The following is a 57164-nucleotide window of genomic DNA, read 5'->3' as shown; positions in this document are numbered from 1 at the left end:
AAAACCGCCGGCCACATTCGAGTGACCGGCGGTTGAATTGTGCGGAATCAGGAAGCCGCGGCGGTGGTGCTGCTCGACGACGAGCTCGAAGCCGACGTGCCCGACGAACCCGACGAGGAGGAGCTCGACGACGAACCGGAGTCCGAGGAGCTCGACGACGAACCGCTCGTGCTCGACGAGGACGAGGACGACCGGTTGTCGGTACGGTAGAAGCCGCTGCCCTTGAACACGATGCCGACGGCGTTGAACAGCTTGCGGAGTCGGCCGTTGCACTGCGGGCACTCGGTGAGGGAGTCCTCGCTGAACGACTGCACCTGCTCGAAGCGATGGTCACATTCGGTGCAGGCGTACTGATATGTGGGCACGGCCGCGAACCTCCGAAATCTGGGCTTGGCACTCAAACTACGGGAGTGCTAACCCGATAATGCTAGACAACGGGTGTCCAGTGCAAACAGCGCTACGTCACACCGGCAGCTCCACGACCCCGCGCGCAGGCGTGATGACGCTGGTCATCCGCACGTCGTGGTCCTCGCCGGGCAGCGAGGGGACGAACTCGGAATCGCGCACCACGCCCAGCAGCTCCGCCGCCGGGTCGCGCAGCACCAGCGACCGGTCGTAGTACCCGGCGCCGCGCCCGAGCCGGACGCCCTGGTGATCGATGCCCAGCGCGGGGACCAAGATCACCTCGGCCTGGCCGATCGCCGCGGCGCCCAGCCGCTCGCCCGCGGGTTCCAGCAGTCCGAACGCGGCCGGTCGCAGCGAGTCCGGGCCCGTGTACTCGGCCCACTCCAGCGGCTGCCGCTTGCCCGCCACGATCGGCAGCAGCACGCGCAGGCCGGCCTCGTGCAGCACCGACGGGACATCCGTTCCCGGCTCCGGGCCGACGGGCACGTAGGCGGCCACCGCGGTCAGCTCGCGTTGGGCCAACCAGCCCAGCAGGTTCGACAGAAGTGCCTGGTCGTCGGCTTTCCTGGCTGGTTCGTCCAGCTCGTCGCGTTGGAGCAGGAGTCGGCTCCGCCATTCCGCTTTCGACGTACGAAATTCATCCAGTGAGCTCACGGGTTCACTGTAGGTTTGACCGATAAGCTGCGGCGTCATGAGCAGCCCGACGAGCACGCCGACCGCGTTCCGGACCGCCATCGTGCCGGCGGCAGGACTGGGGACCAGGTTCCTGCCCACCACGAAAGCGGTGCCCAAGGAGTTGCTCCCGGTCGTGGACACCCCCGGGATCGAGCTGGTGGCGGCCGAGGCTGCCGAGGCCGGTGCGCAGCGCCTGATCATCGTCACGTCGCCCGACAAGGGCGCGGTCGCCGACTACTTCCAACCCAGCCCCGAGCTGGAGCAGACCCTCAAGGCCCGCGGCAAGGACGACCTGCTGGCCAAGGTGCACCGGGCCTCGGAGCTGATCGAGGCCGAGACCGCGCTGCAGGAGAAGGCCCTCGGCCTCGGACACGCCGTGGGGTGCGCCGAATCCGCCCTCGCCGACGACGATGACGCGGTCGCCGTGCTGCTGCCCGACGACCTGGTGCTGCCGACCGGGGTGCTGAAGCGGATGGCCGAGGTCCGCGCCCGCTACGGCGGCAGCGTGCTGTGCGCCTTCGACGTCCCCCGGGACAAGATCTCCGCCTACGGCGTCTTCGACGTCGCCGACACCGACTCCGACGACGTCAAGATCGTCAACGGCATGGTCGAGAAACCCGCCCCGGGCGACGCGCCGTCGACGCTGGCCGCCGCGGGCCGATACCTGCTGGACCGGGCCATCTTCGACGCGCTGCGCCGCATCGAGCCCGGCGCCGGTGGCGAACTTCAGCTCACCGATGCCGTAGCGTTGCTGATCTCCGAGGGACACCCGGTTCACGTCGTGGTCCATCACGGTGGGCGACACGACTTGGGAAATCCTGGCGGTTTCCTGAAAGCTGCGGTGGACTTCGCGCTAGCGGATCCCGAGTACGGGCCGGACCTGCGGGACTGGCTCGCCGACCGGATCGACAGAAGCTGATGCCGAGCGCCGGGTAGGCCGACCCCGGCACCGGTGAGGAGCGGGGAAGAGGCGACAGCCATGAGGTCAGTGGACGAGCAGCTGGCGCGCGTGCTCACGGCCGCCGTCCGGCCCGCCCCAGTTCGGGTGGCGATCTCGGAGGCGCAGGGGCTGCTGTGCGCCGAAGAGGTCGTGGCCGAACGGGCGCTGCCCGGATTCGACCAGGCCGCGGTCGACGGCTACGCGGTGCGCAGCGTCGACGTGCAGACGGCCGCCGAGGAGTCGATCGTGCTCCCGGTGGTCGGGGAGATCCCGGCCGGTTCGCGGCAGCCGCGCAGGCTGCAGCCCGGACAGGCCGTGCGGGTCGCCACCGGCGCCCCGCTGCCGACGCTCGCCGACGCCGTCGTCCCGCTGGGCTACACCGACGAGCACCCCGCCAAGATCACCGTGCAGCAGCCGGTCCCGTCGGCGGCGTTCGTCCGCCGCACCGGCGAGGACGTGCAGACCGGCGACGTCGCCGTGCGGCGCGGGGCGCCCATCGGCTCCGCGCAGGTCGGGCTGCTGGCCGCGGTGGGCCGCGACAAGGTGCTGGTGCACCCGCGTCCCCGCGTCTCGATCATCTCCCTGGGTGACGAGCTCGTCGACGTCGACCGCACGCCCGGCCAGGGCCAGGTCTACGACGTCAACTCCTACGCCCTCGCCGCCGCGGCGCGCGACGCCGGAGCCGAGGTCACCCGCGTCGGCATCGCCAGCAACGACCCGCGCCGGTTGCGCGAGGTCGTCGAAGGACGGCTGCTGCTGTCGGAGATCGTGGTGATCGCGGGCGGCGTCGGAGGCACCGCAGGGGGCGACGTGCGCTCGGCGCTGGCCGACCTCGGATCGCTCGATGACGACCGGGTCGCGATGCAGCCCGGCTCGGTGCAGAGCTTCGGCCGGCTCGGCCCTGACGAGATCCCGACGTTCGTGCTGCCCGGCAACCCGGTCAGCGCGCTGGTGGTCTTCGAGGTGCTGGTCCGGCCGCTGATCCGCTCGGCGCTGGGCAAGGAGAACCCGAACCGCCGCAGCGTCTCCGCCGAACTGCTCTCGCCGATCACGGCGACCAAGGGCCGTCGCGGATTCCTGCGCGGGCAGCTGCTGCGCGACCCCAAGAACGGCTCCTACCTGGTGCAGCCGCTGGGCACCTCCGGTTCGCACCTGCTGGCGTCGCTGGCCGAGGCGAACTGCTTGATCGTCGTGGAAGAGGACATCACGGAGGTCGCGGCGGGCGAGGACGTGCAGGTGCGGTTCCTCTCGCAGCGTTCGTGAGCGCGGATGCAGCCCACCGACTCTGATGGGTTCCCGATCGGGCGCCACCCCGGCTGGCCCGCGCGACTCGGTCCGCTGCGGACCGCCCGCGGCACCGTGGCCCTGCGCCCGCTCCGGCTCCGCGACGCCGGGCTGTGGAGCCGAACCCGTCTGCAGGACCGCGACTACCTGCAGAAGTGGGAGCCGACCGCCCTCGGCGGCTGGCGGGAGCGCAACTCGCCCTCGGCCTGGCCCGCCCAGTGGGCGGCGCTGCGCGGCATGGCCCGCCGAGGCCAGGCGCTGCCGTTCGCGATCGTCGTCGACGGCGAGTTCGCAGGTCAGCTGACCATCGGCAACGTCGTTCGCGGTGCGCTGCGCTCGGCGTGGGTCGGGTACTGGGTGGCCAGCAGGCTCGCCGGTGGGGGAGTGGCCCCGGCAGCCGTGGCGCTGGCCGTCGACCACTGCTTCGGCTCCGTCGGGCTGCACCGGCTGGAGGCCACGGTCCGCCCGGAGAACGACCGCAGCATCCGCGTGCTGGAGAAGTCCGGGTTCCGCCGAGAAGGGCTGTTCCAGCGGTACCTCGACGTCGCCGGTGCCTGGCGGGACCACTACGTCTACGCCCTGACCACCGAGGAAATCCCCGACGGAGCCGTCGCCCGCTTGATCCGCTCCGGCGGCGCCACCCGCTGCTGACTTCTGAGATCGAACGCACACCGTTACCACTGATCTGCGGCAACGCGCCCGAGGTTGGGCCGGATGGTCGTTCGAACGAGCGCATTCGGCGGTGCGGAAGGCGACACGCCGGTGTCGATGTTGCTCGCGACTGCTCTGTTCGTGCGGTTCTGTAGTCGGAGGCACAAGTGTTGCGCGGCGTGGCTGCGAGACACGAGTGACTGATGTGACTAGCGTGGCGATCGCAGATTTGTGCACTGCCGGTGGCCAGGGGAGGTGGCGAGGAATGCCGAGCTCATTGATCTTCGCTGCGCTGGCGGCGGCCTGGTTGGTCGTCCTGGTGCCCATGTTCGCCCGCCGCCGGCAAGAAGTGTCCAAGACCACCGATTCCGCGCTCGCCGCCCGAGTCGTGCGACGCGGCAGTGATCGGCGACCGGCGAGGTCGGAAGCCGCGACAACCGACAGGGTGGAGGTCGGGATGCCTGAACCCGGGCTGGACGTGGACGAGCAGGACGTGGACGAGACCTTCGAGGAGCACGACGAGGACTGGCGCCCCGTCAACAGCGAGGACGTCCGCGCCGGGCGCCGCTACCGTCCTGGCCGGGGCGGCTACGACCCCGAAGCCGCGGCGCTGGTCGCCCGCGCCAAGTACGCGCGCAGGCAGCGCATCGTCCTCACGATGCTGCTGCTCGCGGTGACCACCGGGCTGCTGGCCGCGCTGCTGTGGCCGGTCCTGTGGTGGGGGCACGCCCTCGTCGACCTGTCGCTGGTCGGCTACCTCACCTACCTGCGCAGGCAGGTCCGCATCGAAGAGGACATCCGGGCCCGCCGCCTCGCGCGCATCAACGGCGAGCGCGACGACGTCGAGCTCGAAGAGGACGAGGTCGACTACGACGAGCGCGACGACTACCGCCGCGACGACCTCGACGACGACTACGACTACGCCGGTGACCCGGAGTTCGACGAGCTCGACGAGTTCGTGGAGGACTACGAGGACGAGGTCGTCGACGACCGCAGGCCGGAGCCCGTCTCCGCCCAGGACCGCAACGCCGACATCCGTCCCGTCGTCCCCGGCGTCCGCGTCGAGATCGACGACGAGGACCCGGTCTTCGACGAGCTCGACGAGCGCACCTGGGAGCCCTACCGGAGGGCAGCCGGCGAGTGATCCTCGCGAAGAGGGGGGTGCCGCACGAGCCCGATGCGGGACTTGCTAAGCTTCCTTCACAACAAAGCCGGAGGGCTTGAACCTCTGGTGAGGGGCTGTAGCGCAGTTGGTAGCGCGTCTCGTTCGCATCGAGAAGGTCAGGGGTTCGATTCCCCTCAGCTCCACCCTAGGGGTCTTACTAGAACACGGCACCGAAACAACGCCACGTAGTAGGACCTGAAGACCGTTGGTAGCCACGGGGCCGCCTCCCTTTTGGGAGGCGGCCCTTTTGGCATTTCGGGGTCGGGTGTCGGTTCGTGGCTCCGGCACGGTCACGTCGGTGGTCTGCCAGTCGCTCTGGACGGCGTGCAGATGTGCGAAGGGCTCTCGGAGGCTGTGGTCGGCGATCTGGTCGTCATCGACGTAGATGCTGTGGAAGATCGCTTGGTTGAGCATGCGGCGTTGCTGTTCGTCGCAGCGGCGGTAGAGCTCTTGGGGGTTCTCCAGCAAGGTGAGCGCGGCTTCGATGAGCCGGGCGCTGTCGGAGAGGTTCTCGGTCGTGGTGGTGAGGCGTTCGCCGAGGCGTCGTCGCTGGCGGGCGATCTCGCGGAGCTTGGTCTTGATCTTGTCCTGCCCGATGGTGGAGTCGGCCGCCAGTTCGATGAGGTTCTCTTCGCGGGTGTCCAGCGCCTGCAACTCGGTGGTGAGTTGTTTGTGGAGCAGTCGCTCGGACGCTTCTTGCTCGTCGATGGTGCGGGCGACTTCGGCGCGGACGGTGGCGACGAACTTGGCGCTGAAGCGGATCGTGGCGTAGTGGTTTTCCACGGCGTCTTCGATAAGGGCGACGTTGATGTGCGGTGCTTCACAGCTGCCGTTCTGCTTGTTGCGGCAGAAGAAGTAGGTGTATTCGCTGCCTCGGGAGTTGACGGTGTGCTGGACGATCAGCCGCTGGGTGATGCCCGCTCGTTTGCAGCGTCCGCAGAACAACGAGCCCTTGAGGTAGTGGGGGTGCTCGCGGCGGCGTTCTCCTGCCGTGGAGCGGGACTCGAGGAGATCCTGGACGCGATCGAACAGGTCCTCGTCGATGAGTGGCTCGTGCCGGCCTTGGACCTCCTCGCCATCGACCTCTACGTATCCGAGGTAGTAGCGGTCTCGCAGCATCATGGAGAGCTTGTTGATCGAGACTTGCTTGGCGGGATGGCGACCGGTGGGCCGGGTGCGCAGGCCGCGATCGTAGAGCTCGTCGGACAGGTCTTCCAACGAGTAGTCACCGGTGACGTAGAGCTCGAAAGCAAGCTGGACAAAGGGCGCGCGTTCGGGGTCGACGGCGATGGTGCGGATTTCGCGGCCGTCGAACCGGTCTCGGACGTTGAGGTAGCCCAGCGGCGCGCGGCCGATCGTGCCGCCATTCTTGGCTTTCTGCTTCATCTTGTACGCGATGTCCGCGCCGGACTCCCGCGACTGATACTCGTTGAAGGTGGCCAGGATGCCGTGCATGAGCTGACCGACCGGCGAGTCGTCGATGGACTCGGTGGCCGACACGAGGGTGACCCCGCGCTTACGGAGATCGGCCATGACGATGGCGTCGTCGAGCCGGTTCCGCGCCATCCGGGACAGCTTGTAGACGATGATGTAGTCGACGTCGCCCGCGTTGCGAACTCGCGTGAGCATCCGCTGGAACTCGACTCGCTTCGACATCTCGGTCGCTGTGCGACCAGGCTCGACGTATTCATCAATGATCGTCAAGCCGAGTTGCTCGGCTTTGCGCTGGCATTTGACGCGCTGGGCGGGTATCGAGATACCTTCGGGGTCGTAGTCGTTCTTGACCTGGCCAGCCGATGACACCCGCAGATAGATCACTGCCCGGCTTCCCGGCTCCACCGCTTCGGCGACCGTCGATAGGACGGCAGGGAGAGCGTCATCCCCGAGCAGTTCGTCGACGAGATCGTCGTATGCACTGGTCATCGCGCGCTCGTCTCGGTCGCCGAGTGCTCGGGCTCGATGAACACGTCAACGAGGTGCAGGCCGAGCTCTTCGATAAGGCGTTGGCACGCCGCGCGCTGCGCGTCCAGGGAGGCAGCCGTGGCCGGGGCGTCTGATGCCATACGCCGGTAGGTGACGACCCGAAGCTTCGGCTCCGCTGCGGTCGAGGCCGCCGATAGCGTTGCGGAGAAAACACCTTTGCACCAGTTTCCGGAAGGTTCTGCGTTCGCGCCCGTCATCCCACGCTCTTCTCGTCTATTTCGGAATGGAGATCGCCACAAAATGGCTGCCGCTCGAAAGTCGGCGTCTCCTTTTTCAATTCAAATATTACCTCGATGTGCCGTGATTCTTTACGCCGCTTCCGAATGGTCGATTTGCTGCTCTTCCGATGCAACGTTTGATTCTTGCGTACCGAACGAGTCGTTTTCGGGCGCGTCTTCGTCTTGCCTTGCTGTTGTTGCGAGACTCACGATGACTTTTGCGAGCTTGCGAATGTCAGGCGGATCGTGACGAATGCCTCGGATCGCAACGCCCCCAGAATTGGCGGGATGGCGTTTTCTCTGCCTTCTCTTTCTCTGCGGAGTCATAGGTCACCCGACCCGGAACGGGAGGCCACGTCGTCGGCCGGGCGCACTCGTTGTCCGCTGGACCGCTGGGGGCTCCGGACGGGGCCATCTCCGGTCGGCAGCGACCGCGTAGGCGAGCCCTCGGCTCGTGGTGACGAGTGGTCAGCCCGGAGCCTGTGGGCCGGGGCTGGCCGGACCGCCACGAACGCCTGCTGGACTGGCGGAACGGGGTAGCCCTCCCGCCGGAGTTCATCGTCGACTTCCCGCTGCAGTGCGGTGATGGCTTCGATCGTCAACCCGTCCGGGTAGTGGTTCGTGGCCATCACGCGGCCCGCCGTTGGTCGGGCGGCAGCGCATTCGCGGAGAAGTCGTTGGCCCCGGCCGAGGCGGGGACACCCCACCAGCGCCGGTCGGCGGCGGCGAACTCCTCGGCGGTCACCAGCGGCGGGTGCACCCACACCTCCGACCAGACCCAGTCAGCTTGCGGAGTCGGCTTTCCGTGGTGGGTGCGCCCCCAGACCTGGCGGCCGAGGTACTTCGGGTTACGCAGGATCGCCCGCACAATCGCCACCGTCCACACGCCTGGCTCGCCTGTCTCGGGGTCCAACGGCGCGGGGTAGCGGGACGCGGCGAGTCGGCGACGGATCTCCGTGGTGGACAAGCGATCCTCGCCCCTCCACACGAAAATCATCCGCACCGTGGACGCTTCGACCGGTTCGATCTGCAGCCGAGTGCGCCAGCGCGCTCGTCGGCCCGCCGGAGTGACCCGGACCCGCCGAGCGCGATAGCCATAAGGCACGTCTCCGGTGTTGAAACCGGCGCGAACCAATTCCTCGGACACGGTGCGGGCCGCAACAAGGTTCGCGGCGTGGTAGTCGCGCAGGACGTGCTGCCGCACGCGCCACGACGGCGTGACCTCACCGGTGTCCGGCTCCGTCGCCGACCCGAACAGCCGGACGCCCATCGCTGTGAGGCGCTGCCCGAAAGTCTGGCGGCCGGCGGTCGCAGCCCAACGCGGAATGCGGTCGCCGGACTCATCCTGCGCGGTGGTGTTCGAAGGCATGGCGGTTCTCCAATTCCGTGAAGGGCTATGAGGCGCGCGAGTTCTGCGTGCGAGCGGCCGTCCGGCCTCCGGCCTGGCGCGGACGCGGCGAGCCAGGGCGGGTGCGTCCGGTTCTCTGGCCGCCTGCTCGCGGTCCCTTGCCGCGCGCGGAAGTCGGCCCGCGGTCGGACTGATGGCCGGGTTCTTCGGCGCGCAAGGAGGTCAGAAGCCTGGTGTGCCAAGCCAGCGCGAAGCGCAGGCAGTTGGATTCGCTGCGGTGGCTGGGCGTGCAGCCGGGCACATACCTGCCCCGGAAACTCCAGGCCGCCGAGTCACTGCTGGAGATCGCGTCGGCATAGCGCCCCAGCCCGAGCACCTTCGCTCCGAAAGCGTGCAAGCGGTACCCGCGAGCCGACAGCGACCGCATGATCTGCTCGACTTCAGCGGTGTGCTGGCGTCGGCACACACTGCCCACCCCGACCAGCGGCAGTGCGGCGAGATCGACGCCGTGTCGTTCGTAGAAGTCCGCGCACCGGTTGTAGTCCGCAATGGACTGGCCTTGCAGTACGGGGATGATCGGCAACTCGGGGGCGAGATCACGCAGCCGCAGGTAGTTCGCGACCGTGCGGTGCTGATGGACGCGCACCGTCGCACCGGTGCGTGCCAAGACATGAGCCTCCGTCATGTGGTCCATTGGCGCGGCCCACGCGAGGTTGCTGATCTCGGTGGCGTAGCGGCGAAGCGCCGCGACGTAGCCGCGTTCGTCGATGCGCCACCTGCCGTGCATCGACAACTCCGTGAAGCCTCCGGAGTCGCACGCCCACGGCGCGCTCGCGCGCGGAAGGCTGCGCCGATCGGCCAGCCTGCGGTGGGAGACCAACAGTGGGACACCGAGATCGCGGGCGAGCCAGGACGGCTGATGGGTCCCAAGGAAGAACCTCATCGTGACACCGCCCGCCGAGCGGTATTCGCGAGCAGCAACACCGCAACGGTGAGCGCGGTCGCGACCGCCTTGCCGAGGATCTGACCGGGCACTGCGGCGAAGGACCCGAACGCCAGCGGCACGAACAGCACGCTGTCGCTCACCAGCCCGACGACGTTCGAGCCGACGACCGCGCCCAGCCGCGACCGGCCCCGAATCCGGCCGTAGATGACCGAGTCGACGCACTCGGACACGGCGAACGCGACAACGCTCGCGACGGCGATCTGCGGTGAGGCCAACGACCAGGACAGCCACGCCCCCACCACGATCGCGGCGAGAACGCCCGACGTGCCCAGGGTCTCGTGCAGCAGGTCTCGCAGCGTCAGCGTCACCCCGGCCCACAGCGTGCCGGCGGGCACGATCAGCGAGCTGACGAGCAGAGCCGACCAGTGCGTGGAAGGCCCAGTTCGCCATCACCACCGAGCCGACGTAGGCGGCCGACACCGCCAGACCCGCCCAGACGAGCCCGTGCCCCGCCGTCGCGGGCGAGCGCGGCAGCCCGGTCATGCCGCACGCTCCACAGTGACCGGTGCGCCGGACCGGCACGACCACGGCGAGCAGCCGTCGGGATCGTCCTCCTCCACCGCCTTGGTGGAGACCAGCCGCAGGTGCCGCTTTCCGAGAGCGGGCGGGTCGAGGTCGACTTCGCCGAGTGGTCGACAAGACCGGTGCAAGAAGTACTGCCCGCGCAATTGCTGACCTTGAGTCGTGGCGTGCGGGTAGCCGTCGCGGATGGCTTTGTCGAACTCGACCGCCTCGGCCCAGCCGTCGGGGTCGTTGTCGCGCAGCCAGCGCCAGCCCGCGTTGCCGTGGAATGGGCAAGTTATTGCGAATATCCGGTAACGATGTGCCCGCCTGCTGTGCTGTCGCGCGAGGGTGACGCTGGTTGGGAGTCGATTGGTTCGACCGGGCCGCTGCTGCCGAGACAAGGCGGGCAATGATCCTTGCCTCTGCTCCAGCGACACGAGACTTCGCAGAACGAGGCCCGTTTCCCGCTCTCGGTGGTGCAGGATGACGGTATGGACGGGCGTGGATATCTGGAGAAGCTGATTGCCGACAGTCTGGGAGCGGGCAAGGGACAGCCGGCACTCGGCAGGCAAAATAGCTTCAACCGGTTTGAGATCCGTGGGGTGGCGATCGGGCTGGTGGCCGCGGGGGCACTCCGTCAGGAGGAGGCCGAGCAGATCCTCGCCGACCTGGAGGTGACCCTGCAGCGTTCCGGTTGGCTCACGGTCGTGCGACAGGAGACGTCGGCCACGAGCAGCGGCGAGGCTGTGGCCAGGCGAGTGGGCATTGAGCGACCCGAGTGGCGGCGGGCAATCGAAGATCCGCCCACTCCCGTACTGCGCCACATTGTTCCGTTGGTGGGACGCAGCCTCACGATCGGGGAGGTAACGGCGAATCTGGTGAGCCTGGAGGTGTGGTCGACCTTCCTCGCGCTGAATCTCGCGCATGTCGACATCGATGCGCGTCGGATGCGAGAACGGTTCGGACCAGGTGTGCGCTGGCGCGGGTGGGATGATGTCGGAACCCAGTATCGAGGCGGAGGCGGGGGTGGATCGGGGTCGCACGTCTTGTTTGTCGAGAGGTGCACGCTTGAACCAGGCCCACCGGAACAAGCACGCGCTCTCACCCTGGTCGTTGAACATCCCGGCGGGCAGACCACTGTCCCAATCCCGTTGCCCGCTGGCCAGCAGGAGTCCGGCACAGACTCGTCTGGCTGATCCCCAACCTTCAGCCAACCCTGACCAAGGATTGTGCCCATCATGCCCTCTGTAAATCTGGACATCGGCGACGCGGCCGAGCTCGTCGAGCTGTTTCAGTTCGTCCACGACTGGCTTGCCACCGAGGCCGATCACGTCGACGAGTCGCTGAGCAGCTTCGTCGGCAACCGCGCCTACGACACCCGCCAGCTGCGCAACGATCTCAACCGGTTCACGCTTCTGCTCGGTGGCAGTGACGGCGAGGTGTTGTTCGGGCCTGGATCCGAGTAGTGGTGGGGTGTTCATGGTCGTCCTCCGGTGAGGCTGTCCTGAACGGTGGTGAGCGCGACGAACGCGCGATCTGTGCCGAGTTGCTCCGGTGTAGGCCCGGCGGGGGTGGGGACTTTGGCGAGGCGTTCGGCCAGCGTGGCGAGGGCGTCGCGGTCGCCTTCGAGGGCGGCGCGTTCGTCGTCGGTGAGGGTGAGGCGTTCGAGCATCTGGTCGACGCCGTCTTTGACTTCGAGCAAGCGCCCGGCGCTGGATTCCTTGGGCAGGTAGAACGGGCAGCGGGCGCAAGCGAGCCGGTGCGGGCATTTGGCGAAGAAGTCGTAGGTGCAGTACCCGTCCCCGAGGTCGTAGTACTTCCACGGCTGCTCACCATCGGTCGCGCCGCCGGACAGGATGGTCTCCCGGTCGATGAGCACCTGGATGGTGCGCACGTTGCGGGCGAAGTAGTCGGCCTTGCGGTAGGCGGCGGTGAGTCGGCGTTGCAGGATCGCAGCGTAGTGCCGGGTGCTGGAGAAGTGCTTGTGCCCCAACCATTCCTTCAGGTCCGCAATGGACAGTGGCTCAAGTGCGTTGAGTAGTTGGGTGGCGATGGTGGACCGGGCGCGGTGGCTGGTCAGCGCTCCTCGGGAGTCGGATTCGGGGATACCGGCCTTGCGGCAGAGCGCGGGCAGCACGGTGTCGTTGAGGTAGGCCCGGCCGATCTGCTCGCCGCGGACGCAGAACAGGAACTCGCGGTGCTCACCGGTCTTGCGGTCCACGATCTTGGGTTGCGACGGCCGGACGTGCTTCCACGCATCGATGAGCTGGCCGACGATCGGGTCGACCGGCTTGGAGAACGGCCGCGAGGTCTTGTTCTGCGGCACTCGCAGCAGGCAGATCGGGAAGGTCTCCCCGGTCTTGTCGTCGCGGCCCTCGTCCCGGTCGATGCAGTCGACGTCCAGTCGGCGGATCTCGTCGATGCGGCACCCGGCGAACAGCCACACGCCGACCAGGGCGCGGACCATCTCGATCGGGTAGTACAACCGCCGGCCATCGGCGGTGGCCTTGGCCCGCGGGGTGCCGTATTCGTTGAGGTCCTCGCTGTTGAGCGTGAGCCCGGCGGCCATCAGCTTGGCCCAGGAGACCTCGTCGATGATCCGTGGATTCGGGCCGATCTGGGCGCGCACCGACAGCGGTCCGGCCAGGGCCTTGCGCGGGTCGAACCTGGGTTTGATCCACTCCCACTCGATCAAGTCGGAGAAGAACCCGCGCAGGCTGTCGATGCGCTGCACCTTGCCCACGGCGGTCAGCGGCTGGCCGCGCTTGGTGGTGTTGCGGTTGTGCCCGGCCCATTGCCCGTGGACCGCGTGCAGGGTGTCGGCGACGTACTCGGCGGCGATATCGCGGGTCCACAGCTGCGGTTCGAGCGCCTCGGGGTGTTTCTCGGCCGCCCAGCGTCCGGCGATGAGGATCACCGAGAACATCCCGCGGATCGTGCCCGGCTCATGAGTGGACAGGTCTCGCCAGCGCTGCGCCCAGGCCAGCCAGCTCGGTGGCACCGTGGCCAGGGTGTCCGGCCGCGGTCCGCGCTGAGTGTCGTTACCGTGCAGCGCCGTGGCGATGATGCCCTTGTGCGCGAGCACCCGCGAAATCTTGATCAGCCCGCGCCGCCGCGCACCTGCCGGATACCGCTCGGCCAGTTCGCGGATCCGCTGCTCGGTGATGTCCTGCAGGCGCGGCGTGCCGGTCACCAGCAGCAGGTCGCTCAACGCCGCCGGGATCTGGCCGACCACGGTGTGCTGGGACGCGTCCCACGAGCGCAACGTGTCGATCACCTCGGCCAACACCACCTGGAACGCGTCGCGGCCGAACACCAGGTCGGCAACCCTCGATTCCTGAACCTGCACATGGTGGTGCAAGCTGCGGTGCAGGCCCAGCAGGTGCGCCACGGCGATCACCGGCGCGCGCTGCGCGCGGTCGCTGGAGACTCCGGCCTGCTCGGCGAGGTCGATCCAGGTCGCCTCATCCCAGCGCCAGTACGGCCGCTGTTCCTTGTGCACCCGGCCCAGTACGCTGTTGCAGACGCGGGCGGCGTTCTTCTCGCCCCAGTGACCGGTCACCTCGTTGATCGGCTCCAGCAGCCTCCGCAGCACCAGCCTGCGCGCCTGGCTCGACCGAGGGCAGGGCTGGTCGTAGGTCTTGGCGAGCGCCTCCCGCTCGGTGACGGTCAGCTCGCCGTTCCGCGCGGTCACCATGCCTCCACCAGAGCGGCGAGACGGCGCTCGCGGTCAGCCTGCAACGAGCGGGTGGCCTTGTGCAGCTTGGCGGCCAGTTCCCGACCGGACAGATGGATGTACTTCAGCGTCGTGGACAGGTCACGGTGACCGGCGTACTGGGCGATCTCGTCGATGCTCCACCCCGCGCGAGCCAGGTCGGTCAGCCGCAGGTGCCGGAAGGTGTGGGTGGACAGCTGCGGAACCTCGGCCCGTTTCGCGACGCCGGTAACGATCTTCGACCAGCTCGATCGGCCCAGCGGTTCGCCGCGGTTGCGGCGGGACTCGCTGAGGAACAGGCCGCTGTCGACTCGGCCGAACAGCTCGCCGCGCTGGCGCAGGTAGGCCACCAGCAGCTGCGCGGAGGTGGTGCCGAAGGACACCTCGCGGGCGCGTTTGGACTTGGTCGTCTCCGCCCGCAGGTGAATCAACGACCAGGCCGGTTCCAGGTCCCCCGGCTCCAGCGACACCAGCTCCTCGCGGCGCAGCGCGCCGTCGTAGGCGAAGGTCACCATCAGCCGGTTGCGCACCGGCTCGTGCTCACACGCCCGCAGGATGCGGTCCCAGGCATGGTCGTTCGGGATCCACGGCGCCTTCTCCACCCGCCGTACCAAGCCCTGCCTCGCCTGACCTCCTCGGCGGCTGGACTGTCCACGCCGGACCGGGTTGCGTTCCCGGATCCCTTCCTCGACAAGGAAATCGTAGAACGACCGGACACCAATGATCCGTACCTGGATGGTCGAGTTCGCCAGCCCGACGCCGCCGTTCCGGTTCGGCCGCTGATGCATGTCACCGATCCACGCCGCGACGACATCCGGCCGCGCCGCTTCCGGGCTGGTGCCGATCGTCAAGCAGAACGCGAGATGGTCATCCACCGCGCGTCCGTAGGCGTCCACCGTGTTCCAGGCTCGCCCGATGTTCGCTGTGAACTGCAACCATCGACGGCCTTCAGGATGCTGGTCTACCAGGGGATAGCGCTCCCACTGCACTGTGATCATGAACTGGCAACCTAGCCAGCTCAGATTCCACATAAGGCACCCGACGCAGGCGCTTTTCACCGTCTCGCCGAACCCGCGCTCGGCGAGATAGTCGGCGCACCGCGTGCGGTCCCAGCCGAGGTCGATCAGCGGGAAGACGTTGCGCAGGTAGCGCACGCCCGAGTCCTTCGCGCGGGTGAACTCGTCGGTGCTGATGCCGATGGCCTGCTCGACGTACACCCCGCGCGGCACCCGTCGTGGATGCGGGTAGCCGAGCAGTTCGCGTGCCGTCTTCTTCAGCGGCGAAATTTTGTACTCGCTAGTACATTGCCTACGCGCCAAGCCACGGCTGCCGTCGGGGTTGAGGACATGCAGTGGCATCGACACGAACCGGTGGGCCGGGTCGAGCGCGTCGTCGCGGATGTTGCCCGCCGACACCGTGCGCACCGGAATGCCGAACTTCGCCGCGTGCGCACGGAGCCGGGCGAGGTTCGCGTACACCGCGCGTGGTTCCCAGCCGGTGTCAGCAAACAGCGCGACATCGAAGCGCGGGATCACGCCCTCGCAGGCCAGCAGCAGGACGGCGCTGCTCTGGACTCCGGCGCCGAGCGAGAGGCATCGCAAGACCGGACCGGCGTCGTGAACGGAGGCTGGATTGGTCATGCCGCGTTCGCCTCCTCCGCATATCCGGAGGGCTCGGTGGAACCGGCGCCGAGGAGCGCGGCGAGGTCGGCGAGCAGCAACCCGACGGCATACGTGGCCTGCTGCGGAACGACGCCGTTGCCCAACGCACGAAGTTGCGCGGTGCGCGGCAGCGGGAGTCCCGTTACCCAGCCCGGCTCGAGCCCTTGGAGCCATTCGACGAAGGCCGGGGCCAGCACGGGGCGCCCATGGACGCCCGGTTGCGTGGGGAACGGTGCGGGTCGCCCGAGCACCTGTTCCCAGCGCCGCACGGCCGGCGCGTAGTCGCCCCAGTCCACCTCGGGATGCACCGATGCTGGCGAGGCGAGATCCGGGTCGGCGACGGCTACGAGATGCCGCCGTCGGCGTCCGGTGCGAGCAGCCGCATGATCGCCGACGGAAGCATCAGGTCGCCCTTCGACCCCCGCTGCGCCGGGCAGCCCTTCGTCCCGTCGGTCGCCCGAGGCGTCGGCAGGAACGCCTCGGGGTCGACCAGCGGAAGCACCTGCTGCGACAACGGCGGCCGGAAACCCGCACCCGCCCGGCGACCCGCCGTGCCGGTGTCCGACGCCCTCGGCGTCGGCAGCAGCCGCGCCTCGTCGGGCAGCGACGGACCACCACCCTGCGTCCTGTGAGTGCAGTTCTTCGCATCCGAGGCGGTCGGCGTAGGCAGCAGCTTCATCACCGCGTCCACCGCGTCGTGCAGATTCACTTGATGCCCACCAGCTCGACGCCGCACCGGGTCCGCCGGACCTCGGTTGTCGCCGTCGCGGGCCTGCGGGGTCGGCAGCATCCGGGGAGGCAACGGGGCGGGGCCAGGCGACCGTCTTATCTGGACAGTTCACTCTTTGTTGCCACGGCGGCTGGTGCGTGACGGGCTTAGGGTTCGGCACATGCACGTGGTGAAAGTGGTTGGTGCTGGTCCTGGTCAGCCGGCTGTGCGTCTGGTTGACGGAACCGGCGCGTCCGTGGTCGAGGTCGAGGGGTTTCTGCGGTTGCTGGCTGTTCGGGAGTTCTCGCCGAATACGGTTCGGGCGTATGCCCATGACCTGCAGAAGCTGTACTTGTTCCTGGCCGAGGCGGGGCTGGCGGCCGGTGAGTTCACTCCGGCGCGGGCGATGGAGTTCTTGCAGTGGTTGCGGCTGGTGTCCTCGTCGCGGCGGGCACAGCGTCTGGAGTTGGGCGTGGTCGCTGGTGAGGGCCGGGTGCTGTCGGCGAAGACGTGCAATCGGATCATGGCCGCGGTGTCGTCGTTCTACGAGTTCCTGATCGCCAGCGAGAGCTACGCGGGCCGCGAGAACCCGATTGTCAAGGTGACGGACCAGGCCGCGGCGAGGGTGCCGGGACGGTCGCGCCCGCCGCTGGACAACGCTCGGAAACAGCGGCCGGTGCGCAGAGTGTTGCGGGTGAAGACGGTGGAGGCGTTGCCGCGCCCGATGGCTGCGGAGGTCTATTCGGCGCTGCTGGGCCAGCTGCGCAAGCGGCGGGATCGGGCGTTGCTGGAGGTGATGTGGGAAGGCGGCCTGCGCCCCGGCGAGGCGCTCGGTCTGCGGCTGGAGGACATCTCCTACGGGCAGCGGCGGGTCACCATCCGGAAGCGGAACGACCATCCACGAGGAGTTCGCCAGAAGTCGCGCCGCGACCGGGTCGTCGACCTGTTGGAGGGCCGTGCCCTGCCCGCGCTCACCGATTACGTGATGCACGAACGACCCGCAGACGCCGAGGATTCGTGGGTGTTTCTGGTTGGTGGCAAGGGAAAACGTCGTTGCGAACCGCTCGGCTATGACGGTGCGGTGCGGATGTTCGCCCGCGCCGCCGAACGGGCCGGGGTGCGGGATGCGTGGTTGACGCCGCACAGCCTTCGCCACACCCACGCCACGCGAATGTTCGAGGGCGGGATGCGGGAGCTCACGCTGATGACCCGGCTCGGACACGCCACCCCGGAGTCGATGCAGGTCTACATCCGCGTCAGTGATCCGGAAGTCGTCAAGGACTACCGGCACGCGGTCGGGGACCAACCGCGGTGAGCGGGAACGGGGCGCTACGCGCTTCACTGCCCACCTCCGGCCGGACGATCCCCTGCCACTGCGACGACGTCGAGTACGCGGCCTTCACCTCGCGGATGCCGCTGACCGAACCTGGGCGGCGCAAGCACTTGAACTTCTCCCGCCGGTTCAGGGGCACCTATCCGGACCTGACGGTCTGGTTCGATCTGCCGTTGCGGCAACGGCTCGGCTGGCGGGCCGGCGAGTCCCAGAACCAACGTGCCAGCCCGGCTGCGGATGCCGATCCGACGCTGGGATGGATCAACTTCAACGCCCGCACCTACCTGACCTATCTCGCGTTGACCGGCCGTCTGCGCCTGGATTGGGGTTGGCTGCTGGGCATCGGCGTGCTCAAGCCGTGGCGGGTCGCCGACCAGCTCGGTCTGCCGCTGAGCCTGCAAGCCGACGACCTGCGAGAGCGATTGATCGCGCTCGGGCACGTCGACGACGAGCAGAGCTTCCGGCTGTCGTGGGCGCTGATCCGGCTGGTACTGCGCCGCGGTGATCCGGATCTGGGCGCCGTCACCGCCGACGATGTGGAGGGGATGCGGCGCACGATCCAGCACTTGGACCGGGTGCCCGGGATCGGCGAGGTTGTTCCACCAGCTCGCCTGGCCGGATTGAGCGCAGCGTGGGGAACCAATGCGTTCCGCGCCGGGTTGGCGCTGTTCCACGCCGGCATCATCAACTCCCAGCCGGTGCCCTATCGCGGCTTGCCCCGCCACGCGTTGAGCAGCAAGCCCCGCATCGCTGCGGTGATGGACCGCTACCTCGCTGAGCGCGCGCTGGTCCTGCGAGCCGAGTCGATGTCCAGCCTGCGCGGGGGGTTGCGCCGGTTTGGGCTCTGGCTGGACACCGAACGCCCCCACATCGCCAACCTCGACCAGTTGCACCGCGCTGACCTGGTCGCCTTCATGGAAGCCGTCCACCGCCAGCGGAAGATCAAACACTGGACGGTTACTCGGGCCAGCAGGGTCTGGACGTCGCGGGTGAGCTGGGCGAGTTCTTCCTCGCGGGGTTCGAGGATCTCGGCGAGTACCGCGCAGGTGCTGGACCGCGGTGGTCTGCCGGAGCTCGTCGAGTGCCTCGTGCGAGCAAGCCAGTTCGCCGGTGACCATGCGGCGGATGAGTTGTCCGCCGGGCCGGCGCAGATACAGGCACAGCGAGTACGGGTTGTCGTAGCTCTCCAGCAGCTCGGCCAGCGGCGCCAACCAGGCGGCCGGTTGCCCGTCGGGCTGGGTGAACAGCTCGACCAAGTCCCGACGCGCGATGCAGGATACGCAGTGCCCGCGCAGCAGACGGCCCATGGCCCCACAGGTCGGGCAGCGGTAGGAGGGGGACCGCCGGGATACGGGAGAAACCTGCCAAGTAGTCGGGTAGTGCCTGGTCAGGCGTCGTTGTCGGCGAGGGCGCGGTAGAGCGAGGCAACTGAGGGGTGCCGGCCGGCGTTCTTGCCGGTCTTGATGGTCAGCTTCTTGACGATGTCGGGCATCGGGGTGCCCTTGTCGCGCAGGGCGCGGGCGAAGAGCACGTCGTCTTCGTCGATCACCTTGGGTCGGCCGCCGTGGTTGCCGCGTGCGGCGGCGGCCTGCTGGCCTTCGAGGGTCTTTTCGCGGATGTAGTCGCGGTCGAGCTGGGCGGCGACGGCGAGCACGGCGAAGAGCATCGATCCCATACCGTGTGGGTCGTAGATGCCGGTCAGCGGCCCACTCAGCAGCTCCAGCTGCACCCCGCCACCTTGCAGCTGGGCGGACAGCGTCATCAGCTCGGCGGCGTTGCGGGCAAGGCGTTTCATCTCGTGCACGGTCAGGATCACCGGCTGGTCCGGTGCCGCGATCTTGATCTCGTGGGCGAGGGTGAGTGCCTTCTCCAGCTCGGGGCGGATCTTGATGCGGGTGCTGATCTTCTCGGAGAACACCCGCGTGCAGTGCGCGGCCGCGAGCGCGTCGAGCTGGCTTTGCAACTCCTGGGTGGCCGTCGAGCAGCGAGCGTAGCCGATCCGGATCGGCGCCCCGTTCGTCTCAGGCGCCGGCGCGGCGACCTCGGGGCACTGCGTCCACTTCTTGCCGGGCCCGCGATCGGCCGGGACGGGTACGGTGAGTTCGTCGCGTAGCGCGGGCACGAGGATGAAGCGCGCGGTGTGGTACTTCGCGGCGGTCTTCCCGGCGCGGGTGCGGCAGGCGCTGCCGGCGGGGACGTCGCATTGCGGGCAGGGGTGGCGTTCGACCGCGGCCGCTGCGTCGTCGGGTCCGAGTTGCATACCTCCAGTCTCTCAGAACTCTGTCAAAACCGGGGGGGTGTCCCTATGTGGTTGTCAAGCCGCAGCCGGGGCAGGAGTGGTCTCGGGGTGCCGGTAGTAGGTCTTGTTGCGGAGCATGGCGAACAGGACGTCGCAGCGGCGCCGCGCCAGGCAGATCAGCGCGGCGTTGTGCTTCTTCCCTTCATCGCGTTTTCGCTGGTAATAGGCCCTGCTGGTGGGGTCGGACAAGGCTGCGAACGCGGCGAGGAAGAACGCCCGCTTGAGTTTGCGGTTGCCGGTGCGGGCCGGGTGCTCGCCCTTGATGGAGGAGCCCGAGCTGCGGGTGACCGGGGCGATGCCGGCGTAGGCGGCCAGGTGGCCGGAGGACTTGAACGCCGTGGCGTCGCCGATCTCCAGCAGGATGCGGGCTGCGGTCCTGACCCCGACGCCGGGCATGGAGGTCAGGACCCCGGCAAGAGGGTGCGCATCGAGTATCCCTTCGACCTCGGTGGCGACCTGTTTGCGTTGCTGGAGAACGGTTTTCAGGCTGTCGGCCAGACGGGGCAGGACGGTGTCGGCCGCCGTTGTGCCCGGGACGACGACGGTCTGCTCGTCCAGCGCGGCCAGGATCGCGGTGACGAGTTTGTCGCCCATGCGGGGCGCGTGCGCGGTGGCGATCGCGGTGAGCTTGCGGCGGCCGGCGGCGCGGATGCCGGTCGGGCCGCCGCAGCGGGACAGGATCTCCAGCACCGCCGGGTGACTGATCCTCGGGCCGATCGCGCGTTCCAGGGCGGGGTGGACGCCGGTGAGCAGGCCGCGGATGCGGTTGCCGATCCGGGTGGCCTCACCGGCCAGGTCGTCGTCGAACCCGACCAGCACGTCCAGCTCGGCCAGGGCGTCGTCGCCGACGTCGACCGGGCGCAGCGTGTGCGGCAGCGAGCGGGCGGCGTCGGCGATGACGAACGCGTCCCGGGCGTCGGTTTTCGCGCGGCCGGGGTAGAGGTCGGCGATGCGTCGCATGGCCAGGCCGGGCAGGTAGGCCACCCGGTGGCCGGCCGCGCGGGCCACCGCGACCGGCAGCGCGCCGATCGTCGCCGGTTGATCGACCACCACCAGCAACGGCCCGTGCGCGGCGAGCTTGTCGAACAGCGCCCGCAGCTTCGGTTCGCTGTTGGGCAGCGGCGCGTCGTGAAGCCGCTTGCCCGCCGGGTCCAGGCCGACGGCGTGGTGTTCGCCCTTCCCGACGTCCAGGCCGAGGAACACCTGGTAACCGCTGGTCATCCGTCCTGCCGTTCGTTCGTCGCGGGTGGTCGCCGGTCGGGCATCGACGGCCGGCACCCACGTTACGACGAGACCTGCCCGGCGGGCGGCCGTGTCCCTATCAGCGGTCCCTCGATGCCACCAGGTCCGGTGACACCACCCCCCGGATCATGCGCTCGACTGGGGGCGTCAGTCATGCCGGACCTGGCGACCACGACTCCTTGATCAGGAGCTACGAAAAAGGTAACGGGGGGGGTCTGAGAGGTTTTGTGCGAATCGCGACCTGCGGATCTTCGGGGCGGATCGGGCTGTTCGCAGAACTGTCACAACTGTTCATTTATGAGAGAAACTACAGGTCCCTTGCCGCGCGAAGCCTGACACCGGTGCCCTTCCAGGTATCCGATCGGATCCGTTAGGACATTTGCCGGTGGACATGGCTAGGCCGGGGAGAAGAGGTGGCTACGATCGCTTCATCAGGTGTCGCCAAGGTGTCATCCGTCTTCGGCGCCGGTGGACAGTGAAGAAACTCGTCGAAGGAGCAGTTATGCCGGTGTCCGCACCCGATTTCGAATGGCTGTTCGCCCCAGGAACGCATCACACACTGTCCCGCGGCGATGTCGCCACCGTCCGGCTGCGGCAGGACGCCTCGCTGTGGCTGCCGTCCGGGCGGGTCGTCGCCGGCGAGCCGGCCATGTTCTTGTCGATGTCCGGCTCCGAGGACAGGTTTGTCCAACAGGTGCCACCGGGCCGGTATCCGGTGGTGCTGGTGCTCGCCGTGTTCGGCGAACCGGACGAGCAGGATGCGCAGGAGTGGGTCGCGGCGGCCCGGCTGATGATCCGGGACGAGCCAGCCGCCTCCTGGGAGATGGCGACGTGCGCGGGCCAGGATGCCGCCGAACTGGGCGACGACGAGTACTTCGGCTATCCGGTCGACGGCGGCGCCGGCGGCTTCGTGGACGCGGCGAACATCGCGGCGCTGCGCGAGAACGACGACTACAGCAACCAGCTGCTATCTAACCTGGACATCCACATCCTCGGCGAGACCGACCGCACCGCGCCCGCCACACTGGCCGACGACGGGGACCGGCCCCTTGCGGTGGCGTTTCCCTCTGGTAGCGGAGACGGGCACTATCCAACCTGGGTTGGGCGCACCGCCGACGGCGAGGTCGCTTGCTTCCTCACCGACTTTTGCATCCTGACCGGGGATGGCGATAGCGAGAATGACGAGCCACCCTCAGGCAACGGTCCGATAAGCGTCCCGGAGGACTCGACCACGCCACCACGCCCGCCATATGCGGCCAGGCCACAGCCACTGTCTCCAGTGCAACGGTCTCCAGTGCGGCCCCCCACCGGGATCGCCAGTCCGGCGACTCCGAACATCCGGGCACGCCGCTCCCCGAGCAGCGATGAAACGTGAAACCTCGTCGTGCGGGGTTGGGGCGTCGGATCGCGCCCTAAGTGGCGAGACGCATGCGCGTCGCGCGCGAGGCAGTTTCCCCCAGGGGGCGCTTCCCGGCGATTGGGGTTGCGCGCAGCCCGCGATGGAGTCGTTGTCGCAGTCGATCTCGACCATGACCGGAACGACGTAGCGGACCCAACGGGTGGTCATCAGGATCCCTTACTTCGCGGTGACGCGCGCCCTTGTCCGGCGCGGCGCGGTGGCGTCGCCGGGGAACAGCGCCCCCGGCACCAGGTCCAGCGTAGTGACCGGCACCGCGTCAGGCGGCGACAGATCGAGCACCCAGTCCCCGAAGCGGCGGATGGTGTGGGTGATGTACGGGGAGATCGTGGCCAGATCGTCGGTGTCGATCGGGTGCCCGTCGGAGGCCAGCGCGTTCGCCGCGGCGGTGATGTCGCAGGCGTTGGAGTAGATCACGCAGTTCGCGAGCAGCTCGTTGAACTTGATGATCTTTTCCTGGTAGTCCGGGTCGTTACGCCCGACCGCCTCCCCGCCGAAACGCAGCCACGCGGAGAACCCGTGGAACGCCTCGGCCTTGTTGGTGATCGCGGTGATCTGCTCCCGCAACTGCGCGTCCGCGAGGAACCGCAGCAGCGTGATCGTGCGGATGACCCGGCCCAGCTCCCGGAACGCCCGGTACAGGCGGTTCTTCCGCGAGTTGTTGCCCAGCCGGCGCAGCAGCGTCATCGACGACAACCGGCCCTCGCTGATCGAGATCGCGGTGCGCAGCAGGTCCGTCCAATGCGTCTCGATCAGGCCCCAGTCGATCACGTTGTCGCCGAACAGCGAGTCGATGTGCGCGAACCCGGTGTCCGCGCTGGGCCGGTAGAAGTTCAGATCCGCCCAGTTGCGGATGCGCGGGAGCAGGTCGAAGCCGAGCAGCGCGGCGAGCCCGAAAACAGGCAGGGACTGGCCTTGGGTGTCGGCGTGGATCGTGTCGGGCTGGATCTCCGAGTCGTTGCGCAGCAACCCTTCGATGATATAGACGGCCGCCCACACCCCGCACGGGATGAAGTGGGAGAACAGGGCGATGTAGGTGTCGGAGATGTGCCGGTAGGCGATCCCGCCGTAGCCGCCGTAGCGGATGTGGGACTCGGCGAGGATGTTGTTCTCCCACGTGTCCACCTGCGTGCCGTCCACCGCGACCACCCGGCCGTCGCCCCACATCCCGGCGACGTCGAGCTTCGCGAACTCGTTGATCACGTCGGTGGACGCGGCGTCGATCTTGGCGCAAGTGGTGTGCTTGTTCGCCGCGATCGACAGCTCGTGCGCGCTGACCTGGTCACGCATGTGCCGCGCGACCTGCGCGGGGCCGAGAAGCGTGCCGTTGGCGAACACGGTCAGGACGTAGCGGGCCATCGCGTCGCGGATCTTCGGGTCCGATCCCGACGCCGGCCCGAAGTGCCGCGGCCAGCCGACCAGGTGCGCGGTGCGGGCCAGGATGTCCAGCAGCCCGCGTTCGGGCAGCCGCTGGTGAATCGACTCCTCCAGCGCCAGCGCGGACGGGCGCCGGTCGGCACCCTTGCGGCGCCGCAGGACCGGGCGGCCGTCCTCGAAGGACAGGTCGGTGTTGTGCGGGAACCCGGCGTCCACCACCGCGGCGATATCGGTCAGCGCCGCCCGGTAGTGCGCCGTGAGCTCCTTCGGGTCCGAGGGAATCCCGGCCTGGCCGCAGAACTGCTCGGCCAGCGGGACGCACTCATCCCAGGACATCAGCTGCGCGTGCAGGTTGGCGTAGGAGTCGGCGCCGACCACCGCGATGTCCCCGGAGCGCAGCTCGGAGGCGAGGTAGGAGAACACGCACACCTCCAGGTGACGGCGCACCAGCTTGCCCGGCCGGTCCTTCACCACCAGGATCTTGCGCCACGCCTCAGTGACGAAGTCGATGTCGATCGCCACCGTCACCGCGTCCGCCCCACGCCCGACGGTCACCTTCTCCGGGACGTACTCGCCGGTGCGGCCCCGGATCGCGCGCAGGAACTCCACCGCGTCGGCCACGCTGTGATCCGCGCTGGTCGGCTCCAGGTCGAGGGTGTCGAGCAGGGTGAACAGCGCCGAGCGGTGGCTCTTGTAGAACTTCTCCAGCAACGGCAGGTAGTTGTTGCCGTGGTGCGCCGACACCACCTCATGCGCTGCCGAGAGCTGCTCCACCCCGCCCGCGTCGGCCAGCGTCTTGAGCAGCAGCCGCCCGGCCCGCTCGGCCACCGCGGCCGCGGGTTCCGGCGCGGTCGCGCCGTCGTTGTCTGGTGCGGTGGCCTCCCGGGCGCCGGCCAGGACATCACCGAACACGTCCAGCAGCCGCTCGGACTCGGCGCGGTGCTGCTCATGCAGCTCGACCAGCCGCTCCTTGCCCTTCTTGTGGATCACCGCCATCCGCTTGCAGAACATCGTCGCGACCTCGTCCCGGGCCGTGGTCCGGCACTCGTGGATCAGGCTCGCCAGCAACGTCCACCGCTTCGCCTCGCCGATATCCCGCATGTCGCCGACGTCGGTCACCCGCGCCTCCCCGGCGAAATGCGCGATCTTCGTCGCCGGGATGCCGTCGAGCCACTGCTCGGTCGCGCCGAGCTCGTCCAGCGCTTGCAGGTGGGCCAGGCGAAGCTTGAACTTTCCCACCGACGCCGCCTTCGCCGGCGTCTTCAGCCGGTCAAACTCGCTGCGCCGCGATGTCGGGTCCAGCCACAGCAGCCGCGCGAGCCGCCGCCGGTCCGCCGCGTCCAGCCGGGTCGCGACCAGCCCGAACAACGCGGTGTTCGTCTCGGTGCGGCTCGCGGAGACCATCTTGTCCAGCGTGGTGAACCCCGGCAGCTCGCGCCGTGCCCGGACCAGCTCCTCCAGCGCGACGTTGATCAGGTCGGCCGGGTTGTCCTTCGTGGTGACCGCCTTGCGGATCGCTTTCTCGGCGATCGCGCGTGCCTCGGCGGGCTTGTAGACCACATTCAGTCGGTCACGGACGTAGTCACGGTGGCGACACAACGTCCGATCCGACTCGTGCACCGCCAGGACGTCCTCGGCCAGGCCCAGCGCGGCCCGGACATGGTTGATCACCACCACCGGCACGTCAGCCAGCTTCGGGAAATGCCCCAGCCGCTGGTAGCACTTCAGCAGCACCACCAACGCCAGGAAGTTCGGCTCGCCCTGACTCCGCCCCCGAGCCCACTCAATCTCGCCGGCGACCGGCGTGAACGCCTCCGCCAGCTCACGGACCGACACCACCCGCTTGAACCGAGGATAGGCGGTCCGATCGATCGAAGCCACCCAGCACCCCAGGCCCAGCCAGCGGACGTAACCCAGCGCACCCTAACCAACACCCGCCGCACCCACGTCACACGGGCTCTCTAACGATCTCTAGCGCCCTCTACCAGGCACTACCCGACCACTTGGCAGGTTTCTCCCGTATCCCGGCGGTCCCCCTAGGAGAAGGTGACGCCCGCGCAGTCCGGGCACAACGGCCCGGCGGGCTCGCGGCGGAACACCGCGGCTAGTTGGCCGCAGCAGTGGCAGTGCTCGTGTGTGAGCCGTACCGCGTCCACACAGGACAGGCAGACCGGGCCCTCCGGCCAATGTCGTTCGGCGCGGGCGGTGGTTCCGCATCGGGTGCAGGGGACCTGGGCGGCCAGGTAGCACGGCACGCACCTGGCCACACCGTCCGTAGCTGGCACGGACATCGACGGTCGTTGCCCGCAGTCGGTACACGGCGGACCGGGCCGCACCACTTCCCAGCACGCTTTGCACCACGGTCCATTATGGTCACGCGCGCACACCACCTTGTGGACGCCGCAGCCCGAGCACGGTTCGGCCAGCGTCTGGCGGCGGCAGCCGTCGCACCACGGTTCGCCGTCGGCGTCGCGGTAGGCCACCAACCTGGTCCGGCCGCAGTTGTGGCACGGCTGGCGTGGCCCAGCTTGCTGGGCGCAGGCCCGGCAAACCCCCGTGCTCAGAATCCCGACCTTGCGGGTCTTCCCGCAGCGCGGGCACAGCACCTCCGGCGCACGCCGGTTGTCGCACTTCTCGCACAGTGGCCCGTCCTCGATGAGCCGAGCCGCAGGCTTGTCCTCGCCGCAGTCGATGCACCGGCGCAGCGGCCGTTGATGCCCGCGCTGCCAACACCGCCGGCACACCGGCCGTTTCTCGTCGTCGCGGACGGTGACCGGCGCCGTCTGGCCGCATCGTGAGCAGGGCTCGGCCAGATGCGTCCGGCGGCATCGTTCGCACCACGCTCCTTCCTCGGTGTGGGCGGCGGCCAGCACGACCTTGCCGCACATCCAGCAGGGCTCGCGGGGAACGGTCTTGCGGTGGCAGGTGTAGCAGACCCGGCCCTGCGGGCTGTTCTTCGTGGCCTTCATCGTCCGCCCGCATACCGAGCAGGGCAGCGGGACGCGCCGCTCGCGCTGCCAACACCGCGAACACACCGGCTGCCCGTAGCGCCGCGCGGCCACCCGCCCCGACCGACCGCACAGCGAGCACGGTTCGGCCCGGCGCTTTCCGTTGCAGTTCTGGCACCACGCCCCCTCCGCCGTACGTCCAATCGGAACGGTCAGACGGCCACACCCGACACAGCTCTCCTTGTCCCGGCGGGCGTGGTAGCAGGTATGGCACAGCCCGCTAGCGACCAGAGATCGGTCGCATCCACAGCTGGCGCAGACACCTCGCCCTTTCCCCACGTGCGTGACCCGGTGTCCGGTCAGCTCTCGGCGTCGAAGAAGTCCGCGGACAACAACGGCATGTCCGGCACGGCCGGCCGCGGACCCCGGCGAGCCGGCTCCTCGGTGGCCGATTGCGGCTCGACCTCCACCGCCAGGTCCTCGAAGCGGCAGTCGAGGATCTTGCACAAGGCCAGGATCAACTCGATCGGCATCTTCGGCGGACGTTCGGTGCTGACGAGCCGGTAGATCGAGCTGCGGTCGAACTCGAAGCCGTACTTGCGCAACTCCGGGATCAGCTTCGTGGTGGTGTACCAGTTCTTGCGGACCGCCATCAGCTCACGCAGCCGCCACTCGTAGCGCGGCTGCCGGACCTGCACGTCGTCGTTCTGCTCGTCCGGTCCTTGCCGGGACACCGCGTTCATCGCACCCTCCTCCGGCGGCCAGCAGGCTCACCTGACGTGTGATCGCTGAAGTCGTCGTCCATCTCCGCCTCCGTCTCGGCCATCGCGAAGGCGCGTTGCAGCACGGCTTCCTCGGCACCGCGTCCAGGTGCTCGCGGACCTTTAGGTTCTTGAAGTCGCTGCTGACCGCCGTGTAGATCGCCGTGGTCGCCGCGTGGGAATGACCGACCTGGTCAGTGACGAACTGCCCGTCATAGCCGGACTCGATCAGCCTGGTCACGTACGTTCTCCTTCTTCCCGCACTCGGCGTGTGCGGTGGGGTTCGTGTGGCGATTGAGCAGGGACGGCCTTTGTGACTTTGTTCGCCGCGCCAGCGACGGCTCTCAGGCTGCGCGTGGCCTGGTGTCGTGTGCGCGCTTGTTGGTGTGGCTGCTGATGCGGAGTTCGAGCCGCACGGTTTGGTTGTGGCAGCGGTACAAGGCGCGTGGGTCGAGCCAGTCGGCGTCCCGGTTGTCGTCCGGCGCGAGGCCGACGGCGGTGGGTATGCCGAGATCGGCATCGGTGTCGGTGAACAACGTGCCGGCGCCGAGCGTGATCTCCTCGCCGACCGTCGGCGTGACGGGTGCCAGGGACCGCGCTATGTCGCCACAGTGCTCGGAGCGACGTGTCTCGACCACGATGGCGACGAGTCGTCCCGGTTGGCCGACGGGTGCGTTCTCGAACGAGACGTAGTCCTCGGCATCCGGACCGGTGAGCAGGAACACGGTGCCGTAGCGGTCGGACTGGCGTTCGAACCTCGGCCACCACAGTTGGCCCTGGCCGAGCTCGATCGTGGCTGTCTCCTCGGTGTGTCCCGCGGTTGCGGCTTGCTCGGCGGCGGTGATGATCTCGGCCATGGACAGGTCGTTGCGGAACCGGTGCCCGATCTCGGCTTCCAGCTCCGCGTACTCGGCGGCCAGTTCCGGGCGTAGTTGTGCGGCGCGAACCAGATCCGCGCGGCTGGCGAGCACACAGAGGGAGCACGACAGGCGGGTCATGCCCTGGTCGTAGGCCGGGTGGTACGGCACACCTGACGCATGGATGCGTTGCCATACCTGGGTTTCGGTCCAGTCGTGGATCGGAAGCCAGGTGTCGACAGTGCGCCGGCCGCTGCTGGCAGCCTCGCCACGACTCAGGCGAGCCTGCTGGCGCAGAGCAATACCGTTCCGCGTCGAGTTCTCACCTCTCGCGATCACTCATGGTGACTGTCGCTGCCGGGTGAAACTGACCCGGTCTGACCAACCGCTCGGGTCCAGGACGTGGGTAAGCGGGTCAGTGACCGAGGGGCGTGGTCAGGGATTGCGTGCCGAGGGGGGCTCGCCGCTGATGGCGCGCCAGGCCGCGTCGGAATCAACGGTGTCGGCGAGGTCGTGGTTGGTGAGTACGGCGAGCGCGTCGATGGCTGTCAGCCAGTCGCGGCTACGCCGGTGCACCTCGTCGCTGGGGTCGTATCGGTTCAGGACGACTAGCACCTCGTGTCCGGTGAGGGCTCGCGCGGCGAGGCGCACCTGGGACACAACTCCTAGGACAGGCTCGGTGACCAGTAGCACGAGGTCCGGTCTCACCCGCTGCGCCAGTGAGAGGGTGTCGCCGTCATGGGCGATTGGTGAGCACAGCCCGCCTGCGCCCTCGACGAAGCCGATGGCGACGTCTGAGGGCCAGTCGAGTTCGGCGACGAGGTCGTCGAGCAGGATCGGAGCCAGTTGTAGGGTGTCGGCGGCCATCGGTGGCGCGAGGGGTACCGGGTACCACCGGTGTGGCGGGCACACCGTGTCGGCGGGCGTGTCAGTTGCCTCGCCGAGCACGGCGGCGTCGGTCGCGGTATCACCGGGTGTGAACGACTGCGCCGGTTTGCGGGCCGCGACCTCGATGCCAAATGCTCGCAATCGTCGCGACAAGGCGGCGGTCACCCAGGTCTTGCCGACCTCGGTGCCGGTGCCGGTGACCAGGATGAGTCGGCTAGGTCGGGTCATGGAGCGCCCACCGGGTCAACCAGCCGAGATCTTGCCCAGTCTGCGCCAGGGCACCTGCCCTGGTCAGTGTGGAGGTGTTGGATGTCCTCGTGGCCCATCATGATCCCTGTTGGCGCAGGGGCGCGGCCATGGCGTGGTAGCCGCCGTCGACGTGGAGGATCTCGCCGGTGATAGCGCGGGCGAGGTCGGAGAACAGGAAGCAGACGGCGTCGGCCACCGGGGTCGAGTCGGCTGGGTCCCACCGCAAGGGCGAACGGGTTGCCCAGGCGTCGAGCAGGGCTTCGAAGCCGGGGATGCCGGTGGCCGCCCGGGTATGGATCGGCCCGGCCGCGACGAGGTTGACCCGGATTCCGGCAGGCCCGAGGTCGCGTGCGAGGTACCGGTTGAGCGACTCCAGTCCGGCTTTGCAGACGCCCATCCAGTTGTAGACCGGCCACGCGGCGCTGGCGTCGAAGTCGAGCCCGACCAGGCTGGCGCCGGAGGGTGGGGCGAGCCGGTTCACCGCCGCGGCGAGCGCGGCGAGGGATACGGTGCTGGTCTGGAACGCCAGTCCGATCCCTTCGGGGCGGGCGTTGAGTAGGGGGCCTTCCAGGGCGTCGGCGGGTGCGAAGGCGATGGCGTGCAGGGCGCCGTCGAGTCTCTCCCACCGCTCAGCGATCGTTGCGGTGAGCCGGGCGGTGTCGTGGGAGGCAGTGGCGTCGAAGGGGATGACGTCGATGTCGCCGGTGAGCTGCGCTGCCGCCGCACGGGCCCGATCGAGATCGCGGGGGAGCCCGGTGAGCAGCACCTCGGCGCCGAGTTGTTGGGCGCGGCGGGCGACGGCGAAGGCGATGCTGTCGGTGGTGACGACCCCGGTCACCAGGATGTGCTTGCCGTCCAACACAGTGCGGCTCCTTCGCGGGGGTTGGTGTGTGCGGCCCGGCAGGCGTGGGTCGTGACCGCTTGGTGGACGTCGATGGCCCGGCGGATGCAGGGTCCGGTCGTGGCGGTGATTCCTTCGACAGGGCGGTCGGCGCTGGCGGCACCGCCGATGCGCCCCGCAGGCCGTGCCGCCGGCACGGCGATGGGAGAAAAGCCGGATCGCTCGCGTGACATGATGGTGTTTGCGTCGGGTGGGGCTGCTCATCGTGGGGTGGCGCCGACGAGCGCCCCCTGCGAGGCGCAGCCGACGAGGCGGCTGTACTTGGCTAGGAAGCCGTTGCCGGTCGGGGCAGGGGGTGGGTGCCAGCGGTGACGGCGTCGTTCGAGTTCGGCAGGGTTGACGTCGAGATCGATGGTGCGTGCCGGGATGTCGATCATGATCGGGTCGCCGTCGGCGACCAGCGCCAGCGGCCCGCCGGCAGCGGCCTCGGGGGCGACGTGGCCGACGCAGAGGCCGGTGGTGGCGCCGGAGAAGCGGCCGTCAGTGACCAGCGCCACCTGGTCACCCAGGCCGGTGCCGCGGACAGCGGCGGTGACGGCGAGCATCTCCGGCATTCCCGGTCCGCCGCGTGGGCCTTCGTACCGGATCACGATCACCTCGCCTGCGGTGAGGCGACCGCCTGAGACGTAGCCCATGGCGGCGTCTTCGTTGTCGAAGACCCGGGCTGTGCCGTGGAAGCGGTCGACGGTCAGGCCGGCCATCTTGACCACCGCGCCGCTGGGGGCGAGTGCCCCGCGGAGGATGGCCAGGCCGCCGTCGGGGCGGAGCGGGTCATCTGGCGTTCGGAGGACCGTACCGTCGGGTTTCGGGGCTGCGAGTTCGGCGAGGTTCTCGGCCAGGGTGGCTCCGGTCACGGTCAGGCAGTCGCCGTGGAGCAGTCCGGCGTCCAGCAGCGCGGCGAGCACTGCGGGCACGCCACCGACCTGGTGCAGGTCGGCCATGACGTGGCGCCCACCGGGACGGAGATCGGCGATGTGGGGGGTGTGTCGGCTGATCCGGTCGAAGTCGTCGAGGGTCAGGCGGACGCCGGCTTCGTGGGCGATGGCGGGTAGGTGCAGCGCGGCGTTGGTCGACCCGCCCAGGGCCATGACCACGGTGATGGCGTTCTCGAAGGCTTCGCGGGTGAGGATGTCGCGTGGGCGGATCCCGGCGCGCAGGGCGGCGACGGCGGCCGCTCCGGTGTCGTGGGCGATGCCGGGGCGTGTGGGGTCGATGGCGGGGGCGGATGCCGAGCCGGGCAGTGCGATACCGAGGGCTTCGGCTTCGGCGGCGATCGTGTTGGCGGTGTACATGCCGGCGCACGATCCGGCTCCTGGGCACGCGGCGCGCTCCAGCTCGTCGAGGTCGTCGGTGCTGAGCAGGCCGCTTGCCTGCGCGCCGACGGCCTCGAACACGTCCTGGATCGTCACCGGCCGACCCTGCCAGCTCCCGGGGAGGGAGGAGCCGCCGTACAAGAACGCCGTGGGTACGTTGAGGCGTGCGGCGGCCATGAGCATCCCGGGAAGGCTCTTGTCGCAGCCGGCGATGGTGACCATCGCGTCGAGTTGTTCGGCCTCCATGACACACTCGACCGAGTCTGCGATGAGGTCCCGGCTGGGAAGGGACGCGCGCATGCCGCGGTGCCCCATGGCGATCCCATCGGACATGGCGATGGTCGAGAACCGCATCGCCACCCCGCCCGCCTTCCTGACCCCGTCGGCCGTCGCGCCTGCCAGGCGGTCCAGGGCGATGTTGCAGGGTGTGAGGTCGTTGGCGGCCGCGGCCACACCGATCTGCGGCCGGGTGAAGTCCTCGTCGGCGAACCCGACTGCCCGCAGCATCGCCCGGGCCGGTGCTCGGGTGACGCCGTCGGTGACGATTCGGCTACGGTGACGCGGGTCCATGTCTTCTCCCGGCTTCGCTTGGTCAGCTCGGCCCTTCATTGGCCCTGGCCTCGGGTGAATGCGGGTTCGCCGTCGAAGGCGTAGAGTCCTTCGGTCTTGATCGGTTCGATGCCGTGCTCGACCATGCGGGCCTGGAGGGCGACGACCTCGGCGGCGGTGGTGGTCCCGCGCGGGTCGAGGAAGCGGCATCGCCAGTGGTCGGTGAGCAGGGTCTCGGGCGCGCCGCCTGGCCAGACCTTCTGTCCCCGGTTGGAGATCATGTCAAGGTGCAGGGGTGCGGCGAACGGACGAAGCTTGGCGGCGAGTTCGTCTGGGGTGGTGTCTGGGCTGTGGACGAACACGTCGACGCCGAGCTGGGTCTTGGCGGCAGCGGATCGGCCCGCGAGCTTGACGGTGATCGGCCTGTGCTGGGCGTAGTGCGTTGCCGGCAGCCGGGTGGGTTCTTGGCCGAGACGGTCGATGACCGATGCCGCGAACGCCGTGGTGCCGACCTTGGAGGTGCTGGTATCGGGCTCGTAGATGTCGTAGGTGTGGATGCCGTCTTCGATGGTCCGCAGCCAGGCGTTGTGGACTCGGCTCGCGACGTCGGCTTGTCCGATGTGGACCAGCATCTGTACCGCGGCCAGCAGCAGCCCTGAAGGATTCGCAACGTCTTGGCCGGCTCGCCGGGGGGCGGATCCGTGGATGGCTTCGAACATGGCGACTCGCTCGCCGATGTTCGCGCTTCCGGCGAGGCCGACAGATCCGGCGATCTGGGCGGCGACGTCGGAGAGGATGTCGCCGTAGAGGTTCGGCAGGACGACGACGTCGAACGCCTCGGGGGTGTCGGCGAGCTTGGCCGCACCGATGTCGACGATCCAATGCTCTGCCTGGATATCGGGGTAGTCGGCGGCGACCTCGTCGAACACCCGGTGGAACAGGCCGTCGGTCATCTTCATGATGTTGTCCTTGGTGAACGCTGTCACCTTGGTTCGCCGATAGGCTGTGGCGTACTCGAAGGCGTAGCGAATTACCCGCTCGCATCCCTGCCGGGAGATGAGCTTGAGGCACTGCACGACCTCGTCGGTCTGGCGGTGCTCGATGCCGGCGTAGAGGTCCTCTTCGTTCTCCCGAACGATGACGACGTCCATGCCAGGGTGCTTGGTGGCGACGAACGGTGCGTAGGCGACGCATGGCCGGACGTTGGCATAGAGACCGAACGTCTTGCGCACGGTGACGTTGAGGCTCTTGAACCCTCCGCCTTGCGGGGTGGTGATGGGCGCCTTGAGGAACACACCCGTGCGGCGGATCGACTCGAGCGCCTCGGGAGTGACGCCGGCGGGGTTGCCAGCCTGATAGACCGACTCTCCGATGGTGATCGTGTCGATGTCAAGGGCCGCGCCTGCGGCGTTGAGCACCGAAAGGGTGGCTTCCATGATTTCCGGACCGATTCCGTCTCCGTGGGCGACGGTGATCGGTGCGGATGTGGAATGCGTGGTCATGCTGCTCCTGAGACCGAGGACGTGACGGGACGGGACGCTGGATGGGCTAGGGGCGAGTCGTGGCGGTGCCGCGTGCGAGCCGGCATCCGGCGCTGGTCGTGCCGCACGGTCCACTGATGCCCTGCTCTGGGTCATCGATGTACCAGTGGGTCGCGACCAGGCGCGGGTAGCGGCTGCCGAGTTCGGTCAGGGTGGCGTGGACGGTGTCGCGGGAGTCGGTGTGCGCGAAGACCGGAAAGAACGCTCCCGGCAGGCTCGCTGCGGGCGCCGCGCCTTGCACCAGGACATCGAGGATCAGGCGCCGTCGCTGGTGGGGGTTGTGTGCCTCGCGCAGGGCGGAACCGTCCAGCCAGCACAGCGACCACAGCCCGGACACCGAGGAGGAGGTCCGGATCCCCACCGGCACTGCTGGCGGGCGCCCTTCCGTGGGGTCCCCGACGGCGCATCCGCAGGTCTGCACATGCTCGCCGCACGGGAACAACGTGGGCAGGTCCGCGTCAAGCTCGCGGCGGATCCAAATCCCGAGCAGGGCGTCCCGCTGAGCTGGATCGCCGCCGTAGCGCCGGTGGTGGACCAGGTAGTCGCTCGCCTGCTCGACGGCGACCTCGGCGTGGTCCACACTTGAGATCAGTAGAAGCGCGCTCATCGGGTACCTCTCTTTCCAAGCGGCTCTGTTACGTGGGGAGTTAGGACAGGTCGTTCCGGGTGGGACGCCGCCATCGGGTGGTGTGGAGCGGTCACGGGAGCGCCTGCCGGGATGTCGGTGCTGGCGTGTCGGTGCTGGGGTGCCAGGGCTGCCACCCGGTGGGGGTGTAGCGGTGCCACGGGTCGTCGGGCTGTTCCCGTGCGGCGAGTCCAATCCAGTCGTGGCTGAACATGTGGTGCAGCATTGTGTGGCGGGCGATGAGGGTGTCCAGCCTGGGCAGGGGTGCCTGCACGATGGCGAGCAGGCGTTGCGGTTCATGTCGGGCGTGGTGGCCGTCGGTGAGGGACTGCCAGGGCAGGCCGGGCTGGAGGTCACTGGTGTGGCCGGTCATGACGCCCAGGCCCCCACCGGTGACGTTGTGCAGGGTTTTGCTGCCGGCGCCGAAGGACTGCGGGTCGACGGTGGCGAAGTAGTACTGGCTGTTGATCCAGTGTGCGACGACGAGCGGCGCGGTGAGGATTGTTTCCAGGACGGTGCCGGTCGGGTCGAGGTCGGGATCGTAGTCGTGGAGGAACACGCGGCTGTGCAGGTCGATGCCGCGGGTGAGGGCGCGGGGCGCGATGAGGAAGGCGGCGTTGTCGGCGAGACCCCATTCCGGGAAGACCTGGGCCCAGTCACGGGCCCGGGCGCGGGTGTGGCGCGTCGCGTGCCGCGGGCGGGGCCGGGTGGGTGCGCCCGGCAGGATGGCGCAGCGTTCGGCGGCCAGCCGGGTGCCGGCCGTGCGGAGGTCGGCGGTGAGCCTGTCAGCGTCGCGGCGGTGGGTGGCGGGCAGGAGGTGGGTGTCCAGCAGGCGTACGGTGTCGGTGGTGGTGTCGTGTTCGGCCGGGACGAACCAGGTGTCGTCGGGAACGGTGATGCCGCGGTCGGCCAGGTGAAGGCGGACCTGCGGATCGTTGAGCAGGGCGGCGGCCGTGCGGGCGTTGGGACCTCCGGGATGTCCCCCGCAGGCGCCGCAGTCCAGCGCGGCCTGGTAGGGGTTGTTGTCGGTGTGGGCGCGGTGCCCGCAGAACACGACCAGCCGCGCGAACCCGCGGGTCAGGCCCATCAACGTCAGGATGGTTTCGGCGGTCGCGGCACGCTCCTCGGGGGTGAGCGCCTCGGCGATGGAGATCTCGGTCTGCGGCTCGGGCGTGATGCGGCGGGCCCACCACGCGCCTGTGGCGCCGGCGGCACGGGGAGTGAAGGTCTTGGCCGCGGCCAGCGGCCCGGCCAGCCAGCCGGCGGCTTCGGCGAGGGCGAACGGCGCCAGCAGGTCGTCCTTGGCGGCGTGCAGGGAGTGCTCGGCGGCGGCGAGCACCCTGCGGCCGGCCAGTGACCGCTCGGCCGCGCGCCGCCGACCAGGGGCGGGGTGCTCGGTGAGGGTGTGGCGAGGCGTGATCGGGCCGGGACACTGGGTGCGAGCGGCACCCCCGGCGAGGTCGCGGTAGCGCATGGCGACGGCGAAGAAACCGGCGAAGCCCAGGGTCTGGTAGCTGCCGAGGACCTCCAGGTGGCGGCGCAGTCCTTCGGAGCGGGGATCGATGCAGCACACCACCTGCGCCCGCGGTGGGGCTTCGGGCAGTTCGGGCTGGGGCCGGCCGAGGATGCGCAGCAGCAGCCGGCTCCGGTAGTGGTCCTCGTAGGCGTCCAGCCAGACCAGCGCCCGCTGCTGGATCGGCAGCTGGTCGAGCAGCTCCACCAGCTCGCTCCGTTGGGCGGCATCGGTGTCGGTGACTTCCAGCGCTCCCAACAGGTGGTAGGCCCGGTCGTGCGGGTCGACGGTGGCCTGCCGGGTGTCGAACCGGCTCGCGGAGGCCCAGGACCACGCTGTGCCGGGAGCGTGGGAGCCGGCGAGCGCGGCGGCTTCGACGGCCAACCGCAACGCGAGGTAGTCGACGAGGTCGATGCCGCTGTCGGGCCGCTCGCCGCGCCACCGGACGTGGGCGGCGAAGCCGGGCAAGCAGGCCAGGTGGGCCTGCAGGTAGCGGGTCCGCTGGTCGTCCGGGACACCGAGCGCGGCCAGCGCGTCCAGGATGGTGTGCTCGGCGCGTTCGGGCAGGTGCCGCAGCCGCGCCCGCACCGGCCGCGGCAAGGTTCCGTCATGGGCGGCCAGCGCCCGCCACGCCGAGTAGAAGCCGCGGTCACGACCCGGCATCCGCCAGGTGGACTGGCCTTCGTCCAGGTAGGCCGCGCACCACTGGATCGTGTGGGTGTTGAGCAGGGCGGCCACCTCCGGGGCCAGTGCTTCGGCCGCGGTGCGTGCCTGACGGCGCGGCGGTGGACACGCGATGCCCTGGTGCAGATCGGCCACCAGCAGGTCGACCGGGTCGTAGGCGCGGTTGCCGAGAGTGAGCGGGCCCCGCTGTAGCGCCGTGGGGTGGCGGCGGGCCAGCGCGGCGCGCAGGTCGTCGTCGGTGATCCGGCCGCGCTGCCAGGCGGCACGTAGCCAGGTCTCGTCTGGGGTGACTCGTGCTCCGAGCAGATCCGCGGCGGTGGTGGCCGCGTCGGCGAACGGGCGGTCCAGCAGGCCGGACAACGGGTTGACCGCGATGAAGTCCGCCAATGGCCAGGTCGGAGCCAGGAATCCGGCCGCGTCGGCGATCTCGGCGCGCACTGCCGCCTGCTGTGTGGCGACGTCAGAGACGGCATCGGGGGCGAGGTTGGTGGCGGGGCCGGTGGTCATGAGTGTGAACCCTCCTGCGCGAGCACGACGCGACAAGTGGCGGAACGTGCGACCGTGGAGAACAGGGGAAGCCACGCGTGCGGGACAGCCGGTGACTCACCTGTCATGGCGGCGACCCGCTTGCGCGGGATGCCGTCGAGCGCGTGGGGGCGAGTCACGCCCGAGCTCCTTCCAGTTGGGGAACCGGCCGCGGACGCGGTGTCGGTACCAGCCATGGCGGGTGACCCCAGGCGGCGGTGTACGTGCGCTGCTGCCCGGCGGACAACGCCGCCACGTACAGCCGGTCGCGCCACCGGCCCAGACCGACCGCGGGTGCCAGGTGGAGCAGCAGCGCACCGGCCGCCAGCACCGCCACCACGGTCGCGAGAACCCAGGCCGAGACAGCGGCGGGCCCGCTTGCGGGCAGGCTCGGGGCCAGGAGCTCGGTGACCGCGCCCACCAGGGCCAGGTACCCGATCGCCACGCCCGGCAGCACGATCACCACCGTGACCAGCGCGCCGCCGGTCGGGTGACGACGCAGCCAGCCCCACGCCAGCCGCGCGGCGGTGGCCACGGCGAAGAGCGACAACGCGACGCCACCGGCATGAAGGGGTAGCAACCAGGCCGCCACCCCGACCGCCGCGACGGCGGCGACCCCGGCGAGGACAGCGACCTGCGCTGCGCGGGCAGGAGCCAACCGAGGCGCGGGAGGAGCCGCAGTGTGGCCAGCGTGCCGCTGCACGGCCGACCCCGAGCCGAGGAACAGGGTGGCTTTGAACAGCCCGTGCGCCACCAGGTGCACCACCGTCGCGGCGTAGAGGCCGAGCCCGCAGGTCATGAGCATGAACCCCATCTGCCCGATCGTGGAGTGCACCAGCGCCCCTTTGATGTCGGGGCGGGTCAGCATGATCGCGGTGGCGGCCACGACGCTGGCGGCTCCGATGGCGAACGCCAGGTGTGTCGCCACCGGCGCGGCACCGACGATCGGCGACAGCTTCACCAGCAGCACCCCGCCGGCGTTGACCACGCCGGCGTGCAGCAGAGCCGAAACCGGGGTCGGTGCCGCCAGGGTCGCCGGCAGCCATCGGTGCCAGGGCAGCTGCGCGCACCGCACGGCCGCGGCGACCACCAGCGAACAGGCCACCACCGTGCCCACCGCACCGCCGAGGGCCGCGTCGCCCTGGTGGCGCAGGTCGAGATCCCCCCAGACCGTGACCGCGAGGACAACCCCAGTCCACAACGCGGCGTCCCCGGCGACGACGGCACGGGTGGTGCGCCGTGCGGCATCGACGGCCGAGGGCGCCGGCCGATACATCCCCACCAGACGGCACAAGATCACCCCGGTCAGCGTCCACGCCACCGCCAGGGTGACGAGAGTCGCCGCGGTCACCATCACCGTGGTCGCGGCGGTCAGCGCCCCCGCCGCGACAGCGAAGCGGGCCGCGGCCGGATCGCCGTGCAGGTAGCGGCGGGCGAACGCCTGGACCACGGCGCTGACCGTGCACACCAGCAGCAGAACGATCGCCCCGACGTGGTCGACCACCAGCCCGGTCCAGGCTCGCCCGTCCGGGTTGGCCAGCACCATCGCCACCGGCCCGCCGACTACCACCGTCACGGCCAGCGTCCCCGCCAGCGCGGTGGCCACCAGCGCCGCACCCGCACCCAACGCGGGCGCCAAGCTTCGTAGCCGCCGGATCGACCCGGCCATGGCCGCAACAGCGGGAAGGGCCACCAAAACGAGCAGCGTCACCCCTGTCACGCCGTCGTACCTTCCTGACCCGCGCGCGCCGCCGCGCCGCGCGTCGCCGGGGCTCCGGCGAGGTCGGTGGCGCGCGGCTCAGCACCGGTGCCCGCAGCGGGCTCGGGCGGCGAACCGAGGTGTTCCAGGCAATGCGGAGGCAACGCACGCCCGTCGAAACCCCCGATCCGCACCCGGACGAACTCGTCGTGGACCACGCAGTACAGCGACCGCCCCCGTTCCAGCTCCCGGGCGATGTAGGCACCCACGCTCTGCGCGGCCCCCCGCCGCACGCCCGGCGGGCTGGTGTCGATCACCACGTCCGGCGGCGGCGAGGCCCACCGGTGCGCCCAGCGCCGCGCCACCTCATCGGCCGCGCGCTCGCCGGTCAGTACGCCCGCCATCTCGGCGTCGACCACCGCGCCCACCTCCCGCAGCAGGTTCTCCCACGGGAGCGCCATCTCCTCGTCGCCCATGACACCCACCTCCCAAGCACGCTACCAATGACCTGTGTTCTAATACGCGATATGAATCATACGACATTGATGACGTGCTTTGGCAAGCGTGACATGCGTTACCCCCGACGAGGTACAGTTGCGGCCATGCAGGAGTGGACGTTCTTGACCAATCACGCCCACGTACTGCTGTGCGTGGTGCGGGATCCACAAGTTCGGTTGCGGGATGTGGCCGAGGTGGTGGGCATCACCGAGCGGGCGGCGCAGCGCATCGTGGCCGACCTCGTCGAGGCGGGCTACCTGGAACGCACCAGGGAGGGGCGGCGCAACCGGTACCGGTTGCATCCGGATTTGCCGCTGCGGCACCCGATGGACCGTGACACCGCCATCGGGCAGCTCGTGGCCCTGCTCACCGGCATCGACGCCCGATCCGGCAACCTCGTGTAATGCTCGCCGTGCACCCCTACGCGGGCGCACCGGTCGCGATGGCCACCCGACACGGCAAGCAGCGAGCCCTCGCTGCCGCCCTGGCGCGGATCCCCGGCATGCGGCTTGTGCTCGCCCACGATGTGGACACCGATCAGCTCGGCACCTTCACCGGTGAGATCCCCCGCGCCGGGTCGGCGGCCGAGACCGCGGTCCGCAAGGCGCGCCTCGCGATCGAGTCGACCGGCCTCGGACTCGCCGTGGCCAGCGAAGGCTCCTTCGGCCCGCACCCGGTCGCGCCAATGCTGAGCGCCGGCCAGGAGATCCTCGCCTTCCTCGACACGGTGCGGGACGTCTGCATCCTGGAGCGCCGAACCACACCGACGAACTTCAGCCACACCACGACCCGCCGCCTCGACGAGGAAACCGACGCCTACCTGGCGCGCGTCGGTTTCGGTGCCCACGCGGTCATCGTCCGTCCCCACAGCCCCGCCGACGTGCGGGCTCCAGGCCCCATCTGCAAGGGCATCCAGACCCGTGCCGACCTCGATGCGGCGATCAGCCGGTGCACCGCGCACTCCACCGATGGCCTGGCGCGACTGGAGACCGACATGCGCGCGCACGTCAACCCCACCCGCATGCGGGAGATCAGCGTGCTCGCCCACCAACTCGCCTCGCGTCTGGCCACCCTGTGCCCGGCCTGCGGCACCCCCGGATTCGGCCCGGTGGACCGCGAACCTGGTCTGCCCTGCGGCACGTGTGGCGAGCCCACCCGCCTGACCCTGGCAACGATCCACGGGTGTGCCCGCTGCCCGCACCGCGGCCGCCACCCTCGCGATGACGGCCAACGACGTGCCGATCCCACGTTCTGCGAATGCTGCAACCCGTAACCCCCGGACACCACCCCCGCAGACCCACCCGGCCGGCCCCAGCCACTGCACGTCCGAAGGAGCGTCACCACGATGATCCCCCTGACCGCCGCCGCGATCGCCGCGGCCACCGACGGTCACCTCGTCCCGGGGACCGACCCGTCGCTGCTGGTGACCGCACCCGCCAGCATCGACTCCCGCCAGGTCCACCCCGGCGGCGTGTTCGCCGCCCTCCCCGGCCGGCGCACCGACGGGCACTACCACGCATCAGCGGCCCTCGCCGCGGGAGCCGCCCTGGTGCTGGCCGCACGCCCGGTGCCCGCCCCTGCCGTCCAGGTCACCGACGTGACCCGCGCGCTCGGCGACCTGGCTCGCCACGTGGCAGACCGACTGCCGGCCACCGTGATCGGCATCACCGGGTCGAACGGCAAGACCACGACCAAAGATCTCGCCACCCAGGTCCTGGCACACCACGGCCCGGTCGCCGCCACAGACCGCTCCTTCAACAACGAGCTCGGTTTTCCCCTCACTGTCCTGCGCGCCACCCCCGACACCCGCTACCTCATCCTGGAAATGGGCGCCCGGGGCCGTGGACACCTCAGCTACCTGTGCGGCCTGGTCACCCCCCACGTCGGGGTCGTGCTCAACGTCGGCACCGCCCACCTCGGTCAATACCCCGACGGGCAAACCGGGATCGCCGCGGCCAAAAGCGAACTACTGACCGGGCTCCCCTCTGCAGACCACGGTGGGCTGGCCATCCTCAACGCCGACGATCCGCTCGTCGCCGCGATGGCCCCGCTCACCCCCGCCCGCACCCGCTGGTGGAGCCAGCGCCCCCACCCCAACGGCGTATACGCCCGAGATGTGCACGTCACGCCGCGCGGCCGGGCGTGCTTCACCCTGCACACTCCCGAGGGCACGGCACCCGTCACGCTCCGCCTGACCGGCCGGCACCACGTCGGCAACGCCCTCGCCGTCGCCGCCCTCGCCCTCGGCCTCGGCCTTGACCACCACACCATCGCCGATGCCCTGAGCGCCGCTGAACCCGCCAGCGGCGGGCGCATGCAAACCATCGTGCGGGGCGACGGGGTCACGCTCCTCCACGACGCCTACAACGCCAACCCCGACTCCATGGCCGCCGCGCTGACCACCCTGAGCACCATGTCCGCCCGCCGCCGGATCGCCGTCCTCGGCGAGATGGCCGACCTCGGCGACCACGCCGCTGGCGCCCACCACCACCTCGGCGTGCTCGCCGCACGCGCCGGCCTCGACGTCCTGATCACCATCGGCACCCGGACCGCGCCTCTGATCGCCGACGCGGCCGACACCGAGCACAGCACCCTCGACATCATCGCCGTTCCCGACAGCCAGGCCGCCCACGACGTGCTAAGTCGAATCCTTCGTCCCGACGATCTCGTCCTGATCAAAGCATCCCGCGCCGCCCACCTCGAACACCTCGTCGCCGCGCTCAGCAACCGCTGAGCAGCCCGGAGTCGCGGCCGTCTGGCTGCGCGACCCGGCCGCTCGGCGGAGCCGATCCGCGATCGCCAATCCGAGCCCGTCCGGGGTAGGAACCGAGGCCACCACGACCTCGCACTCATGCCGGTCGAAGTCACGGAGGAACTCGAAAAGCCGCCGCGCGTACCGCGCACCCGAGTCCGGCACCGCGATAACGCGCTGCCCGGCACACGCACCGGCACCGCCCGCGAACTCGGGCGGCAGCAGGACGCCGACGCGCCGGCCCTGCGCTGCCAGGTACTCGGCGTGGCCGATCACCTGGCCCGGCTCGACCAGGACAACCCGTGCCCTCGGCGCGTAGTGCGACGGATGCTGGCCCGGAACGCGTACGGCACTCCTCGCCCGCACCGGCACGGAGCAACCCAGTGCGCGCTCAAGATCCTCTCGTGTCACGCCGCCTGGGCGCAGTATCGCAGGTGCGCCGGTGAGGTCGACGATCGTGGACTCGACACCCACCGCACAGGGGCCGCCGTCCAGCACGTAGTCGACGTCGGCGCCCAACCCGTCGCCAACATGAGCAGCCGCCGTGGGACTGACCGAGCCGAAACGGTTGGCCGATGGCGCCGCCACACCGCCACCGAACGCCGTGAGCAGCGCGCGGGCGACCGGATGGTCGGGCACCCGCAGCGCGACCGTCTCCAGACCGCCGGTGACCGCGCGGGGAACACGGCGGCCCCGACGAAGAACCAGGGTCACCGGGCCAGGCCAGAAACGGTCAGCGACGCGGCGCGCCGCGTCGGGCACCTCCGCGACCCAGTCGGGGAGCTGACGCGCCCCGCTGAGGTGCACGATCAGCGGGTGCGTCGAGGGCCGCCCCTTCACGGCGAAGACACGCTCCACCGCGTCGACGTTCTCCGCGTCCGCGCCGAGCCCGTACACGGTCTCGGTCGGGAACGCGACCAGCCCACCCGCGCGCAGGGTGCCAGCAGCGCGTTCCACATCGAGTCCCACGCGCTCAGGCGCGATGCCTGGTTGATCCGACATCACCCGTTCACCCCTCACCACTGCAGTCTGACACACCACCGGCTCGCGCGATCACCGTTGCCCCCGCGCCGCCGGACCCATTTCGAGACCGGATCTCGTACCCTCTCTTCCCGATCAGCACGCGCGGCGCTCAGCCCGGGCAGCACGGGTGGTCACGTCACCAGCGCTCGCACGACGGGCAGCGCCTCGCCGATCACATAGAGCGACCCGGTAACTACCGTGAGCGTGCTATCATTCGCCGCCGCCGCGCGGCGCACCGCATCACCCACATCCGCCTCGACCGCGACCGATCCTGCGCCCACCGCCCGCGCGGCGGCGGCGAGCCTGGCGAGCGGCACCGCTCGCGGTGTCCGGGGCGAGGTGCAGATCACCCAGTCACCAGCCCCGACCCCCAGGGCACTCAGAAACGCCTCCGGCGCGCGGGTCCCGGTCATACCGACCACCACGGTGCGGGAGACGCCGTCGAACCGCTCCCGCAGCGCCCGTGCCAGCGCGGTGGCCGCTTCCTCGTTGTGGGCGCCGTCCATCAGCACAGGGCCGGGGGTGTGGACAAGCTCAAAGCGGCCCGAAGCCCGCAGCGCCCCGCAGACCGCCCGCACCACCTGGTCGGCCACCGGCCGGGCCAGCCACACCTCGGCGGCGGCCAACGCCGTCGCCGCGTTCGCCGCCTGCCACGGTGCCAGCAGACGCAGGAAAACGTCGTCATAAGTCGCCCCGGGCGTGAACAGCGACACCGTCCGGCCATCCGCGACCGGCGCGTCGGCGGCCACGCCGAAGTCACGATCCACGGTCACCACGCGCGAGGGGCGGCGGCCCAGGAACGGCGGGTGCATGGCCGGGTCCGCTTCGGCTAGCACCACGGTCGCGCCCTCAGGAACCGCGCCAGCCTCAGCCACGGCGTTGTCCCACCGCGTGTCACCGAAGTACTCGACGTGGTCGACGCCCACCGACGTGACCACCACCAGGCCGGCGCCGAGCGCGGCGGTCGCGTCGCCGCTGCCACCCAGACCGGTCTCGACCACCGCGACATCAACACGTTGGTCGGCGAACCAGCCCACCGCGGCCGCGGTCATCAATTCGAACCAACTGGGCCGCCCCAGCTCTGACGCGGTGCGCTCGTCCGCCACCAGCGGGTCGAGCACCGCCGCCAACTCGTCGTCGGTGATCGTGACACCATCGATGGTGATCCGCTCCTGCGGCCGGTGCAGATGAGGACTGGTGTACAACCCGACCCGCAGTCCACTGCCCGCCAGCACCGCGGCCAGGATCCGGGCGGTCGTGCTCTTGCCGTTGGTGCCGGCCACCAGGATCACCGGCACCCGCTGCTCGGGCCGGCCGAGCGTGCGCAGCAGCCGCTCGATGACCACGGTCGTCGGGGCCTGCGACACCACCCCACCAGCAGCGACCCCCACCCCCCGCTCATGGTCGACGTGACCGTCCAGCCACTGCCATACCCCGGCGCGCCTCACGCCACCGATCCTAGATCCACCCCCGATCAACCTTGACAGCCACATTCCGGCCAGTGACACTGCGTGCAGAGGGGAGTACTTCCCTAAGTGTCTGCCTGGTCAATACGGACACCCCATGGTGTCCCCGGGCGACCGCCCTCACCAGGGTGAAGGAGACCTCGAACGTCGTCCGTGCGCGGAGGTCTTCGTGCCCTTTCATCCCGTGGTGTCGTCTCTGTCCGTGGCCGCGCCCGCCGACTCGGTGGGGTCCTCGTCGATCGGGTCGCCCTGGTTGTGGGTCGCCAGCATCGCCGTAATACTCGGCCTCCTCGTCACCGATTTCGCCGTCACCCGCCGTCCCCACGAGGTGTCGATACGGGAAGCGATTGGCTGGTCGGTGTTCTATCTCACGCTGCCCGTCCTGTTCGGGATCTGGCTGTGGGCGGTGTTCGACAGCGGGCCGGCACTGGAGTTCATCACCGGCTTCGTGGTGGAGAAGTCACTGTCGGTGGACAACCTGTTCGTGTTCATGCTGATCCTGGCCGGGTTCGCGGTCCCGTCCCCCATTCAGCAACGGGTGCTGCTGTACGGCATCGCCGGTGCCCTGGTCCTGCGGGGCATCTTCATCGCGGCGGGCGCGGCGCTGCTGCAGGCAGGCACCTGGGCGTTCCTCCTCTTCGGCCTGATCCTGCTCGTGTCCGCGGGCAAGATCCTGCACGAGGTGCACACCGGTTCGGCCTTCGCGGGCCGCGACGTATCCCAGATGCGTATCGTGCGACTGCTCCGCAGGTTCATGCCCGTCACCGACGACTACCGAGGCACCCGGCTGACCGTACGGGAGCACGGACGACGCGCGCTCACGCCGCTTGCGGTGGTGGTCGCCGCGGTGTTCGTGACCGACGTGGTGTTCGCCGTGGACTCGGTCCCCGCGGTCTACGGCATCACCGCGGACCCCTACCTGGTATTCGCCACCAACGCCTTCGCGCTGCTCGGCCTGCGCGCGCTCTACTTCGTGCTCCACGCCACGCTGGCCAAGCTCGTCTATCTCAACCACGGCCTGGCGGTCATTCTCGCGTTCATCGGTCTGAAACTGGTGTTGCACTGGGCCCACGGAATCTGGCCGGCCACCCCGCAGATCCCCACGCCGGTCTCCCTCGCTGTCATCGTGGCCATCCTCGCCGTCGTCATCGCGGCGAGCCTGCGCACCCGCCGCCGAGCCGAGCAGCACGTGATTGAGAAGGACTGACCATGTTCACCATGCTCACCGGATTCCTCATCGACATCGCTGTCACGGCACTCATTCTGCTGGCGTTGGTCATCACCTGCGCAGCGTTGGTGCCGCCCCGCCCGCCACGATGAACACACGCCGTCCCGGGTGGCGTGTCAGTGTGGGGTGCGAAGCGAGAGGGGCGCTGGTCGTCGCGAGGTCCTGTCCGCACACCGCCCGGCCACGCCACGTAGCCCTTGCCAGGGCGTGCTTGGTGGTGCTGGCGTCGGTGGCGTGAGGTTTCCTGGACCCGCGCGGTGGGGCGGCGGGTGCCTGCGCCGGATCCGGGTCGGCCAGATCGTGTTGACGACGCGGGGCTTGGTCGTTGAGGTACTCCCCCTCAACGTCGAGAATGACGAACTGTGGTTCGTTTACCAAGGGTGGCGAGTTATCCGGTGCGGCGACGACGCGGAGGAGTCGAGGCGCCGTCAGCCGAAGCATCACGAGCATCGTCAGGGGTGGCGGGACCGACGGCGGTGATGAGGTCGGCGATGCGGTGGTGGGCTTCCAGCGGGTGGCGCAGATGGCCGTCGGGGTTGATGCGGTAGTGGTTGCGGCGGCCGACTTTGGTGCGCTCGATGTAGCCGCCCTGGATGAGGTCGGTGAGGATGAGCTGGACGGCGCGGGTGGTGATGCCGACCTTCTGGGCGATGACGGGCAGGGTCTGGTGCGGGTCGGCGGCCAGGCAGAGCAGCACGTGGGCGTGGTTGCTCAGGAACATCCACGACCCTGGCGTCTGCGACGCGGCGGCGTCGGCCGGTTCCGCACCAGCATCCACCACGCCAGAATCCACCGTGCCGGAGTCGGTGGGATCCGAGCCCGCTGGGGTGGGGAGGGCGTGGTCGGGTGGGGGTTCGGCAGGCCGCATGGGGCCGACCATAAGGCATTCCTTCCACTCTCGATGCCGCTGTCGGCGCGGGGTCCGGATCGGCGGGGAGCTGCTCGACCGGGTGTGATCAGACCAGCATCGCGTCGGGCAGGGTGTGCTCGTCTGCGCGGCGGATCCGCAGCCGAGGTTGAGTGAGGCCGAGCAGGTACTGGCAGGTCGCAGGCGTGAGGAGCTCGGCGCGAGGATGGGCGGGCAACACGAGCACGTCGGCGTCGTGCACTCGGCACAGTCGCAGCAGGGCGGCGGCCACGCGCCGATGCCGGCCGCCCGGCCCGCGACGGTGATGCCACGCGGTGGTGTGGATCCGCACGCCCCGCTCGGCCAGCCCGGATGACGGGAGCCGTGACAGCGCGGGAGCGAGCGCCGCGGCGGTGACCTGCTCCCGGCGGACCTGCTGCCAGGCGATCAGCCGCGCGTTGAGCGTGAGCCCCGGCGGCGGGTGCAGCACGGCGAGCACGAGGTGGCCGTGGTCGGCGATCAGTTCGACCGCCGCGGGCAGCTCGGCGGCCGGCGCGGGATCGGTGGCGTCGACGACGCAGACGAGGGTTGTGCACTGGGCGGGCATCAGCGGACCTGCTTTCCACGGCACGGATCGAGGAGGCCGCGCGCTGGCCTCATTTCCAGATTGACGAAGTACGGTTCGCCAGTCAAGCCTTGACAGGCGAACCGTATTTCGTCATTCTGGTGGTGCGGAGGGGAGTACCCACCACGTCCGGGATCGTCATTACGGCAGTTCGATGGCTGCCCGGTCCCGGCGCCACCGGACCCAGCGCACGTGCTCTGGCGGTTGGGGAGACCTCCGGTTTCACTCGACGTGACCGGAGGTGCTTGACTGTGGTTGTTCCGTTGTGGGCGTGGGCCGCGGTGCTCGGCGTGATCCTGGTGATGCTCGCGATCGACCTGTTCGCCCACCGCCGCGCACACGTGGTCGGGGTCCGCGAGGCCGCCGCCTGGTCGGCGGTGTGGGTCGCGCTCGGCCTCGGGTTCGGCGCGATCGTGTGGTGGGCGTGGGGCAGCGAGTTCGCCGCCCAGTACTTCGCGGGCTACGTGATCGAGAAGTCCCTCGCGGTGGACAACGTGTTCGTCTTCGCGATCATCTTCGGCTACTTCGCCGTTCCCCGCGAGTACCAGCACCGCGTGCTGTTCTACGGCGTGCTCGGCGCACTGGTGTTCCGGGCGGTGTTCATCGCCGCGGGCTCGGTGCTCATCGCGTCCTTCGCCTGGATCCTGTACGTGTTCGGCGCCTTCCTGGTCGCCACCGGTGTCCGGATGGCCGTGCACCGCAACGAGACCATCGACCCCGACCGCAGCGTCGTGCTGCGCCTGTTCCGCAAGGTCATCCCCACCACCGAGGAGTACCACGGGCAGAAGTTCCTGGTGCGCCAGGCCGGGCGCTGGGTGGCCACCCCTCTGTTGGCGGTGCTGGTGCTGGTCGAGGTCACCGACATCGTCTTCGCCGTCGACTCCATCCCGGCGATCTTCGCCATCACCCAGCAGCCGTTCCTGGTGTTCACCTCCAACGCCTTCGCCATCCTGGGCCTGCGCGCCATGTACTTCCTGCTCGCCGACCTGATGCACCGCTTCATCTACCTCAAGCTAGGCCTCGCCCTGGTGCTGGTGTGGGTCGGCATCAAGATGCTGCTGCTCGACCTCTACAAGATCCCCACCTGGTTCTCGCTGGCCGTGGTCGCCCTCCTGCTCGCCGTCGCCGTCACGGCCAGCTGGATCCGCACCCGCACCACCCCGGCCACCCCAGCGGCTGCCTCTGCCGATTCGCTGGCCGGTGCGGAGCCCGACACGGTCACGACCGAGCCAGCCCAAACCGGGGCGGCCGCAGCCGAGACGGCCCCGTCCTCGCCCACTGGCCTGTCGACGCGCGACTGACGCGCGTCGACCGCCCCGGTGCCGCCCACCGCTCACTCCCCCCACCAGCGGTGGGCGGCACCACCCCACAGACCCAGCCCATCCGGAAAGGAACCCGCTCATGCGCATCTCGACTCGATGGACCTCTGTGCTGCTCGGCGTGGGCGTCGTGGCGGCGATCAGCGGCTGCGGCGCTGTCCAGCAGGCCGGCGACACCGCCGGTTCGGCCGCGGACACCGTGACCGGCGCGGTCGCCGCCGCCGAGGTGTGTAGCGACGCGCTGGCACTGGTCGCCAACCCGCCCGACCTCAGCGCACCGCAGGCCGCACTGGACCAGGCGCACACCACCGCCACCGAGCTCACCGACCTGGCCGCGACCACCAGCGACACCGACATCGGCCGCGCCATCACCGACCTGGCCGCCACCCTGCAGACGGCCACCCTGGACACCCTCACCAGTGCTCCAGCCGCCTGGCTGCAGACCAGGGCCGATCAGGCCGCCGCGCTCACCACCGCCTGCGCGCCCTGACCAAGTAGGGTCACGGGCACGACAGGAAGCAGCCCGTGATGAGCACCGTCGGCGACCCCGCTGAACGTTCGTCGGTCGTCCCTCCCTTCCAGGTGAGCGGCCCACTCGCAGGCGAGGTCAGGTTGTCGAGAGCTCCACCCCAAGCTCCTGGGCGAGGGTTTCCTGGGTGAAGCCGAGAGCCTCGCGCCGTGCTGCGAGAGCATCTCGTCGTATCGCCATAATCACTCCCAGATTCGCTAGCGCACCCACGCTACCCGGCGTTGATCGGACCTGATCAGCGGCCATGTCAACGACGAAACGGCGGACGTTCACGTCCGGACGTGCGACCCAGACCGCCCATGAAAACGCCAGAGCGGGATGGTGCTTGGGACGATCTGTGCTTGTCCGCAGGGGCCGCCACCAACTAAAGCTGTCGACGGCGCGTGAAAACTGACCCCGGCGTGGCGCCTAACCCAGGTGCCGCCAGGGGGTCAAGATTCGCCCGCCGTTGACACTAAAGCCCCGCCCGACAGGATCAGCGCGCCTCGACCGCGTGCTCTGCCGCGAGCCTGCGCACATACGCGCGGATTCGGTCGCGATCCTCGGGGAACACGCTCTCCCACGATTCGTCCAGGTCGACCCACTTCGGCGGCTGTCCCTTCTCCCCGCCGAGTGGCGCGTCGCGGTTGATGACGGCTCCGTAGGACAGGCTCAGCGTTGGCGTCCAGTCGGCGCGGAAAGAGCGGACAGCGACGGCCGCCGGCACTGACAGCAGCTCGCCCAGCAGGCCGGTCTCCTCCAAGAGTTCACGGGCTGCTGCGGCTCGAGGCGTCTCGCCTGGCTCGACGGTTCCGCCAGGCGGTACCCAGCCTCGCACCCGGTGCCGCACGAGCAGCACGTGGCGGTGCTCCGGGTCGGTGACCCAGACCTCGGCTGCGAGCGGCTCCAACGCGGTCGAACGTGCGTGTAGCCACGCCTGAGCGTCGTCGTACTCGGTCTCGGCAAGGCGAGCATCGACGGCCGCAGCGTCGATCGTCGCCTGGTCAGGCATCGCGTTCGATGCGCTCGAAGATGTCGATATCCGTCGCCTTCTGCCAGTCCGGCAAATCGTTCCAGTCCGCGACGTACGACGGCTTCGGCTCGGGGAAGTGCTTGAAGATCTGGCCGATCCAGCACAACGCCACAAAGCGGCCTTTCTGGTCTGGGGTCAGTTTGGTGGTGGCGCCGTCGGTGGCCTTGATGAAGGCGACGACCTGGTCGTACACGGCGGTCGCGGCGTCGCGTTCCCAGTCGGGGGTCTGGTCCCACGGGGTGATGTAGCCAGGCTTCGGCTCACCGGGGTAGTGCTTGGTGACTCCGGCGATCCACGCCTCGCGGAACACGCGGCCACGGTCGTTGTGCATTCGGTCGTCCTCCATCACGCGGCGCGGTTGCCGACGAGTTTGGTGATCTCGGCATCGAGTCGCTGGATTTGTTGGTCGTTGAGCAAGGAAGCAAGGTGTGGCTGAAGGACCCGCAGCTTCTGTGCGATGACCCCCGAGCGGGTCTGGCGGGCGGTAGTCAGGACGGTGTCGGCGTAGGTGACGACCTGGTCCGGGTCGCGACGGTGCACGCCGATCATCGCCAGGTCGGTCAGGACGCCTGCTTTCCGGCGGGCGGTCAAGGTGCCCTGCAGGGCGTCGACCAGAGCCGCTTCAGCTAGGTCGTGGCGGCCCAGCGTGACGTAGCAGGTTCCGCGTTCTTCAGCCAAGCGGGAGCCATCAAACCGGAGCCAGCCGCCGTTGTGCACCTGGCCCCGTAGGCGCTGGACCTCAGCAGCGGTGTCGAGGGCATGTTGGCAGGAGTCAAAGTCGCCGAGGCCGGCGAAGGTCTCGGCCTGCACCACGGCGACCCAGTGTCGGGTCGACAGGCTGGGGTCGCCTCGACGTGCGATGGTGGCGGCCACGTCGAGCATCGGCGCGGCATCCGCGAATCGGCGCTCGTACACGGCGACGAAAGCATGCCTGGTCAACGCGCAGGCCCACAGGTCGGAAGCGACGGCCTCCTTGCTCGCTGTTGCCGCAAGCGTGTAGCAGTGAGCGGCGTCGGTGTATCGGTTGCCGTCGAAGAAGATTTCCCCCGCCAACTGGAAGAGGTCGGCGGTCAGCTCGCAGAGCCGTTGTCGGATGGTCGGTGTCTGCGGTCGTCGCAAGGAGTCGCTGAGTACACCGAGTTGGGCTCGGACCAGCGGCAGCACCTGGGCCTTGGTCGGCGACAGTGCGTACACGCGCCACAGGTGGGAGTTGAGCTGGGCGAACTCCGCTGCTCCCGCCGTGTCCACCGTGCCCGCGTGAGCTGTGGCGGCGAGCCGGTCGACGTCGCCGAGTACTGTCTCGCCAGCAGGCAGCGCGAGCAACGCGCCGGTCATGCTGAACAAGCGCAGCAGGTCACGACGGTTCATGTCGTCGGCCTCCGCAGGGTCGGCTGGTTCAGTGGCAACGGTAGAAGCTTGCCGGTTCGGCGTGAGCAACGCATCCAACTGGTCGAGGCTCACATCGAGGGTCTTAGCCAAACACGGTCGACGGTACGGCTGCGGGGTCAGGGTGCCGCGTTCCCAGCGTCCGACCGTGGAGAACTCCACGCCCACCGCCGCGCCGAAGCTCTCCTGGGTGTAGCCCATCTGCTCACGCCGCGCGGCGAAGGCATCTCGTCGGTCACTCATGAACACCACCTCACCCCGTCGGTCACCTGCCACGATAGCCAGCTACGGGTCAAGGCTGATCACCCGCTCGGCGAGCTGTACCCGTTCGGACTACCGCCTCTGAAAAGGCGTTTATGCAGGTCAGAGGTGATGACGCCTCATTGCCGCCTCATCGACGCCGCGTCGGCGCTCTGGCTATCGTTGATCACCAGGGGTTTGACTGATATCGCTGCGGTCCGGGCGAGCTTCCGCTTCGGCGCAGCCCGAGTATCCGGAAGCGTCTTTCACCGGGACGTGCCGTCGAGGGGTGTGTGGTGGTAGGACTGCCCTCCACTTCGATGGAATTCCGCTCGCGGGTGTGCTGGCGGGAGCGCTCGGTACCTCGGTCGAGTTCCGGGCTGGTCCGCCTGGCGGGCGAAGTCACGGCCGACTCGCCGGGACTCGGAGCGTAAAACCCACGAAGGAGGATCTGTGACGGTTCAGATGGAGTGGTCGCCGACCACGGTGGCCACGCCCGCCGCGGAGGTCGAGATGGGCTCGGAGTTCGACCTCGACATCACGCTGGTCGAGGTGGTGGACCCGGCGCATCTGATCAACATGACGGATGACGGCTGCGGGACGACGTGCGAGAAGTCGACCTGCATCAGCGCCGCCTGATTGTCACGAGCGACCGGACGCCCGCCAGGGGCTTCTTGGGCGGGCGTCCGGTTTCCATCCGTCGCTTTGGAGAGGTGTCCCGTGTCCACGGCCTTGCCCGACCGCGTCGGCTTTCGAGCCGCGGGTGGCCTGTTGGTCCGGGCTGTTGCAGAGGGCGAGCTGAAACTTCCGCCGTGGCCGACGCTGACCGCGACCGGGGCCGACGCCGTCACCGCGTGGGTGGACTGGCTGCGCGAAGTGTGGGAGGTCGAAGCCGTCCGTGACGCCATCGGCCTGGCCAGCCCTGTCCTTGCTGACCGCGTCCACAACCTGTGTGGCGCTCAGGTTGCCAGCGAGCGCGAATCCCGGCGCGTGGTGCTGTCCGTTCTGCGGTACCTGGCACGGTTGACCGGCCGTCCGACTCCCAACGGCTTGTTCGCCGGGGTCACCGCCGCGCGGTTCGACGCGGATCCCTCTCAGCGTTGGGGTGATGATCATCGCGCGGACGCTGCGGCCGACGCCGGGTGGCTGGCCGAGGTCATCCGACGGTTGGAAGGTCAGGCCGAGATCCTGGAGCGCTTGGTCCTCGTCGCGAACTCCACGTTGATGGTGCGCGGTGAGCGGCTTGTGGTTCCGTACCAGCCGACCGTCAACCATCGAGGCACCGGCGCAGTCGAAGTCGAACTTCGCTACACCGGCCCGGTGCGCGCGGCCGTGCGAGCTGCGCGGACACCGATTCCTTTCGATGACATGCGCGAGCAGGTACAGGCCGAGTTCCCGAGCACCGCCGGGAGCACGGTGACCGGCTTGCTGGCCACGTTGGTCGCTCGTCGCGTGCTCGTCACCAACCTCCATGCGCCGAGCACGGAGCCCGACGCACTTGGCCACTTGGTGCGCGAGCTGGCCACGGTCGGCGAGGCTGCCACCGAGCGGTGCATGACGCTGAACGACATCCACGACATGTTGCGGCGACATCGGAACAGCCCAGCGGAAGCGCGGCGCAGGCTACGGACCGACGCCGCCGCGTCCATGAGCCGCCTGGCTCCGTCACGGCGGAGCCCAGTCACGGTCGACCTGCGGCTGGACCTGGACGTCGTGCTCCCCAGCGCAGTCGCCCGCGAAGCGGAACGTGCCGCGCTGGTCCTGGCGCGCCTGACCTCCCGCGCCAGCGGTACGGCAGCCTGGGCGGACTTCCACCGACGCTTCTACCAGCGGTTCGGCACCGGCGCACAGGTGCCACTGCTCGAGGTCATTGCCGACAGCGGGATCGGCTGGCCTGACGGCTACCCCGGCACCAGCGGAGTGGTCACACGACCCCAGCAGACGCCTCGGGACGAACGGCTGCTGGCGTTGGCCCAGGCCGCCGCGTTGGACGGTCAGCAAGAGGTCGTCCTCGGCGAGAGGTTGATCGCCGAGCTGGAGCTGGCGCCTGTGCACTCGATGCGGCTGCCCTCGCACCTCGAGTTGTGCGCCCGTGTCGACTCCCCGAGCCTGCAAGCCCTGAAGCAGGGCAACTTCCAGCTCGTCGTTACCTCAGTCTCGCGATCGGCCGGCGTCGTCAGCGGCCGTTTCCTGCACCTGTTCGACGAACACGACCGCCGAATGCTGATCACGCCGCTCGCCCCGCCCGCGTCTGACGGGGTAATCCAGGCCCAGTTGTCATTCCCGCCTCTGGACCCCGCCACCGCACACGTCGCCCGCAGCGCCCAGGTCCTGCCAACCATCGTCAGCCTCGCCGAACACCGCGACACCGCCGCGTCAACGGCGGTCCTCACGGCGGCGGACTTGGCGGTCAGTTGCGACAGCGACCGCCTGTATCTGACCGCACCCGCCCTCGGCGCGAGGGTCGAAGCGTGGGGCTTGCACGCACTCAACCTACGCAAACACACTCCGCCGCTGGCCCGCCTCCTGGTCGAACTGACCCGCGCACACTGCGCGGAGGTCACCGACTTCGACTGGGGCACGGCGGCCACGTTGCCGTTTCTTCCTCGGCTGCGCTTCGGCCGCATCGTGCTGTCCCCGGCCCGGTGGCGGTTGGCCGCAGCCGACCTTCCCGACCGGACCTCCAGCTGGGCGACCTGGGACAGCGCCCTGGCCGAGTGGCGCACCCGCCGCCGCCTCCCGCAGGCGGTGTTCCTGGTCGACGGGGACTGGCGGTTGCCGCTCGATCTCGTCGAGGACGCACACCGGGTCCTGCTGCGCGAGCACCTCGGTACCCACCCCCACGCGGTGCTGGAGGAAGGACCCGCTGAGGACGCCGCCGGATGGCTCGATGGCCGTGCTCACGACGTCGTCGTGCCCATGGCCAGCTGTCAGCCGCAGGCCACGACGCGGCCACCGCGCCCGACGCCCCAGCGGATCGTCCGGCCAGGTGAGCACGGGCTGTCGCCGGGTGGTTCCCCCATGCTGTTCGCCAAGCTCTACGGCGACCCGCAACGTCACAACACCGTGCTCGCCAAGCACCTGCCCGCACTGCTGGCGGAGTGGGGCGATGCCCAACCGCGGTGGTGGTTTCTGCGATTCCGCGAGGGCAACGAGCACTACCTGCGCTTGCGGATCAGTCTCCTCAGCACTGAGCCAGTGGTGTTCGGCGAGGCGGCCGGCCGGGTCAGCGCCTGGGCCGACCGGCTCCGCCGCCTCGGCCTGCTGCGCGACATCGCTTTCGCGACCTCCTACCCGGAGACCGGCCGCTGGGGCTCAGGTGCGGCACTATCAGCCGTCGAGGCGTTCTTCACGGCTGACTCCCGCGCCGTGCTCGCCGAGCTCGCCTGGCCCGCGCGACCGCACGACCATGCTCTGGCCGCGGCGAACTTCGCCGCCATCGCCGTCGCCTTCATGGGAGGGACCGAGGCCGGGATGCGGTGGCTGGTCGACCATGTCCCGGCCAAACCTCCTACCGTCGTGCCCCGGCCGGTGTTCACCGAGGCACAATGCCTCGCCGACCCCTCCGAGAATTTCCGCGCCTTGCGCAGCACGCCGGGTGCGGCTTCGGTCGTCGCGACATGGGCCGAGCGCGCCCAGACCGTAGCTGCCTACCGAGCGCACCTGTCCGGGGCTGAGGCCGAGGGCGTCGACCCGGACGCCGCCTTGGGCTCGTTGCTGCACACGCACTTCCTGCGGGCCTACGGCATCGAGCCCGACGACAAGGCGGTGTGCCTTTACCTGGCCCGGACCGCGGCCCTGACCTTCGCCGCCCGCACCGGAGGACCGCGATGAACGCCGACCTCGCCTCGGATGCCGCGGTCGAGTACGCGACGGGGATCGCCGATCGCCTCGCCCGGCCGGACGCCCCCCACCTGCCCACGGACGAGCCGTGGTGGCACCAATCCCTCGCCCACGGCGCTCCTGGTGTGGCACTGCTGCACATCGAGCTGGCAGCCGCCGGGATACGGCCGTTCGACCGCGCCCATGACTGGCTGACCGCCGTCACCAGCAAGCCGATCACCGCCGGAGCGAGCACCGGCTTGTTCTACGGCGCGCCGGCAGTCGCGCGCGCCCTCGCGGGAGCCGCCACAGTCCGTCCCGGCACGTACCAGTCCGCCCTCACGCCCTTGACCCGGCAGATCGCCGCCGACGCCCACAACCGCGTCGACAAGGCCCACGAGCGCATGGACGTCGTCGGGATGTTGCCGCAGATGGCCGAGTTCGACACGATTCGGGGCCTCGCTGGTCTCGGTGCCCATCTGCTGCACCACGACCCCGACGGCACCGCCCTGCCGGCCGTTCTGGGCGCCCTCGTGCGGCTCACCCAACCGGTGATGGTCGAAGGAGAGGCCCTGCCGGGGTGGTGGACCCTCACCGGTCCCACCGGCCACGAGGACGACGAGTTCCCCGGAGGCCACGGCAACTTCGGCGTAGCACACGGCATCGGCGGCCCGCTGGCACTGCTGGCCCAGGCCCTGCGCCGGGGCATCGCCGTGGACGGGCAGCGCCAGGCCGTCGCGACGATCTGCGCGTGGCTGGACTCCTGGCGCATAAGCACTCCGAGCGGGCACCGGTGGCCCTACATGGTCACCCGAGACGAGGCGCGTTCGACGCCGATGTACGTGCGGCACAGCGGGGCCAGCCGACGCCCGAGCTGGTGCTACGGAACAGCGGGCATCGCCCGCACCCTGCACCTCGCCGCCCTGGCCCTCGACGACGCCGATCGCCGCCAGATCGCCGAGGAAGCCGTGATCAGTGCGGTGACCGACCCGGAACAGGATGCGTTGATCAGCGACGCTTCGCTGTGCCACGGCTACGCCGGACTCGCCCGGATCACCGCTCATACCGCCATCGACACACCGGAGCCGGCCGCTTCCCGACTCCGCGCGCTGGCCACCGAGATGCTGCACCGCGCCTGCGCCCAGGCCGTTCCCGAAGGCCCCGGCTTCCTCGAAGGCGCTGCCGGGGTCGGCCTAGCTGCCCTCGCCGCTGAGATCGAGCCCGCGACAGGCTGGGGCACCGGCCTGCTCATCACCTGATCCGTCCGAACGCGATCCGTCCGACCGAGAGGAGATTCCGCGCTGATGCTGCCGGACAGCTGGCACCACTACCTGGTCGAGTTCGCCGACCCGACCACGGCCGAGCACACCGCCGCGACCCTGCTCGTACCCGCTCTCGACCAGGCCCAACAGGACGGCGAACTCGACACGTG

Annotated in this window: 52 protein-coding genes, 1 tRNA gene and 1 pseudogene (2 of these 54 only partly in view); 21 read left to right on the top strand and 33 right to left on the bottom strand. The window is 69.5% G+C overall.

Annotated elements, in window-relative coordinates; genetic code table 11:
- Positions 1–25, top strand: the 3' end of a protein-coding gene (locus KBO27_RS18160; protein WP_210971113.1) for a hypothetical protein. It extends 143 nt beyond the left edge of the window; only the last 25 of its 168 coding nucleotides appear in the window; its start codon lies off the left edge, out of view; its stop codon occupies positions 23–25.
- Between the two features lie 22 nt (positions 26–47).
- Here KBO27_RS18160 and KBO27_RS18155 read toward each other — a convergent pair whose 3' ends face one another.
- On the bottom strand, positions 48–365 hold the full coding sequence (locus KBO27_RS18155; RefSeq protein ID WP_210971112.1) for an FmdB family zinc ribbon protein: 318 nt from the start codon (positions 363–365) through the stop codon (positions 48–50).
- 97 nt (positions 366–462) lie between these two features.
- On the bottom strand, positions 463–1059 hold the full coding sequence (locus KBO27_RS18150; protein ID WP_307870473.1) for a 5-formyltetrahydrofolate cyclo-ligase: 597 nt from the start codon (positions 1057–1059) through the stop codon (positions 463–465).
- A gap of 37 nt (positions 1060–1096) precedes the next feature.
- Between KBO27_RS18150 and KBO27_RS18145 the strand changes: the two genes are divergently transcribed.
- The 5 genes from KBO27_RS18145 to KBO27_RS18125 all read left to right on the top strand — a co-directional run bounded on the left by KBO27_RS18145 (position 1097) and on the right by KBO27_RS18125 (position 5263).
- A complete protein-coding gene (locus tag KBO27_RS18145) occupies positions 1097–1999 on the top strand; it encodes a UTP--glucose-1-phosphate uridylyltransferase (RefSeq protein WP_210971110.1) in 903 nt (300 codons plus the stop codon).
- A gap of 60 nt (positions 2000–2059) precedes the next feature.
- On the top strand, positions 2060–3283 hold the full coding sequence (gene glp, locus KBO27_RS18140; protein ID WP_132673828.1) for a molybdotransferase-like divisome protein Glp: 1224 nt from the start codon (positions 2060–2062) through the stop codon (positions 3281–3283).
- Between the two features lie 6 nt (positions 3284–3289).
- Positions 3290–3955, top strand: a complete 666-nt coding sequence (locus tag KBO27_RS18135; protein ID WP_210971109.1) for a GNAT family N-acetyltransferase — start codon at positions 3290–3292, stop codon at positions 3953–3955.
- A 265-nt stretch (positions 3956–4220) separates the two neighbouring features.
- Positions 4221–5099, top strand: a complete 879-nt coding sequence (locus KBO27_RS18130; protein WP_210971108.1) for a SepX/GlpR family protein — start codon at positions 4221–4223, stop codon at positions 5097–5099.
- A gap of 91 nt (positions 5100–5190) precedes the next feature.
- Positions 5191–5263 (top strand) — tRNA-Ala (locus KBO27_RS18125).
- A gap of 685 nt (positions 5264–5948) precedes the next feature.
- Here KBO27_RS18125 and KBO27_RS33765 read toward each other — a convergent pair.
- The 6 genes and pseudogenes from KBO27_RS33765 to KBO27_RS18095 all read right to left on the bottom strand — a co-directional run.
- A pseudogene (locus KBO27_RS33765) lies at positions 5949–7043 on the bottom strand (recombinase family protein); the annotation flags it as partial.
- Positions 7040–7183, bottom strand: coding sequence for a hypothetical protein (locus KBO27_RS18115; protein WP_210971107.1), 144 nt, complete (start codon positions 7181–7183; stop codon positions 7040–7042). The pseudogene KBO27_RS33765 and the gene KBO27_RS18115, both read right to left, overlap by 4 nt.
- Positions 7184–7949: 766 nt before the next feature.
- Positions 7950–8690 (bottom strand): recombinase family protein, encoded by a 741-nt coding sequence (locus KBO27_RS18110; protein WP_113694567.1) that lies wholly within the window; start codon positions 8688–8690, stop codon positions 7950–7952.
- Positions 8691–8715: 25 nt separating this feature from the next.
- Positions 8716–9612 carry a deazapurine DNA modification protein DpdA family protein gene (locus KBO27_RS18105; protein ID WP_113643329.1) on the bottom strand — a complete coding sequence of 299 codons (897 nt, stop codon included), beginning with the start codon at positions 9610–9612 and terminating at the stop codon, positions 8716–8718.
- Positions 9609–10010 (bottom strand): VUT family protein, encoded by a 402-nt coding sequence (locus tag KBO27_RS33760; RefSeq protein WP_307870471.1) that lies wholly within the window; start codon positions 10008–10010, stop codon positions 9609–9611. The genes KBO27_RS18105 and KBO27_RS33760 overlap by 4 nt, the downstream gene beginning before the upstream one ends.
- A gap of 144 nt (positions 10011–10154) precedes the next feature.
- On the bottom strand, positions 10155–10580 hold the full coding sequence (locus KBO27_RS18095) for a hypothetical protein (RefSeq protein WP_210971106.1): 426 nt from the start codon (positions 10578–10580) through the stop codon (positions 10155–10157).
- 15 nt (positions 10581–10595) lie between these two features.
- On the opposite strand from KBO27_RS18095, the gene KBO27_RS18090 reads away from it, so the two are divergent.
- Together KBO27_RS18090 and KBO27_RS18085 are read left to right on the top strand one after the other, a co-directional pair.
- Positions 10596–11375, top strand: a complete 780-nt coding sequence (locus tag KBO27_RS18090) for a hypothetical protein (RefSeq protein WP_210971105.1) — start codon at positions 10596–10598, stop codon at positions 11373–11375.
- Positions 11376–11417: 42 nt separating this feature from the next.
- Positions 11418–11645 (top strand): hypothetical protein, encoded by a 228-nt coding sequence (locus KBO27_RS18085; RefSeq protein WP_113694564.1) that lies wholly within the window; start codon positions 11418–11420, stop codon positions 11643–11645.
- A gap of 11 nt (positions 11646–11656) precedes the next feature.
- Here KBO27_RS18085 and KBO27_RS18080 read toward each other — a convergent pair whose 3' ends face one another.
- From KBO27_RS18080 to KBO27_RS18065, 4 genes are all read right to left on the bottom strand, one after another.
- A complete protein-coding gene (locus tag KBO27_RS18080; RefSeq protein ID WP_210971104.1) occupies positions 11657–13876 on the bottom strand; it encodes a tyrosine-type recombinase/integrase in 2220 nt (739 codons plus the stop codon).
- Complete coding sequence (locus KBO27_RS33755; RefSeq protein ID WP_246537504.1) at positions 13870–15534, bottom strand: tyrosine-type recombinase/integrase; 1665 nt, start codon at positions 15532–15534, stop codon at positions 13870–13872. The genes KBO27_RS18080 and KBO27_RS33755 overlap by 7 nt, the downstream gene beginning before the upstream one ends.
- Positions 15531–15824: a hypothetical protein gene (locus KBO27_RS18070; RefSeq protein WP_210971103.1), complete on the bottom strand. Its 294-nt coding sequence runs from the start codon at positions 15822–15824 to the stop codon at positions 15531–15533. The genes KBO27_RS33755 and KBO27_RS18070 overlap by 4 nt, the downstream gene beginning before the upstream one ends.
- A gap of 74 nt (positions 15825–15898) precedes the next feature.
- Positions 15899–16264, bottom strand: a complete 366-nt coding sequence (locus KBO27_RS18065) for a hypothetical protein (RefSeq protein WP_210971102.1) — start codon at positions 16262–16264, stop codon at positions 15899–15901.
- 181 nt (positions 16265–16445) lie between these two features.
- Between KBO27_RS18065 and KBO27_RS18060 the strand changes: the two genes are divergently transcribed.
- Together KBO27_RS18060 and KBO27_RS18055 are read left to right on the top strand one after the other, a co-directional pair.
- Positions 16446–17579: a tyrosine-type recombinase/integrase gene (locus KBO27_RS18060; RefSeq protein ID WP_210971101.1), complete on the top strand. Its 1134-nt coding sequence runs from the start codon at positions 16446–16448 to the stop codon at positions 17577–17579.
- The gene (locus KBO27_RS18055; protein WP_210971100.1) at positions 17576–19015 is read left to right on the top strand and encodes a hypothetical protein; all 1440 of its coding nucleotides are present in this window, start codon (positions 17576–17578) and stop codon (positions 19013–19015) included. The genes KBO27_RS18060 and KBO27_RS18055 overlap by 4 nt, the downstream gene beginning before the upstream one ends.
- Here the strand turns inward: KBO27_RS18055 and KBO27_RS18050 are convergent.
- Both KBO27_RS18050 and KBO27_RS18045 read right to left on the bottom strand, forming a co-directional pair.
- Positions 18985–19857 carry a recombinase family protein gene (locus KBO27_RS18050; RefSeq protein ID WP_091679426.1) on the bottom strand — a complete coding sequence of 291 codons (873 nt, stop codon included), beginning with the start codon at positions 19855–19857 and terminating at the stop codon, positions 18985–18987. The two genes, KBO27_RS18055 and KBO27_RS18050, sit on opposite strands and share 31 nt — an antisense overlap.
- Positions 19858–19911: 54 nt before the next feature.
- The gene (locus KBO27_RS18045; protein WP_091679428.1) at positions 19912–21117 is read right to left on the bottom strand and encodes an IS110 family RNA-guided transposase; all 1206 of its coding nucleotides are present in this window, start codon (positions 21115–21117) and stop codon (positions 19912–19914) included.
- A gap of 529 nt (positions 21118–21646) precedes the next feature.
- On the opposite strand from KBO27_RS18045, the gene KBO27_RS18040 reads away from it, so the two are divergent.
- On the top strand, positions 21647–22513 hold the full coding sequence (locus KBO27_RS18040) for a DUF4241 domain-containing protein (RefSeq protein ID WP_210971099.1): 867 nt from the start codon (positions 21647–21649) through the stop codon (positions 22511–22513).
- A 201-nt stretch (positions 22514–22714) separates the two neighbouring features.
- Here the strand turns inward: KBO27_RS18040 and KBO27_RS18035 are convergent, their stop codons facing one another.
- From KBO27_RS18035 to KBO27_RS17980, 12 genes are all read right to left on the bottom strand, one after another.
- Entirely contained in the window at positions 22715–25813 is a 3099-nt protein-coding gene (locus KBO27_RS18035; RefSeq protein WP_091679433.1) for a Tn3 family transposase, read from the bottom strand.
- A gap of 155 nt (positions 25814–25968) precedes the next feature.
- A complete protein-coding gene (locus tag KBO27_RS18030) occupies positions 25969–26901 on the bottom strand; it encodes a hypothetical protein (RefSeq protein ID WP_143101978.1) in 933 nt (310 codons plus the stop codon).
- Positions 26902–27239: 338 nt separating this feature from the next.
- Positions 27240–27623, bottom strand: a complete 384-nt coding sequence (locus KBO27_RS18025; protein ID WP_005456801.1) for a helix-turn-helix domain-containing protein — start codon at positions 27621–27623, stop codon at positions 27240–27242.
- A gap of 362 nt (positions 27624–27985) precedes the next feature.
- Positions 27986–28837, bottom strand: a complete 852-nt coding sequence (locus KBO27_RS34605; RefSeq protein ID WP_083844754.1) for a phosphoadenosine phosphosulfate reductase domain-containing protein — start codon at positions 28835–28837, stop codon at positions 27986–27988.
- Positions 28838–28933: 96 nt separating this feature from the next.
- The gene (gene bioD / locus KBO27_RS18015; RefSeq protein WP_005456800.1) at positions 28934–29614 is read right to left on the bottom strand and encodes an ATP-dependent dethiobiotin synthetase BioD; all 681 of its coding nucleotides are present in this window, start codon (positions 29612–29614) and stop codon (positions 28934–28936) included.
- Positions 29615–29711: 97 nt separating this feature from the next.
- Complete coding sequence (fabI, locus tag KBO27_RS18010; protein WP_005456799.1) at positions 29712–30497, bottom strand: enoyl-ACP reductase FabI; 786 nt, start codon at positions 30495–30497, stop codon at positions 29712–29714.
- A gap of 239 nt (positions 30498–30736) precedes the next feature.
- Positions 30737–32419, bottom strand: coding sequence for a dihydroxy-acid dehydratase (gene ilvD / locus KBO27_RS18005; RefSeq protein WP_005456798.1), 1683 nt, complete (start codon positions 32417–32419; stop codon positions 30737–30739).
- Positions 32420–32454: 35 nt separating this feature from the next.
- Positions 32455–33900, bottom strand: a complete 1446-nt coding sequence (locus tag KBO27_RS18000) for an NADP-dependent isocitrate dehydrogenase (RefSeq protein WP_005456797.1) — start codon at positions 33898–33900, stop codon at positions 32455–32457.
- A gap of 46 nt (positions 33901–33946) precedes the next feature.
- Complete coding sequence (locus tag KBO27_RS17995; protein WP_005456790.1) at positions 33947–34546, bottom strand: hypothetical protein; 600 nt, start codon at positions 34544–34546, stop codon at positions 33947–33949.
- A gap of 91 nt (positions 34547–34637) precedes the next feature.
- Entirely contained in the window at positions 34638–37268 is a 2631-nt protein-coding gene (locus tag KBO27_RS17990) for a DUF2309 domain-containing protein (protein WP_210971098.1), read from the bottom strand.
- A 154-nt stretch (positions 37269–37422) separates the two neighbouring features.
- The gene (locus tag KBO27_RS17985; RefSeq protein WP_091679436.1) at positions 37423–39006 is read right to left on the bottom strand and encodes a proton-conducting transporter transmembrane domain-containing protein; all 1584 of its coding nucleotides are present in this window, start codon (positions 39004–39006) and stop codon (positions 37423–37425) included.
- Positions 39003–39461, bottom strand: coding sequence for a hypothetical protein (locus tag KBO27_RS17980; RefSeq protein WP_005456782.1), 459 nt, complete (start codon positions 39459–39461; stop codon positions 39003–39005). The genes KBO27_RS17985 and KBO27_RS17980 overlap by 4 nt, the downstream gene beginning before the upstream one ends.
- Positions 39462–39587: 126 nt before the next feature.
- On the opposite strand from KBO27_RS17980, the gene KBO27_RS17975 reads away from it, so the two are divergent.
- From KBO27_RS17975 to KBO27_RS17965, 3 genes are all read left to right on the top strand, one after another.
- On the top strand, positions 39588–39887 hold the full coding sequence (locus KBO27_RS17975) for a helix-turn-helix transcriptional regulator (protein WP_005456781.1): 300 nt from the start codon (positions 39588–39590) through the stop codon (positions 39885–39887).
- Positions 39887–40756 carry a DUF6671 family protein gene (locus KBO27_RS17970; RefSeq protein WP_005456780.1) on the top strand — a complete coding sequence of 290 codons (870 nt, stop codon included), beginning with the start codon at positions 39887–39889 and terminating at the stop codon, positions 40754–40756. Before KBO27_RS17975 ends, KBO27_RS17970 begins: the two co-directional genes overlap by 1 nt.
- Positions 40757–40828: 72 nt before the next feature.
- Positions 40829–42217 (top strand): UDP-N-acetylmuramoyl-tripeptide--D-alanyl-D-alanine ligase, encoded by a 1389-nt coding sequence (locus KBO27_RS17965; protein ID WP_005456779.1) that lies wholly within the window; start codon positions 40829–40831, stop codon positions 42215–42217.
- Here KBO27_RS17965 and KBO27_RS17960 read toward each other — a convergent pair.
- Entirely contained in the window at positions 42122–43237 is a 1116-nt protein-coding gene (locus tag KBO27_RS17960; RefSeq protein WP_005456778.1) for an L-threonylcarbamoyladenylate synthase, read from the bottom strand. The genes KBO27_RS17965 and KBO27_RS17960 overlap by 96 nt on opposite strands.
- Positions 43238–43389: 152 nt before the next feature.
- On the bottom strand, positions 43390–44706 hold the full coding sequence (locus KBO27_RS17955) for a bifunctional folylpolyglutamate synthase/dihydrofolate synthase (protein ID WP_005456777.1): 1317 nt from the start codon (positions 44704–44706) through the stop codon (positions 43390–43392).
- A gap of 214 nt (positions 44707–44920) precedes the next feature.
- Here KBO27_RS17955 and KBO27_RS17950 point away from each other — a divergent pair, with 214 nt between their 5' ends.
- Entirely contained in the window at positions 44921–45931 is a 1011-nt protein-coding gene (locus tag KBO27_RS17950) for a TerC/Alx family metal homeostasis membrane protein (protein ID WP_225950578.1), read from the top strand.
- 409 nt (positions 45932–46340) lie between these two features.
- On the opposite strand, the gene KBO27_RS17945 is transcribed toward KBO27_RS17950, so the two are convergent.
- Both KBO27_RS17945 and KBO27_RS17940 read right to left on the bottom strand, forming a co-directional pair.
- Entirely contained in the window at positions 46341–46820 is a 480-nt protein-coding gene (locus KBO27_RS17945; RefSeq protein WP_177242873.1) for a helix-turn-helix transcriptional regulator, read from the bottom strand.
- Positions 46821–46908: 88 nt separating this feature from the next.
- On the bottom strand, positions 46909–47406 hold the full coding sequence (locus KBO27_RS17940) for a hypothetical protein (RefSeq protein WP_005456773.1): 498 nt from the start codon (positions 47404–47406) through the stop codon (positions 46909–46911).
- Between the two features lie 269 nt (positions 47407–47675).
- Here KBO27_RS17940 and KBO27_RS17935 point away from each other — a divergent pair, with 269 nt between their 5' ends.
- Together KBO27_RS17935 and KBO27_RS17930 are read left to right on the top strand one after the other, a co-directional pair.
- On the top strand, positions 47676–48725 hold the full coding sequence (locus KBO27_RS17935) for a TerC family protein (RefSeq protein ID WP_005456772.1): 1050 nt from the start codon (positions 47676–47678) through the stop codon (positions 48723–48725).
- A gap of 100 nt (positions 48726–48825) precedes the next feature.
- Positions 48826–49233 (top strand): bacteriophage spanin2 family protein, encoded by a 408-nt coding sequence (locus tag KBO27_RS17930; RefSeq protein ID WP_005456771.1) that lies wholly within the window; start codon positions 48826–48828, stop codon positions 49231–49233.
- Between the two features lie 514 nt (positions 49234–49747).
- Here the strand turns inward: KBO27_RS17930 and KBO27_RS17925 are convergent.
- From KBO27_RS17925 to KBO27_RS17915, 3 genes are read right to left on the bottom strand one after another with little or no spacing between them, the layout of a single operon-like run.
- Positions 49748–50263 carry an NUDIX hydrolase gene (locus tag KBO27_RS17925; protein WP_113694550.1) on the bottom strand — a complete coding sequence of 172 codons (516 nt, stop codon included), beginning with the start codon at positions 50261–50263 and terminating at the stop codon, positions 49748–49750.
- Complete coding sequence (locus KBO27_RS17920) at positions 50256–50615, bottom strand: hypothetical protein (RefSeq protein WP_073575400.1); 360 nt, start codon at positions 50613–50615, stop codon at positions 50256–50258. Before KBO27_RS17920 ends, KBO27_RS17925 begins: the two co-directional genes overlap by 8 nt.
- 14 nt (positions 50616–50629) lie before the next feature.
- Positions 50630–51913, bottom strand: coding sequence for a helix-turn-helix domain-containing protein (locus KBO27_RS17915; protein WP_112276300.1), 1284 nt, complete (start codon positions 51911–51913; stop codon positions 50630–50632).
- Between the two features lie 450 nt (positions 51914–52363).
- Between KBO27_RS17915 and KBO27_RS17910 the strand changes: the two genes are divergently transcribed.
- The 4 genes from KBO27_RS17910 to fxlM all read left to right on the top strand — a co-directional run.
- Positions 52364–52549 (top strand): FxLD family lanthipeptide, encoded by a 186-nt coding sequence (locus KBO27_RS17910; protein WP_009151814.1) that lies wholly within the window; start codon positions 52364–52366, stop codon positions 52547–52549.
- An 81-nt stretch (positions 52550–52630) separates the two neighbouring features.
- Positions 52631–55744 carry a lantibiotic dehydratase gene (locus tag KBO27_RS17905; RefSeq protein WP_186361385.1) on the top strand — a complete coding sequence of 1038 codons (3114 nt, stop codon included), beginning with the start codon at positions 52631–52633 and terminating at the stop codon, positions 55742–55744.
- Positions 55741–56991 carry a lanthionine synthetase C family protein gene (locus tag KBO27_RS17900; RefSeq protein ID WP_091679561.1) on the top strand — a complete coding sequence of 417 codons (1251 nt, stop codon included), beginning with the start codon at positions 55741–55743 and terminating at the stop codon, positions 56989–56991. The genes KBO27_RS17905 and KBO27_RS17900 overlap by 4 nt, the downstream gene beginning before the upstream one ends.
- Before the next feature lie 45 nt (positions 56992–57036).
- Positions 57037–57164 carry the beginning of a methyltransferase, FxLD system gene (fxlM, locus tag KBO27_RS17895; RefSeq protein ID WP_091679559.1) on the top strand. 1966 nt of this gene lie beyond the right edge of the window, so 128 of the gene's 2094 nt are visible here — the first part of the coding sequence; the start codon lies at positions 57037–57039; its stop codon lies beyond the right edge, outside the window.

The organism is Saccharopolyspora endophytica, from assembly GCF_018070075.1.
GTDB classification, from domain to species: Bacteria; Actinomycetota; Actinomycetes; order Mycobacteriales; family Pseudonocardiaceae; genus Saccharopolyspora; species Saccharopolyspora endophytica.
Note: the sequence above shows the minus strand (reverse complement) of the source record. Positions and strands in the feature narration are given on the sequence as shown.

Coding starts and splice junctions, on each gene's coding strand:
- KBO27_RS18145 (WP_210971110.1), top strand. CDS start 1,097: ATGAGCAGCCCGACGAGCACGCCGACCGCGTTCCGGACCGCCATCGTG.
- glp (WP_132673828.1), top strand. CDS start 2,060: ATGAGGTCAGTGGACGAGCAGCTGGCGCGCGTGCTCACGGCCGCCGTC.
- KBO27_RS18135 (WP_210971109.1), top strand. CDS start 3,290: ATGCAGCCCACCGACTCTGATGGGTTCCCGATCGGGCGCCACCCCGGC.
- KBO27_RS18130 (WP_210971108.1), top strand. CDS start 4,221: ATGCCGAGCTCATTGATCTTCGCTGCGCTGGCGGCGGCCTGGTTGGTC.
- KBO27_RS18115 (WP_210971107.1), bottom strand. CDS start 7,183: ATGGCATCAGACGCCCCGGCCACGGCTGCCTCCCTGGACGCGCAGCGC.
- KBO27_RS18110 (WP_113694567.1), bottom strand. CDS start 8,690: ATGCCTTCGAACACCACCGCGCAGGATGAGTCCGGCGACCGCATTCCG.
- KBO27_RS18105 (WP_113643329.1), bottom strand. CDS start 9,612: ATGAGGTTCTTCCTTGGGACCCATCAGCCGTCCTGGCTCGCCCGCGAT.
- KBO27_RS18085 (WP_113694564.1), top strand. CDS start 11,418: ATGCCCTCTGTAAATCTGGACATCGGCGACGCGGCCGAGCTCGTCGAG.
- KBO27_RS18080 (WP_210971104.1), bottom strand. CDS start 13,876: ATGGTGACCGCGCGGAACGGCGAGCTGACCGTCACCGAGCGGGAGGCG.
- KBO27_RS33755 (WP_246537504.1), bottom strand. CDS start 15,534: ATGACCAATCCAGCCTCCGTTCACGACGCCGGTCCGGTCTTGCGATGC.
- KBO27_RS18060 (WP_210971101.1), top strand. CDS start 16,446: ATGCACGTGGTGAAAGTGGTTGGTGCTGGTCCTGGTCAGCCGGCTGTG.
- KBO27_RS18050 (WP_091679426.1), bottom strand. CDS start 19,857: ATGCAACTCGGACCCGACGACGCAGCGGCCGCGGTCGAACGCCACCCC.
- KBO27_RS18045 (WP_091679428.1), bottom strand. CDS start 21,117: ATGACCAGCGGTTACCAGGTGTTCCTCGGCCTGGACGTCGGGAAGGGC.
- KBO27_RS18030 (WP_143101978.1), bottom strand. CDS start 26,901: ATGAAGGCCACGAAGAACAGCCCGCAGGGCCGGGTCTGCTACACCTGC.
- KBO27_RS18025 (WP_005456801.1), bottom strand. CDS start 27,623: ATGAACGCGGTGTCCCGGCAAGGACCGGACGAGCAGAACGACGACGTG.
- bioD (WP_005456800.1), bottom strand. CDS start 29,614: ATGACCCGACCTAGCCGACTCATCCTGGTCACCGGCACCGGCACCGAG.
- ilvD (WP_005456798.1), bottom strand. CDS start 32,419: ATGGACCCGCGTCACCGTAGCCGAATCGTCACCGACGGCGTCACCCGA.
- KBO27_RS18000 (WP_005456797.1), bottom strand. CDS start 33,900: ATGACCACGCATTCCACATCCGCACCGATCACCGTCGCCCACGGAGAC.
- KBO27_RS17995 (WP_005456790.1), bottom strand. CDS start 34,546: ATGAGCGCGCTTCTACTGATCTCAAGTGTGGACCACGCCGAGGTCGCC.
- KBO27_RS17990 (WP_210971098.1), bottom strand. CDS start 37,268: ATGACCACCGGCCCCGCCACCAACCTCGCCCCCGATGCCGTCTCTGAC.
- KBO27_RS17980 (WP_005456782.1), bottom strand. CDS start 39,461: ATGGGCGACGAGGAGATGGCGCTCCCGTGGGAGAACCTGCTGCGGGAG.
- KBO27_RS17975 (WP_005456781.1), top strand. CDS start 39,588: ATGCAGGAGTGGACGTTCTTGACCAATCACGCCCACGTACTGCTGTGC.
- KBO27_RS17970 (WP_005456780.1), top strand. CDS start 39,887: ATGCTCGCCGTGCACCCCTACGCGGGCGCACCGGTCGCGATGGCCACC.
- KBO27_RS17965 (WP_005456779.1), top strand. CDS start 40,829: ATGATCCCCCTGACCGCCGCCGCGATCGCCGCGGCCACCGACGGTCAC.
- KBO27_RS17960 (WP_005456778.1), bottom strand. CDS start 43,237: ATGTCGGATCAACCAGGCATCGCGCCTGAGCGCGTGGGACTCGATGTG.
- KBO27_RS17945 (WP_177242873.1), bottom strand. CDS start 46,820: ATGCGGCCTGCCGAACCCCCACCCGACCACGCCCTCCCCACCCCAGCG.
- KBO27_RS17940 (WP_005456773.1), bottom strand. CDS start 47,406: ATGCCCGCCCAGTGCACAACCCTCGTCTGCGTCGTCGACGCCACCGAT.
- KBO27_RS17930 (WP_005456771.1), top strand. CDS start 48,826: ATGCGCATCTCGACTCGATGGACCTCTGTGCTGCTCGGCGTGGGCGTC.
- KBO27_RS17925 (WP_113694550.1), bottom strand. CDS start 50,263: ATGCCTGACCAGGCGACGATCGACGCTGCGGCCGTCGATGCTCGCCTT.
- KBO27_RS17920 (WP_073575400.1), bottom strand. CDS start 50,615: ATGCACAACGACCGTGGCCGCGTGTTCCGCGAGGCGTGGATCGCCGGA.
- KBO27_RS17915 (WP_112276300.1), bottom strand. CDS start 51,913: ATGAGTGACCGACGAGATGCCTTCGCCGCGCGGCGTGAGCAGATGGGC.
- KBO27_RS17900 (WP_091679561.1), top strand. CDS start 55,741: ATGAACGCCGACCTCGCCTCGGATGCCGCGGTCGAGTACGCGACGGGG.